This is a genomic window from Rothia uropygioeca (genome assembly GCF_004136585.1).
Lineage (GTDB): Bacteria > Actinomycetota > Actinomycetes > Actinomycetales > Micrococcaceae > Rothia.
The window spans coordinates 864432-922102 of record NZ_NOIR01000001.1 but is presented as its reverse complement, the minus strand read 5'-3'; the positions used below and the strand labels follow the sequence as shown (position 1 = coordinate 922102).

The 57671-nt window shown below is 60.6% G+C and carries 53 protein-coding genes, 3 tRNA genes and 1 pseudogene (2 of these 57 cut by a window edge); 28 read left to right on the top strand and 29 right to left on the bottom strand.

What is annotated here, in order from left to right:
- The 3 genes from ygfZ to EWR20_RS04090 form a co-directional block, all read right to left on the bottom strand.
- Positions 1-1010 carry the 5' portion of a CAF17-like 4Fe-4S cluster assembly/insertion protein YgfZ gene (gene ygfZ / locus EWR20_RS04100; RefSeq protein ID WP_129359241.1) on the bottom strand. 142 nt of this gene lie to the left of the window's left edge, so only the first 1010 of its 1152 coding nucleotides appear in the window; its start codon is at positions 1008-1010; its stop codon lies beyond the left edge, outside the window.
- Positions 1007-1612 carry a nitrobindin family protein gene (locus EWR20_RS04095; protein WP_129359239.1) on the bottom strand — a complete coding sequence of 202 codons (606 nt, stop codon included), beginning with the start codon at positions 1610-1612 and terminating at the stop codon, positions 1007-1009. Before EWR20_RS04095 ends, ygfZ begins: the two co-directional genes overlap by 4 nt.
- A gap of 171 nt (positions 1613-1783) precedes the next feature.
- Positions 1784-2479, bottom strand: coding sequence for a hypothetical protein (locus EWR20_RS04090; RefSeq protein WP_129359237.1), 696 nt, complete (start codon positions 2477-2479; stop codon positions 1784-1786).
- Between the two features lie 277 nt (positions 2480-2756).
- On the opposite strand from EWR20_RS04090, the gene EWR20_RS04085 reads away from it, so the two are divergent.
- The 8 genes and pseudogenes from EWR20_RS04085 (at position 2757) to EWR20_RS04055 (ending at position 11106) form a co-directional block, all read left to right on the top strand.
- Positions 2757-3443, top strand: coding sequence for a response regulator transcription factor (locus EWR20_RS04085; RefSeq protein WP_129359235.1), 687 nt, complete (start codon positions 2757-2759; stop codon positions 3441-3443).
- Between the two features lie 137 nt (positions 3444-3580).
- Positions 3581-4645 (top strand): annotated as a pseudogene (mshD, locus tag EWR20_RS12865) (mycothiol synthase); the annotation flags it as partial.
- 6 nt (positions 4646-4651) lie between these two features.
- Positions 4652-6943, top strand: coding sequence for an RNA degradosome polyphosphate kinase (locus EWR20_RS04080; RefSeq protein ID WP_371811971.1), 2292 nt, complete (start codon positions 4652-4654; stop codon positions 6941-6943).
- A gap of 63 nt (positions 6944-7006) precedes the next feature.
- Entirely contained in the window at positions 7007-7951 is a 945-nt protein-coding gene (locus tag EWR20_RS04075) for an NUDIX hydrolase (protein WP_129359231.1), read from the top strand.
- On the top strand, positions 7941-8771 hold the full coding sequence (locus tag EWR20_RS04070; protein ID WP_129359229.1) for a thymidylate synthase: 831 nt from the start codon (positions 7941-7943) through the stop codon (positions 8769-8771). Before EWR20_RS04075 ends, EWR20_RS04070 begins: the two co-directional genes overlap by 11 nt.
- Positions 8768-9388, top strand: coding sequence for a dihydrofolate reductase (locus tag EWR20_RS04065; protein ID WP_129359227.1), 621 nt, complete (start codon positions 8768-8770; stop codon positions 9386-9388). Before EWR20_RS04070 ends, EWR20_RS04065 begins: the two co-directional genes overlap by 4 nt.
- A 113-nt stretch (positions 9389-9501) precedes the next feature.
- Positions 9502-10641 (top strand): aspartate-semialdehyde dehydrogenase, encoded by a 1140-nt coding sequence (gene asd, locus EWR20_RS04060; protein ID WP_129359225.1) that lies wholly within the window; start codon positions 9502-9504, stop codon positions 10639-10641.
- 9 nt (positions 10642-10650) lie between these two features.
- Complete coding sequence (locus EWR20_RS04055) at positions 10651-11106, top strand: GntR family transcriptional regulator (protein ID WP_238147554.1); 456 nt, start codon at positions 10651-10653, stop codon at positions 11104-11106.
- Here the strand turns inward: EWR20_RS04055 and EWR20_RS04050 are convergent.
- The 9 genes from EWR20_RS04050 to EWR20_RS04010 all read right to left on the bottom strand — a co-directional run bounded on the left by EWR20_RS04050 (position 11103) and on the right by EWR20_RS04010 (position 19689).
- On the bottom strand, positions 11103-11612 hold the full coding sequence (locus EWR20_RS04050) for a PGPGW domain-containing protein (RefSeq protein WP_129359223.1): 510 nt from the start codon (positions 11610-11612) through the stop codon (positions 11103-11105). The two genes, EWR20_RS04055 and EWR20_RS04050, sit on opposite strands and share 4 nt — an antisense overlap.
- Positions 11613-11824: 212 nt before the next feature.
- Positions 11825-12913, bottom strand: coding sequence for a UDP-N-acetylmuramate dehydrogenase (locus tag EWR20_RS04045; protein WP_129359221.1), 1089 nt, complete (start codon positions 12911-12913; stop codon positions 11825-11827).
- 51 nt (positions 12914-12964) lie between these two features.
- The gene (locus EWR20_RS04040) at positions 12965-14290 is read right to left on the bottom strand and encodes an MFS transporter (protein WP_238147553.1); all 1326 of its coding nucleotides are present in this window, start codon (positions 14288-14290) and stop codon (positions 12965-12967) included.
- Positions 14291-14541: 251 nt separating this feature from the next.
- A complete protein-coding gene (locus tag EWR20_RS04035) occupies positions 14542-15003 on the bottom strand; it encodes a MaoC family dehydratase (RefSeq protein ID WP_129359217.1) in 462 nt (153 codons plus the stop codon).
- Between the two features lie 2 nt (positions 15004-15005).
- On the bottom strand, positions 15006-15464 hold the full coding sequence (locus EWR20_RS04030; RefSeq protein WP_129359215.1) for an FAS1-like dehydratase domain-containing protein: 459 nt from the start codon (positions 15462-15464) through the stop codon (positions 15006-15008).
- 270 nt (positions 15465-15734) lie between these two features.
- Positions 15735-15808: transfer RNA gene (locus tag EWR20_RS04025), tRNA-Met, on the bottom strand.
- Between the two features lie 54 nt (positions 15809-15862).
- Positions 15863-15934 (bottom strand) — tRNA-Thr (locus EWR20_RS04020).
- A gap of 80 nt (positions 15935-16014) precedes the next feature.
- Positions 16015-17943: a DEAD/DEAH box helicase gene (locus tag EWR20_RS04015; RefSeq protein WP_129359213.1), complete on the bottom strand. Its 1929-nt coding sequence runs from the start codon at positions 17941-17943 to the stop codon at positions 16015-16017.
- Positions 17944-18222: 279 nt separating this feature from the next.
- Positions 18223-19689, bottom strand: a complete 1467-nt coding sequence (locus EWR20_RS04010; protein WP_165000946.1) for a DUF2079 domain-containing protein — start codon at positions 19687-19689, stop codon at positions 18223-18225.
- On the opposite strand from EWR20_RS04010, the gene EWR20_RS13025 reads away from it, so the two are divergent.
- On the top strand, positions 19688-19819 hold the full coding sequence (locus EWR20_RS13025) for a hypothetical protein (protein ID WP_255411238.1): 132 nt from the start codon (positions 19688-19690) through the stop codon (positions 19817-19819). The genes EWR20_RS04010 and EWR20_RS13025 overlap by 2 nt on opposite strands.
- Before the next feature lie 8 nt (positions 19820-19827).
- The gene (locus EWR20_RS04005) at positions 19828-20829 is read left to right on the top strand and encodes a DNA-3-methyladenine glycosylase family protein (RefSeq protein ID WP_129359209.1); all 1002 of its coding nucleotides are present in this window, start codon (positions 19828-19830) and stop codon (positions 20827-20829) included.
- A gap of 41 nt (positions 20830-20870) precedes the next feature.
- Here EWR20_RS04005 and trxA read toward each other — a convergent pair whose 3' ends face one another.
- The 3 genes from trxA to EWR20_RS03990 all read right to left on the bottom strand — a co-directional run bounded on the left by trxA (position 20871) and on the right by EWR20_RS03990 (position 22061).
- Entirely contained in the window at positions 20871-21281 is a 411-nt protein-coding gene (gene trxA, locus EWR20_RS04000; protein WP_129359207.1) for a thioredoxin, read from the bottom strand.
- Between the two features lie 190 nt (positions 21282-21471).
- A tRNA-Tyr gene (locus EWR20_RS03995) sits at positions 21472-21553 on the bottom strand.
- Between the two features lie 184 nt (positions 21554-21737).
- Positions 21738-22061: a hypothetical protein gene (locus EWR20_RS03990; protein ID WP_129359205.1), complete on the bottom strand. Its 324-nt coding sequence runs from the start codon at positions 22059-22061 to the stop codon at positions 21738-21740.
- A 174-nt stretch (positions 22062-22235) separates the two neighbouring features.
- On the opposite strand from EWR20_RS03990, the gene EWR20_RS03985 reads away from it, so the two are divergent.
- Positions 22236-22727, top strand: a complete 492-nt coding sequence (locus EWR20_RS03985) for a YajQ family cyclic di-GMP-binding protein (RefSeq protein WP_129359203.1) — start codon at positions 22236-22238, stop codon at positions 22725-22727.
- A gap of 33 nt (positions 22728-22760) precedes the next feature.
- Here EWR20_RS03985 and htpX read toward each other — a convergent pair whose 3' ends face one another.
- A complete protein-coding gene (htpX, locus tag EWR20_RS03980) occupies positions 22761-23657 on the bottom strand; it encodes a zinc metalloprotease HtpX (protein WP_129359201.1) in 897 nt (298 codons plus the stop codon).
- A gap of 243 nt (positions 23658-23900) precedes the next feature.
- Between htpX and EWR20_RS03975 the strand changes: the two genes are divergently transcribed.
- The gene (locus EWR20_RS03975; protein WP_129359199.1) at positions 23901-24452 is read left to right on the top strand and encodes a Fur family transcriptional regulator; all 552 of its coding nucleotides are present in this window, start codon (positions 23901-23903) and stop codon (positions 24450-24452) included.
- Positions 24453-24502: 50 nt separating this feature from the next.
- A complete protein-coding gene (locus EWR20_RS03970) occupies positions 24503-26002 on the top strand; it encodes a catalase (protein WP_129359197.1) in 1500 nt (499 codons plus the stop codon).
- 113 nt (positions 26003-26115) lie between these two features.
- Here the strand turns inward: EWR20_RS03970 and EWR20_RS03965 are convergent, their stop codons facing one another.
- Positions 26116-27558, bottom strand: coding sequence for an SseB family protein (locus EWR20_RS03965; RefSeq protein WP_129359195.1), 1443 nt, complete (start codon positions 27556-27558; stop codon positions 26116-26118).
- A gap of 126 nt (positions 27559-27684) precedes the next feature.
- Here EWR20_RS03965 and EWR20_RS03960 point away from each other — a divergent pair, with 126 nt between their 5' ends.
- Entirely contained in the window at positions 27685-29049 is a 1365-nt protein-coding gene (locus EWR20_RS03960) for a DUF6882 domain-containing protein (protein ID WP_129359193.1), read from the top strand.
- A 183-nt stretch (positions 29050-29232) separates the two neighbouring features.
- Here EWR20_RS03960 and EWR20_RS03955 read toward each other — a convergent pair whose 3' ends face one another.
- Complete coding sequence (locus tag EWR20_RS03955) at positions 29233-29874, bottom strand: TetR/AcrR family transcriptional regulator (RefSeq protein ID WP_129359190.1); 642 nt, start codon at positions 29872-29874, stop codon at positions 29233-29235.
- A 117-nt stretch (positions 29875-29991) separates the two neighbouring features.
- Here EWR20_RS03955 and EWR20_RS03950 point away from each other — a divergent pair, with 117 nt between their 5' ends.
- The 5 genes from EWR20_RS03950 to EWR20_RS03930 all read left to right on the top strand — a co-directional run bounded on the left by EWR20_RS03950 (position 29992) and on the right by EWR20_RS03930 (position 34332).
- A complete protein-coding gene (locus tag EWR20_RS03950; RefSeq protein WP_129359188.1) occupies positions 29992-31728 on the top strand; it encodes a CocE/NonD family hydrolase in 1737 nt (578 codons plus the stop codon).
- 117 nt (positions 31729-31845) lie between these two features.
- On the top strand, positions 31846-32547 hold the full coding sequence (locus EWR20_RS03945; RefSeq protein ID WP_129359186.1) for a hypothetical protein: 702 nt from the start codon (positions 31846-31848) through the stop codon (positions 32545-32547).
- A 145-nt stretch (positions 32548-32692) separates the two neighbouring features.
- Positions 32693-33187, top strand: coding sequence for a VOC family protein (locus tag EWR20_RS03940; RefSeq protein WP_129359184.1), 495 nt, complete (start codon positions 32693-32695; stop codon positions 33185-33187).
- Between the two features lie 21 nt (positions 33188-33208).
- Positions 33209-33712, top strand: a complete 504-nt coding sequence (locus EWR20_RS03935) for a VOC family protein (protein WP_129359182.1) — start codon at positions 33209-33211, stop codon at positions 33710-33712.
- A 98-nt stretch (positions 33713-33810) separates the two neighbouring features.
- Positions 33811-34332 carry a nuclear transport factor 2 family protein gene (locus tag EWR20_RS03930; protein ID WP_129359180.1) on the top strand — a complete coding sequence of 174 codons (522 nt, stop codon included), beginning with the start codon at positions 33811-33813 and terminating at the stop codon, positions 34330-34332.
- A gap of 259 nt (positions 34333-34591) precedes the next feature.
- Here the strand turns inward: EWR20_RS03930 and EWR20_RS03925 are convergent, their stop codons facing one another.
- From EWR20_RS03925 to EWR20_RS03895, 7 genes are all read right to left on the bottom strand, one after another.
- Complete coding sequence (locus EWR20_RS03925) at positions 34592-36025, bottom strand: sugar porter family MFS transporter (RefSeq protein WP_129359178.1); 1434 nt, start codon at positions 36023-36025, stop codon at positions 34592-34594.
- A gap of 171 nt (positions 36026-36196) precedes the next feature.
- Positions 36197-36991: a creatininase family protein gene (locus tag EWR20_RS03920; RefSeq protein ID WP_129359176.1), complete on the bottom strand. Its 795-nt coding sequence runs from the start codon at positions 36989-36991 to the stop codon at positions 36197-36199.
- Positions 36988-37962 carry an aldo/keto reductase gene (locus tag EWR20_RS03915; protein ID WP_129359174.1) on the bottom strand — a complete coding sequence of 325 codons (975 nt, stop codon included), beginning with the start codon at positions 37960-37962 and terminating at the stop codon, positions 36988-36990. The genes EWR20_RS03920 and EWR20_RS03915 overlap by 4 nt, the downstream gene beginning before the upstream one ends.
- Positions 37949-38437 carry an HtaA domain-containing protein gene (locus EWR20_RS13110; RefSeq protein ID WP_129359172.1) on the bottom strand — a complete coding sequence of 163 codons (489 nt, stop codon included), beginning with the start codon at positions 38435-38437 and terminating at the stop codon, positions 37949-37951. Before EWR20_RS13110 ends, EWR20_RS03915 begins: the two co-directional genes overlap by 14 nt.
- A complete protein-coding gene (locus EWR20_RS03905; RefSeq protein WP_129359170.1) occupies positions 38434-39681 on the bottom strand; it encodes a cytochrome P450 in 1248 nt (415 codons plus the stop codon). Before EWR20_RS03905 ends, EWR20_RS13110 begins: the two co-directional genes overlap by 4 nt.
- A gap of 1 nt (position 39682) precedes the next feature.
- On the bottom strand, positions 39683-40144 hold the full coding sequence (locus EWR20_RS03900; RefSeq protein WP_129359435.1) for a flavodoxin domain-containing protein: 462 nt from the start codon (positions 40142-40144) through the stop codon (positions 39683-39685).
- 11 nt (positions 40145-40155) lie between these two features.
- Positions 40156-41337 (bottom strand): FAD-dependent oxidoreductase, encoded by a 1182-nt coding sequence (locus tag EWR20_RS03895; RefSeq protein WP_165000945.1) that lies wholly within the window; start codon positions 41335-41337, stop codon positions 40156-40158.
- Positions 41338-41685: 348 nt separating this feature from the next.
- Between EWR20_RS03895 and EWR20_RS03890 the strand changes: the two genes are divergently transcribed.
- The gene (locus tag EWR20_RS03890) at positions 41686-42477 is read left to right on the top strand and encodes a GntR family transcriptional regulator (RefSeq protein WP_129359166.1); all 792 of its coding nucleotides are present in this window, start codon (positions 41686-41688) and stop codon (positions 42475-42477) included.
- 281 nt (positions 42478-42758) lie between these two features.
- On the opposite strand, the gene EWR20_RS03885 is transcribed toward EWR20_RS03890, so the two are convergent.
- From EWR20_RS03885 to EWR20_RS03875, 3 genes are all read right to left on the bottom strand, one after another.
- Positions 42759-43766 (bottom strand): polyprenyl synthetase family protein, encoded by a 1008-nt coding sequence (locus EWR20_RS03885; protein ID WP_129359434.1) that lies wholly within the window; start codon positions 43764-43766, stop codon positions 42759-42761.
- 134 nt (positions 43767-43900) lie between these two features.
- Positions 43901-45235: a geranylgeranyl reductase family protein gene (locus tag EWR20_RS03880; protein WP_129359164.1), complete on the bottom strand. Its 1335-nt coding sequence runs from the start codon at positions 45233-45235 to the stop codon at positions 43901-43903.
- A 4-nt stretch (positions 45236-45239) separates the two neighbouring features.
- Positions 45240-45941, bottom strand: a complete 702-nt coding sequence (locus tag EWR20_RS03875) for a demethylmenaquinone methyltransferase (RefSeq protein ID WP_129359162.1) — start codon at positions 45939-45941, stop codon at positions 45240-45242.
- Between the two features lie 110 nt (positions 45942-46051).
- Here EWR20_RS03875 and EWR20_RS03870 point away from each other — a divergent pair, with 110 nt between their 5' ends.
- The 4 genes from EWR20_RS03870 to EWR20_RS03855 all read left to right on the top strand — a co-directional run bounded on the left by EWR20_RS03870 (position 46052) and on the right by EWR20_RS03855 (position 52571).
- Positions 46052-46744, top strand: a complete 693-nt coding sequence (locus EWR20_RS03870) for a TetR/AcrR family transcriptional regulator (protein ID WP_129359160.1) — start codon at positions 46052-46054, stop codon at positions 46742-46744.
- Positions 46725-49256: an MMPL family transporter gene (locus EWR20_RS03865; protein ID WP_129359158.1), complete on the top strand. Its 2532-nt coding sequence runs from the start codon at positions 46725-46727 to the stop codon at positions 49254-49256. The genes EWR20_RS03870 and EWR20_RS03865 overlap by 20 nt, the downstream gene beginning before the upstream one ends.
- A 70-nt stretch (positions 49257-49326) precedes the next feature.
- Complete coding sequence (locus EWR20_RS03860; protein WP_165000944.1) at positions 49327-50052, top strand: TetR/AcrR family transcriptional regulator; 726 nt, start codon at positions 49327-49329, stop codon at positions 50050-50052.
- 29 nt (positions 50053-50081) lie between these two features.
- Complete coding sequence (locus tag EWR20_RS03855; RefSeq protein ID WP_129359153.1) at positions 50082-52571, top strand: MMPL family transporter; 2490 nt, start codon at positions 50082-50084, stop codon at positions 52569-52571.
- A 98-nt stretch (positions 52572-52669) separates the two neighbouring features.
- Here the strand turns inward: EWR20_RS03855 and menD are convergent, their stop codons facing one another.
- Complete coding sequence (gene menD, locus EWR20_RS03850; RefSeq protein WP_129359151.1) at positions 52670-54439, bottom strand: 2-succinyl-5-enolpyruvyl-6-hydroxy-3-cyclohexene-1-carboxylic-acid synthase; 1770 nt, start codon at positions 54437-54439, stop codon at positions 52670-52672.
- Positions 54440-54546: 107 nt separating this feature from the next.
- Here menD and EWR20_RS03845 point away from each other — a divergent pair, with 107 nt between their 5' ends.
- The 4 genes from EWR20_RS03845 to EWR20_RS03830 all read left to right on the top strand — a co-directional run.
- Complete coding sequence (locus tag EWR20_RS03845; protein WP_129359149.1) at positions 54547-55608, top strand: FecCD family ABC transporter permease; 1062 nt, start codon at positions 54547-54549, stop codon at positions 55606-55608.
- Positions 55605-56435 carry an ABC transporter ATP-binding protein gene (locus EWR20_RS03840; protein WP_129359147.1) on the top strand — a complete coding sequence of 277 codons (831 nt, stop codon included), beginning with the start codon at positions 55605-55607 and terminating at the stop codon, positions 56433-56435. The genes EWR20_RS03845 and EWR20_RS03840 overlap by 4 nt, the downstream gene beginning before the upstream one ends.
- A gap of 73 nt (positions 56436-56508) precedes the next feature.
- Positions 56509-57543 (top strand): ABC transporter substrate-binding protein, encoded by a 1035-nt coding sequence (locus tag EWR20_RS03835; RefSeq protein WP_129359145.1) that lies wholly within the window; start codon positions 56509-56511, stop codon positions 57541-57543.
- On the top strand, positions 57540-57671 hold the 5' portion of the coding sequence (locus EWR20_RS03830; RefSeq protein WP_129359143.1) for a Rossmann-like domain-containing protein. 687 nt of this gene lie beyond the right edge of the window; the window shows 132 of its 819 coding nt (coding positions 1-132); it begins with the start codon at positions 57540-57542; its stop codon lies beyond the right edge, outside the window. The genes EWR20_RS03835 and EWR20_RS03830 overlap by 4 nt, the downstream gene beginning before the upstream one ends.

The window sequence follows — 57671 nt, the reverse complement described above, 5'->3', positions numbered from 1 at the left end:
GACGTGTCACGGACGATCAGCCGGCAATCCGGGTCCACGCTCCGCTTGACGACGGCCAGAGCGATCGGACCCGACTCATGGTGCAGGGCCACGCTCGTGACCCGACCGACAGAGCGCCTACCGCCTTCCACGAAGATCTCCGAGCCTCGGACAGGAAGCGTGTGTTCGGAACCGTCCAGATCCAAGAACACGAGGCGGCGAGGAGGATGGCCCAGGTTGTGGACCCGAGCGATCGTCTCCTGGCCTTTGTAGCAGCCCTTCGACATGTGCACCGCCGTTCGCATGAGATCAAGCTCATGCGGAATCGTGCGTTCGTCCACCTCGGTCGCGAAACGGGGGCGCCAAGCTTCGATGCGCAATGCTTCCAGGGCCCAGATGCCGACCCACTCGACGTCGAGAGAAGCCAAGTCGCCGCGGGGTATCAAGGTCTCCCAATAGCTCCATGACTGACCGGGATGATTCTCGGCCTCCGCATAGGAGGTGCCGCCCGGGCCTACCCTGGGCCACGGGTCCTCCCAGACCGGAGCGTCTGAGGCGATTCCCGACCTGCCTCGAATATCCGATGTCGAGCCGATCACCGCGAAGTCGTCCGTCTCGTCGGAGACCTCTACACGAAGCATGAACCGCATCGAATCGAGGAAACCCACAAGGCCTTCTTGCTGTCCCGCCTCGACGATCAGCCAGACCTTTTCCGGGCCGACCACCACATGGGGCTGGTATTCAATGCGTCCTTGCGCCGAGAGAAGGGTGGTCTCGGTGCTCGCTCCAGCCGGCAATCCATCGATGACCTGGGATGAAAGAGTCGTGAGCCAGCTGGCTCGGTCCTCGCCCGCGACTGAAACCACTCCCCGATGGGACAGGTCGACAACGACCGGGCGCTCCCCCGAAGACCGTTCGAGCCAACGTTGCTCCCTCGTGGGGTCTCCGTAGTGGGCGGCGACGCCGTCGTCGCAACCCGCGGCTTCGACCGCGCCGTGCACCTTCAGCACCGGTGATGAGTAATTGGTCATGAGACCTCCGTCTTGCGAAGTCGAGCCGAAGCATGCGAACCCATTTTCTGCCCAGCCGCAGCCATGTCCCATGCCCACATCAACTCCCCGTTGACGAGGCCGAACATGCGCGACGCCGCAGTGTATTCCTTGGCATTCGCTCCGCGCATCACGGCATCGGTCGCCATTTGGACGCGGGGCCCCTCGATGGCTCCGACATACAATTCGCTGACCCCGCCCGGGTGATTGATAGTTGCCAGAATGTCGAAGCCCTGGTCCGCGTTGCGGAGCTTCTCGACGTCGGCAGCAGTCGACAGGGCGGGCTCTTCCGCACCAGGAAGCAGGCCCGGGCCTAAGTCCTTCTCTCCCAGCTTGCGATCCAGCTGCCAGAACCCGGTCTCCACTGTGATGGGGCGAGTTCTGTTTCCCTCGTCGTCCAGAAGATAGGACTCAGCCCTGTACTCGAGATAAGGCAGGCCACTATGGCTGAAGTCGACGATCTGGCCGAATTGGCGTTCCTCGGCGTCGGCGTAACCCAGCACGCCCACTCCCTCCCAATGGCCGAGGAGCCAGGCGAAAGGGACGAGTTCGGGGGTTAGATCCGTGGGGATTTCAATAGGCATGAGTCCATCTTAAACGCCAAAAGCCCGAGCATCCATGCCCGGGCTACTGACGATAAATGTTGCTTTACTTCTGGCCCCGGAAAAGACCGCCAATAACGAGCACAGCGCAACCTGCGATCGACAGCGATGCCAGTCCCAAGAGAGCCAGGAACAGGATTTCGAGTGCAATGATCATGAAACCCAAGTTATCACGCGATTGATGAGGAACGCGCCCGCATAACCCAGAATCCCCAAGAACGCGACCGGGGTTACGCCCAGTGTCATGGCACCTCGTCGAGGACCGTCTTCCGGCCCTGCCGCAATCATGCGGGCCCCGACGGCTCCGATGCACAGCGCGAGGACCAAACCGGCGCCCCACACGATGACGCTCGCCTGTGCTTCATGATGAAGCAGTGACATACCGACCCAGCCCGAGGCGCTCACGGAGGTTAGCACCCCAACCGCAGCGGTGATCGTTGATTCGAGACGGGCGGGGGCACCTTCGCCGCGAGCGAGTTCGACCATGAAGGCCACGACGACGCCTATTGCCACCACTGCGGGAAGCAGCGTGAGCAATTTTCCCATGGGGGCTAGGAAGACCAGAGCACAACTGGCCCAACCGCAAGCCGCGAAAATAGCGCTGTGGGACAGGACGTTCTTGCGTCCTCTCCACTCAGCGATACCCGAGGCGGCAGGCCAGCCCCAGGCTATGATCGCGACCATCAGCACGGTCGCGAAAAGCGAGACCCAGGGTTGCAGGATCGCGCCCAACAGGGAAACGACGAGGGCGACGACGCTCGATGCGGCCACGAGCCAATAGCGTTGCTTGCCCTCCGTCCCAACGGTTCGCAACGCGTGGGTGCCAGGAGACACATCGCTGTGCGCCACAAATTCCTCCAGGGTCTTTCAACGGCTTGCCGGGTTCGGCAGGTGTAGTCGTCGAAAGCTGCCGATCGGTCTTTCGTCCTCAGTCTAGCCACCGGTTGGGTCGGGGCAACGAAACGTAGCATGGCGGTTCCTGACGGAGACTTGCCTATACTGACCGACAAAAGGCAACGGAGCCCTCTCCCGCGCGGTGGACGCATATTGTCGGTATCGCGCTTTGACAGAGCGCTCCCGGACAGCCTTATCCGGTGCGCATGAGTAATCCGGAAGGACGACGCCGATGGTCAAGATCCTCGTGTTGAGCGATGCGACTGGTCCCTGCTCGGATATAGTTCCCTCGCTCGGGCTTCTCGCGCATGAGACCGAGGTGCGTCCGACGTCAGCTTCGGTTTCGGAGATCGAGTCCCGAGCGGCCGACCTGGTTTTTCTCGATGGCCGGGAAGCCTTGCTCACCGCCCGCAATACCGCGCAGTTGCTCAAGGGAACCGGTCTCGAAAACCCCATCATCATGGTTCTCAGTGAAGGCGGCATGGCCGCGGTCTCTCCCTCATGGCTCGTGGATGACATCCTCTTGGCCGCTGCGGGACCCGCAGAAGTCGAAGCGCGCATACGCCTGGCGGGGGTCAAAGCAAACGAAGGCATCCTGGATGAAGACGTCATACGCTGCGGAGACATCGTCGTGGATGAAGCTTCCTATTCGGCCAAGGCCGGATCCCATACCTTGAATCTGACCTACAAGGAGTTTGAACTACTGAAGTTCATGGTCCAGAATTCCGGACGAGTTTTTACGCGGGCCCAGCTGCTGTCCGAGGTCTGGGGGTATGACTATTACGGCGGAACCAGGACGGTCGATGTCCATGTTCGCCGTTTGCGCGCAAAACTTGGACCTGATCATGACCAGCTGATTACCACGGTCCGGAATGTGGGATACAGCCTCACGGAATTGCGGCATCCGGCCGAGGAATAGGGTCTCTCGGCCGTGGTTGACGCCAGGGCCAAAAAGTTCATCCACAGTTGAGCGTTCAGGGCATCGCGCGTCTGCGGGGCTAAAGGCCCTGCTTGTAGAGTGGAAGGTGACACGGCGGCGTCACGACACCGCCGATAATGAAGCGACTCGGATTGGGTAGGTACGCGGTGAATTCAGCGCCCGGAAATGCGACTTCTCGATACTCCGTGGATAGAACACGTCCGTATCCGGAGCTTGTCCGGCACGTGGAGGCCCTTGTCCAGCGTGTCCATTCACAGGACGGTGCCAACCCGTTCTCCGAACAGACCCTGGTTCAACTTCGGCGGGCTGCCGAACAGAACCGCCAGGATGCATCGGCCCCCATTGTCATAACCGCTTACGAAGACGAGAACCTCGTTGGTGTCGCGGTTGCAGCAGCCCCCGACGAGGCTGAGTCGAACGGCACGGTCGAGGGTGCCGTCGCTCCGGGCCATCGCGGAGAAGGCCTCGGCCGAGCCATCGCGGAGTTCCTCCTTGGAGACCAAGGACTCGGGGAAGACGTCAACAAGTATCGGGTGTGGATACACGGGTCCGGCGTCGCCGACAAAACCCGTGACTACTCAGCACCTTTGGCCGCAGTCTCTCTCGCCAACAGCTTCGATTACGTTCCCGTGCGTGAGCTCTGGAAAATGCGCCTCAACCTCACACCGCAGTCACGACGTTCCATCAAAGAGGAAGCCGAGAAACACGCACCGGAACCGCCTGTACACATCCGGACCTTCCAGGATTCCGATGCCGAAGCATGGGTGCGCCTCAACGCACGTGCTTTCGCGGACCACCCGGAGCAGGGACAACTCGGGCTGGAAGATCTTCAGGCCCGCCAGAAAGAATCATGGTTCCGCCCGGAAGGTTTCTTCCTCGCCGAGTCCGAGCAGGATTCCAGCGGAAAACCCGCGCTCTTGGGATTCCACTGGACCAAGATCGAAGAACAAGCCGATGGGTCCCGTGAAGGCGAGGTCTATGCCGTTGGGGTCTCCCCGGATGCACAAGGAACTGGTCTGGGGCGGATCCTGACCCTGGTCGGGATGGACTACCTGGCGCAATTCGGCGAACAAGACGACCCCTCGGAAACGCCGCTCGATGCCATCGTTCTCTATGTCGACGCTGACAATTCCGCGGCAGTTGGACTGTATGAGTCACTGGGTTTCCGTCCGTGGGACGTCGACACCATGTATGCGCCGTCCTCGGCCGTTTCGGACGAGGAAGAAACCCTCGCGAAGCCCGAGCCATCCACCGATTCGGGTCAGAACAATCTGACCCAGCCGGGCCAGTCCACCAACATCGCCAAGATCGAACGTGCGGAAACGCGTGGGGATCGCATCGATGCACCGGAACAATTTTCGACGCCGTTGCTTCAGGGAGATTTCGGCCCGGAACGATTCGCTGACCGGGAAGCGTCGTGGCTGGACTTCAACACGCGTGTCCTCGAATTGGCCGAAGACCCCTCGCTCTACTTGCTGGAGCGGCTCAATTTTCTGTCGATCGTCGCGTCAAACCTCGACGAGTTCTTCATGGTCCGTGTTGCAGGACTCAAACGTCGCATTGCCACAGGTATCGCTGTCCCCTCGGCCTCAGGGCTTACCCCGGACGAGCAGATGGAGCTGATCAGCGAGTCCGCTCACCGGCTGCAACAGCGCCATGCCGAAGTCTTTCATCAGAAGGTTCTTCCCGAGCTCGAGAACGCGAAACTCCACATCGTCGGTTGGGACGATCTCGAGGGCCAGGCCAAGGAGCGACTCACCGCCCAATTCCGGGAGAGAGTCTTCCCGATCCTCACCCCGCTGGCAGTGGACCCGGCACACCCTTTCCCGTATATCTCCGGCTTGTCGCTGAACCTGGCGGTCATCGTTCGGAACCCTCAGACCGGCAAAGAACTGTTCGCGAGGATCAAGGTTCCGGACCAATTGGATCGGATGATTTCCGTCGATGGCTCGAGGAACGCCAATTCTCCGTCCAGAACCGCGCGGTTCATCCCCCTCGAGGCCATCATCGCCGAACATCTCGATCAGCTTTTCCCGGGCATGGAAGTCGTCGGGCACCATGTCTTCCGCGTCACGCGCAACGAAGACCTCGAGGTCGAAGAGGACGATGCGGAGAACCTCCTCCAGGCCCTGGAGAAAGAGCTTCTGCGTCGCCGTTTTGGGCCGCCGGTCCGGCTGGAGGTCGAAGACACCATCAACCCGGCAATCCTGGATCTTTTGGTCTCGGAACTCAGGGTCGACGATTCCGAGGTATACCGCCTGCCGGCGCCCCTGGATCTGAGGGGCATGTCCAGCATCGTCAAGGTCAATCGCCCCGCGCTGCACTACCCGAAGCACATCGCTCATACCAGTCGGTTCCTCAATGCGGCGGAAACGGCCAAGGCGGCAGACGTGTTCTCGGCAACGCGCGAGCACGACGTACTTCTCCAGCATCCTTATGATTCCTTTGCCACGAGTGTTCAGGCTTTCTTGGAACAAGCGGCCTCCGACCCTCAAGTCATGGCGATCAAGCAGACGCTCTACCGGACTTCGGGCGACTCCCCCATTGTTGACGCACTCATCGAAGCGGCGGAAGCCGGCAAACAGGTCTTGGCCGTGGTTGAGATCAAGGCTCGATTCGATGAGCAGGCAAATATTTCCTGGGCTCGCAAGCTCGAGGAAGCCGGCGTTCACGTGGTCTACGGGATCGTGGGGCTCAAGACGCACTGCAAGCTCTCCCTTGTAGTTCGTCAGGAGTCCGACGGCCTGCGCCGTTACTGCCACATCGGGACGGGAAATTACCATCCGTCCACCGCGCGCTTCTACGAAGATCTGGGACTGCTGACCTGTGACTCTCAGGTCGCAGAAGACGTCTCGCGCTTGTTCAATCAGCTCTCCGGTTACGCTCCCAAGACGGCCTACAAATCCTTGTTGGTTGCGCCCCGGTCCTTGCGGTCGGGACTGATCGACCGCATCAATCGCGAGATCGCCCACAAGCGCGCTGGATTGAATGCCCAAATTCAGATCAAGTGCAATTCGATGGTGGACGAGGCCATCATCGATTCGTTGTACCGCGCCTCGCAAGCTGGAGTCGAAGTCAACATTGTCGTGCGTGGCATTTGCGCCCTGCGGCCTGGGGTGCCTGGGCTGTCCGAGAACATCAAGGTGCGCTCGATCCTGGGCCGTTTCCTCGAACACTCGAGGGTTTTCACCTTCGAGAACGGTGGCAAGCCCGTGGCATACATAGGTTCGGCGGATATGATGCACCGAAACTTGGATCGCCGGGTCGAAGCGCTTGTGCGCATCAAGGATCCAGTGCATATCCGGTACCTTATGGGAGTGATGGCCATGTACATCTCCGAGAAGACTGCCAACTGGCATCTCAGCTCGGACGGCAAGTGGACACGCTTCTCACGGGCGGAGGACGGAACACCCCTCCGAGATATTCAGTCCTGGCTCCTGGAGTCCCGGGCCAAACGAGGAATGTACCCGGGCCAGTAGCCGAGGCTCCATCCGAATTCGACCACGCATCACGTTCGCTCCGCACCGAAGGATTCATTCTCGATGTCAGACCATTCGAAAAGTTCCCCGGCAGTCATAGCTGCTGGTGCCATCTGTTGGCGCGAGGCAAGCGCGGGCCTCGAGGTCCTGATCATCCACCGCCCGAAGTACGACGACTGGTCATGGCCGAAAGGAAAACAGGATGACGGTGAATCCATCCCGGAGACCGCCGTCCGCGAGGTGCATGAGGAGGTCGGCCTCAAGATCACCCTGGGTCCGCCCCTCGCCAAGACCACGTACAAGGTTTCGCGCGGCAAAAAGGATGTCCACTACTGGGCCGCGGAGATCCCCGTTGGAAAGAAGGCGCGGGAAGACAAAGGCGAGGTGGACCGACTCGAATGGGTGAGCCCGAGTGCTGCCCGCGAGGCCCTGACCAATTCGTCCGACAGGTACCCTCTCGACCGGTTACTCGAGTTGTACGAGTCAGGAGACCTCCGGACTCGCCAACTCATCGTGGTCCGACACGCCAAGGCCAAGCCCCGATCCACGTGGTCGCGCGCGGAAAGTGACCGGCCGTTGGCCGCGACCGGAAAACGACAGGCGCACGCCGTCTGGCGTTTGCTCGACGCATGGAAACCAGGAAAAATCGTTTCCAGTCCGTGGTTGCGGTGTATGCAAACGGTCGCCGGTTATGCGAAAGCCAATGGGCTGAGCATCAAGGAAAAGAACCGGCTCACCGAGGCGGAGCACAAACGCAAGCCGGCAAAAGCGGCCAAGCTCATGGAAGCGCTTTTCGAATCTCATCATTCGACGGTCCTGTGCACCCATCGGCCGGTACTGCCGACGATCCTCAAAGTGATCAATCACCACCTCCCCAAGGATCTGCGCGATACCCTGCCGGCCAAGGATCCATACCTGACACCCGGGCAGATGTTGGTGCTCAACATCAGTCTGAAGCACCGTGAACGCGTTATCTCCGTAGAAAAGATTGATCCTTTTGACGACTGACTCTCCCTCCGTACCCACTCCCTATGAAGACTTGTTGCGGGACATCCTGGCCCACGGCAACCATCGGGGGGACCGCACCGGAACCGGTACCACATCGGTTTTCGGGCGACAGATGCGGTACGACCTATCGGTTTCCTTCCCTTTGCTGACCACCAAGAATGTTCGGTTCAAGGCCGTGGCACTCGAGTTGTTGTGGTTCCTCCGCGGTTCGACCAACGTTCGGTGGTTGCAGGATCGCAATGTTCATATTTGGGACGAGTGGGCCGACGAGAACGGGGATCTGGGTCCGGTCTACGGTGCGCAATGGCGCTCCTGGCCGACTCCGAGCGGCGAGTCCATCGACCAAATAGCCAAGGTCATCGAATCGTTGAAGGCGAGCCCGTACTCTCGGAGACACATTGTCAGCGCGTGGAACCCCGCCGAGGTCGACGAGATGGCGTTGCCGCCTTGCCACGCCCTGTTCCAGTTCTACGTCGACCCCGTAGAGGGCGGTCCGGATAGGCTGTCCTGTCAGCTGTATCAGCGCTCGGCCGATATGTTTTTGGGAGTTCCGTTCAATATCGCCTCATACGCTTTGCTGACTCGTCTGGTTTCCGACCAGGTGGGTTTGAGTCCCGGAGAGTTCGTCTGGACCGGTGGGGACTGCCATATCTACGACAACCACCGCGATCAAGTGGAATTACAACTCTCCCGCGAACCCAGGCCCTATCCGACGTTGAGCATCTCGCACCGTGACTCGATCGACCTGTACGAGTACGAAGATCTCACGGTTCAAGGCTACGATCCCCATCCGTCGATCAAGGCTCCCATCGCGGTATGAGCGAGAGTGTTCCGAACGACTCAATGCCACGATTATCGGCCATTTGGGCGCAAGCTCGAGGACGAATCATCGGGCGCCAGGGCTCAATGCCCTGGTCGGTCCCTTCTGACCTGGCGTTCTTCAAACGCGCAACCTCGGGCGGGCCGGTCGTCATGGGCCGTACGACGTGGGAGTCCTTCCCTGCGCGGTTTCGCCCTCTGCCCGAACGAACCAATATCGTCCTCACCCGGACTTTGCCTTCCCCTGCCGACCCTGTGACCGGCCTCGCCTATCACGACGGTGCGCTCTGGACCAGTGACCTCGCCAAGGCCCTCGAAACGGCCCGACGAGCTCCCCGTTCTGGGGAGGATTTGTGGGTCATCGGCGGTTCGCATCTCTACGAACAAATTCTTCAGTTGAGGGCTGTGCCCGGAGTCCTCGACGGTCGAGTGACCCGCGTGTTGGTCACCGAGCTGGACATCGACGTCGCGGGAGACCGCAAGGCTCCGGAGCTGGGAGCTGAGTGGCACGTCGAGGAAGCGACCGGCGGCATAGATGAACGAGGCAAAGTTGCCGGTCCCTCCGGCACGCTTCAACCGAGGCCCGTTCCCTTCCGGTTCCTCGAGTACCGGAGATAGTCTCCCCTTCTCTGGCCCTGGGTCCGGAACCAAGGTCACCAGATGACAATCCCGGATTGACGTATGTCACGCACATGAGACCAGATGTCGCGACTCTCGCTACACTGGACAACATGGCTTTTCAGTCCGGAGATTCGGTAGGTTTTGTCGGTTGGCGCGGCATGGTGGGTTCAGTTCTCATGAAGCGCATGGAGGAAGAGAAGGACTTCCAGGGAATCACCCCGGTATTCTTCTCGACGTCCAACGCGGGCGGGCCCGCACCCCAGTATCAGGGCGCGCCGGAGGGCGGCACGCTCAAGGACGCGTACGACATCGATGAGCTCGCCGAACTCCCCATCATCGTGACCGCCCAAGGCGGTGACTACACCAAGGCCGTCCATTCCAAGTTGCGCGAGCGCGGCTGGGACGGTCTCTGGATCGATGCGGCGTCGACGTTGCGCATGAATGACGACTCCGTCATCGTCCTGGACCCCGTCAACCGCGACGTCATCGATCGGGGGCTGGATCGCGGGATCAAGGATTTCGTCGGCGGAAATTGCACGGTCTCCTGCCTGCTCATGGGCTTGGGCGGACTCTTCCGGGAGGGGCTCGTCGAGTGGACCACGGCCATGACCTATCAGGCAGCTTCCGGCGGCGGCGCCCGCCACATGCGGGAGGTCCTCAAGGGCTTTCGGGACATTGCCGGGGCGGTCTCCGCAGAGCTTGACGATCCCGCATCGGCGATTCTGGACATCGACCGGACGGCGCTTGACATGCAGCGCTCCGGTGACCTGGACACGCAACAGTTCGGTGTGCCCCTGGCCGGCTCTCTCATCCCGTGGATCGATGCGGACCTGGGCAACGGTCAGTCCCGCGAGGAATGGAAGGCGGACGCGGAGACCAACAAAATTCTGGGTCTCTCGGACGACGAGCGAGTGATCATGGACGGCTTGTGCGTGCGCATTGCGGCCATGCGCTCTCATTCCCAAGCGCTCACCATCAAGTTGACCGATGACCTGCCTGTCGAAGAAATCGAGCACATCATCGATCAGGACAACGAATGGTCAAGGGTCATTCCCAATACAAAGGAAGCGACCATGGACGCCCTGACTCCGGTCGCGGCGTCGGGAACGCTCTCGATTCCCGTGGGCCGTATCCGCAAGCTGGCAATGGGTCCGGAGTACATCTCGGCCTTTACCGTCGGAGACCAGTTGTTGTGGGGAGCGGCAGAACCCCTCCGTCGCATGCTGAATATCGCTACTGGAACGTTGTAGGAGCTCGTCGTGCCGGACCGGGAACCCAAGGACACTGGGTCGATCACCCCGAAGAACATCGATTGGAATGACGACGCCGCAGCGCGCGAATTCTTTGCCGTTCGCCTGGACTCGGGGGTTCCTCCGTACGCCCAACTACGACGCCGCGTCGTCGAGGCGAGACACACCGGAGAACTCGGATCCGGAACACGGTTGCCACCGGTCCGCAAACTTGCCGCGTCGCTTCACCTGGCCAATAACACGGTGGCCAAGGCCTACAAGGAGCTGGAGGCCGCTGGCGTCGTCGAGACGAAAGGGCGCGCCGGAAGCTTCGTGCGCGCGGGTTCCGGCTTGGAGGAAAAGGCCCTCAAGATCACCCACAAGTTTCTGGCGGATCTGGAGAACATTGGGTTGCACCAGAACGAGGCCGAAGCATTGCTACGACGGGTGATTGACGAGACGTCCCCTCTGGACGAACACCCCTAGACCTTGGGGACACGGCGGATACGCCGTGTACGCCCTTGTGCATGAGGCAGTACCAGCCCAGGCGAACTCGTCGGGCGGTGCGGGGCACAGTTGTGGCTTCGCCTGAACTGAGCGTCCAAGAATTCCTTGTGTTGCTTCTTGGCGATGCGTGCTCGGGCTCTCTGCTCCTGGGTACGCTCACGGCGGAGCGCACGCGCTGCTCGCCATGCAGTGAATCGGTGCCACACCGCGACGACCTTTGACTTGGCCCACTGGTTGAAGCGATGAATGATCGGGTATTCGGTCGCCAATACCCCCAAGCCCAAGAAGATCGCAAGCCAGCCCGGACCCGGAGTCACCAACATGATGACGCCGGCGAGCACAATCACTCCGCCCACCGCAGAGACGACTACCTTGTGCAATAAACGCAGCACGGGGTGGCGACCGGTGAATTCCCGGAAACGGTACAAAGCGTGATGCAACCGGCCCTCTCGCTGGCCTTGCTCGATTTCTTTCTCGATTCCCACGGGGCACCCCCTGCTCCTGGACGGAATTCGGTGCGGTGATCGCACGGGCCCGTCACGGGGCCGCACGCCCCGCGGACCTGCTTTTCCTGTTCTCCAGCTTAGTAGCCAGAACACGAGGAGTCGCCATGTTCGGCGAATCCTTATGCGTTGAACATCGAGTATCTCGTTTTCACCTGTGATTTGCCCGAGATAATGAGAAGAAATTCCCCGAGCTAGAGGTGTGTGCCCACCAGAACGGGCTCTGCTTCAAGGGTTACCCCGAACTTTTCGCGAACCCCATCACGGACAGCGCGGGCGATCGCCACGACGTCTTCCGCGCGCGCTCCCCCGCGATTTGTGATCGCGAGTGTGTGTTTGGTCGACAAGGAAACCCGCCCCCCAGCGACGGACACGGAATCACCCTCCAAGCCGTAGCCTTTGTCGAAGCCGGCGTGCTGAATGAGCCATGCCGCCGAAAGCTTGGTCTTCGACTCATCGACCTGCCCGGAAGGGTCGAGCACCGGGTAACGCGGGGCGTCATCCGGCACCTGTTCTTGAGTCTCTGCCGCGATGATGGGGTTCGTGAAGAAGGATCCTGTACTGAATGTGTCCCGATCCCGGGGGTCGAGGACCATGCCTTTGCCCGCTCGGAGCCCGAGCACGGTTTCTCTGACTGTTTTCGCCTCCGCCCGGTCCCCGACTTCGACGCCTAGGCGCTGGGCAAGCTCCGTGTAGCGAATTGGCTGCGAGAGGGGGTTGGGCTCGAGCGCGAAATCCACGGAGAGAACAACATACCTCGGTGAGCCGTCGTGGATCTCTCGTTTCAGCATCGAAGTACGATACGCGAAATCCAGGTCATCACCCGTAAACGTCAGCCGTTGCCGTGTTTTGCGGTCGTATACGCGGGCGGCACGAAAATGCTGCGAGATCTCTGTGCCGTATGCACCGACATTCTGCACGGGGGTCGCCCCGGTGATCCCGGGGATTCCCGAGAGCGTTTCGAGTCCGCTCAATCCCAATTCCACGCTGTGACGAACCAGACCGTCCCAAGGTTCGCCCGCCGCGCTGCGAAGAGTCACGCGGCCATCGTCATCGGCGACGACGTCCGTGCCGCGCGAAGCGATGTGGAGGACGGTCCCATCGAATCCGGCGTCGCCGACCACCAGGTTGGACCCGCCACCCAGCACGAGAACGCGTTCCCCCGCGTGATCGGCTTCTTGGACGGCGTTCACGATCTCGTCGTCATTTTCTGCTCGCACGTAGCGTCGGGCAGGGCCGCCCACGCCAAGGGTCGTCAATTCGCTCAAAAGGGTCTCAGTCACGCCCTCCAGTCTAACCAGCCTGCAGGTGCATCCCAGACCGCGCAAGGCACGCTAGTCTTCCTCTTCGTCGGCTCCGTCGTGGGATTGCCTCTCGCGAAGAGCCTCTTCCATGCTCATCTGCGGCGCCGAGTTTCCCGGCTTCTCTGTGGTGGGGCCGGCATCGGGCTGGTTGATCCAATGGGCGGTCGAGTCGTCCTCTGAATGTTCAGCGGTCCGCCGGCGAGCCTTTTCGGGTGTGCGTAGCTGCGGCACGAGGCACAGGGACACGATCACCAGAAGGAGTACGACGGCGAGGCCGTTGCGGACTCCGAGGGCTTCCCCGAGGACTCCGAGAAGGGGCGGACCGCCCAGGAAGGCGCCGTATCCGATCGTCGAAACCACGGAGACCCTCGCGGAGGCCCGCACCGGGTCGTCCGCGGCCGCCGACATCCCTACGGGGAAGCCGAGTGCTGCACCGATGCCCCATACGAAAATCGCGACCATCCCAAGCCCGATCCACGGAGAGACAACGAACGTCCCCAAACCGATCACGGCGAGAACGCAAGCAATCCGCATCACCATGATGCGCCCGTAGACGTTCAGGAGTCCGGTGCCAAGAAGCCGTCCGGTCGTCATTGCGGTCACGAAGAGCCCATAGCCGATGGCACCGACCGACGCGCTCGCTCCGTACCCGTTGGTCAGGGCCAACGCGACCCAGTCATTGGCCGAGCCCTCCGCAAGCGCCATGCCGAGAACGAAGATCCCGAGGAGGACGGTCCGCTTCTCGGACCAAGCGTGCCGAACTGAGAACGTCCCGTGGCCGGAGTCGACGATCGCCATCAGGCCGGTGGTCCCCGGTTGGATGTCCTCGCCCTCGTGGCGTGTGTAACGCATCGCCACGGCGACCAGGACGATCACGACCACGTAAACGCTCAACATGTGCCAGAAGACCGAGACGTCCATCGCAGTCATCGCGGTACCGACGACCGAACCGATGACCGTACCGACCGAGAAGCAGCCGTGCATCAACGGCATACGCTGCTTCTTCAGTGCACGCTCGACGGCGGCGCCTTGCACATTGGCCGCGACGGAGAAGGTGGCTTGGCCCAGTCCGAATAGCGCCAACCCGATTCCAGCAACGAGGACGGAGTGCAGGAAAGAAACGCCCACGGCGAGACCAAGGCCCCCGAGCATCATGAAGACGAACGTTAGCCAGAGCGTCTTCTGCGCACCGAGCTTCATCACGACCATGCCCGAGGCCGATACGGACAGGAACGCGCCGAGAGTCTGGGACAACAACAGAATTCCCAGCGGACCTGCGCTGAGGTCGAGCTCTTGTGCGATCGCGGGAACGCGCACAAGCCAAGCGGAAATGGACAGCCCACTGGCCAAGTACACGCCGAGAACAGCATAGAACCAGGAGCGCGTGGAGATCTGCTGAGCCTTGATAAGCGAGCCTCTTTCCGTGCGAAGCGCGTGCGGATGGTGTGATGGAACGCGAGAAAAAATAAACGTGCCGCCCCTGGCCCCCTGCGAGAAAGAGTCTTACAACCTTCAAGGGGAAAGGGCCGGCACGTTATCGCGTCGGTTCTTAATTCCAGACGAGCGCCCCGTGCTCAGTCAAGAGGCATCGGATATACGGCGAAGTTTTACAAACGAACGATTGCTTGGGCCTTGACCAGGACCTTCTGGGTCTTGCCCTCCACGTCGGGGGCCGAAACCGCGAGGTCGACACGAGCCGTACCGTTTTCTGCGTCCACGGCCCCGATCTTGCCTTCCACAGTAATGATGTTTCCGCCGGTGTCCGGCGTATGGTCGCCCTGCGCGTCCGGGACGAGAACGGGCTTGGTGAATCGGGTCTGGTAGTCGACGATCCGGCCAGGGTCCCCTACCCAGTCGGTCACGATCTGCACCGCGGCTCCCATCGTGAACATACCGTGAGCGATCACGCCGGGCAGCCCGACGGAGCTAGCGAAGCGTTCGTTCCAGTGGATCGGGTTGAAGTCACCACTGGCCCCCGCATATCGGACAAGATCCGCCCGGGTCACGTGGATCTCGCGCGATCCGATGACCTGGCCCTTTTCGATGGACTCAACAGTCGGCTTCTGCATAGCTACTCCTCACCCCGGACGAGAAGTGAAGAAACCGCGGTAGCTACCGGTTCGCCCTTCTCGTCTACTATTTCTTCGCGCGTGGTCACCATTGCTCCGGCCCCCATGCCCCGGACGGCGTCGACGTAGACAGTTGCTGAAAGCTCGTCTCCGGCGACGATGGCGCGGTGGTGCGTAAAACGCTGGTCGGCGTGAACTACTCGTGAAAAGTCGATCCCGGCGGTCGGGTCCTGGATGAGTTCGGCATCGGCGGCCTGACTGACGATAATAGCGAAAGTCGCCGGCGCGACCAGGTCCGCATACCCGAGTTCCCGAGCCGACTCGACATCGAAGTGAGCGCGGGACTCGGCTTTCACCGCCCGTGAGAATTCGCGGATCTTTTCCCGGGACACCGAATAGACCGGAGCGTTCGAGTAAACACGCCCCTGGAGGTCTTCGGCAATGCCCTGATGTTCAGACATGGTACTCCTTGCTGAAGTGGTGCGTAGATGGTTATCGAAAACCACATTACCGGCAGCTCGTACCACCGCTTCTTTGGACTCGTGGTTTCTGCGGAACTGTCGCACACCGGAGTTCGTGTCCGCCCGCGGCCGCCTTGACCGTTCCGGTGAAGGGCACCGGCCAAAGCCTTGGAATAACCTCACAAGAAATCCGGAGAGGTCATGGGCTAACCGGCATATCAACAAAAAATCCCGTCCGGACCGGCTGAGCCAGTCGAACGGGACTTGTTGTAGCGGTGGACGGGCTCGATCCGTCGACCTCACGATTATGAGTCGTGCGCTCTAACCAGCTGAGCTACACCGCCAAGCATGAAAGCGCCCACGTAAAGCAAGTGCTCCACGCAGGCCCTCAACATGAGAGCCCCGACCGGGAATCGATCCCGGGACCTCCATCTTACCAAGATGGCGCTCTACCACTGAGCTATCGGGGCAACGACATAAAACTATACAGTCAGGCGGATAGTCCGACAAATCCGTACAGAGTGCCGTTCCTCACAGGTCCGTGAGGGTCTTAAAACTTCCTGAATCCACCCTTGCGCGCACCCCGGTCGTTCCGGTCGCTACGGAAGCCACCACGGTCCTCACGAGGGCCGCCACGGCCCCCACGGTCTCCGCGGTATCCGCCGCGTCCTCCGCGGTCGCTACGGAAGCCACCACCACGGTTTCCTCCGCCTCGGTTCTGACCGCCACCACGATCCGGTTCAATGTCGATCGTGTTTCCATTGATCTGGATATTGCGGAATTCGTTGATGTTCAGGTTCTCGGGCAAGTCGACCAGCGAGAATCCGCCACGGATGTCGATGTTGCCGACCTGAGAACCGTCGAGGCCGCCTTCGTTCGTAAGCGCTCCCACGATCGAGCCGGGTGAGACTCGCTGCTCGTGTCCGACCTGAATCTTGTATGTGGTCAGGCCTTCGTCACTACGTTTGCGTCCACCGCGCTCCGGGCGCCCTCCACGATCACCACGATCGCCGCGTTCTTCGCGCCCACGGCTTGCCGTCTTGGTCGGCAGTTCGTCCACGAGGAAAGAACGGCCGTTCTGAGCGATCACTGCAATGGCGGCCGCAATATCCTGCGCCGGAACATCGTGCTCGTTTTCGTACTTCTCAACGAGTTCCTTGAAGACGGTCAGGTCTTCGGACTCGATGGTGTCGGTGATCTGCTGTGCGAAGCGCTGCAGGCGATTCGCATTGACATCGTCCGCGGTCGGCATGTGCATCGGCTCGACCTTTTGGCGCGTCGCCTTCTCGATCTGGCGCAACAGGTACTTCTCGCGTGGCGTCATGAACAGGATCGCCTCACCCGCACGGCCCGCACGGCCGGTACGACCAATACGGTGGACGTAGGATTCGGTGTCGTGCGGGATGTCGAAGTTGACCACGAGGCTGATGCGCTCGACGTCGAGGCCGCGAGCCGCAACGTCCGTCGCAACGAGAATGTCCACGCGTCCGTCACGCAACGACTGCACGGTGCGCTCCCGCAGGTTCTGCGGGATATCGCCGTTGATGGCGGCGGCCTGGAATCCACGGGCCTTGAGCTTCTCAGCGACCTCTTCGGTTTCCTTCTTGGTACGCACGAATGCGATGACGCCGTCGTACTCCTCGACCTCGAGCACGCGGGTCATGGCATCCAGCTTGTGGGAGTGCATGACCTGCATGTACCGCTGACGGATATTGGCCGCGGTGGTGGTTTTGGACTCGACGCGCACCTCAATGGGGTCATTGAGGTACTTTTCCGCGAGTTTGCGGATGGTTTTGGGCATGGTCGCCGAGAACAGAGCGACCTGCTTGGTCTTGGGGGTTTTCGCCAGGATCTGCTCGACGTCTTCGGCAAAGCCCATGCGAAGCATTTCGTCCGCCTCGTCAAGCACAAGGTGCTTGATATTCGAAAGGTCGAGCGACCCGCGCTTGAGGTGGTCGATCACACGACCGGGGGTTCCGACGACGACCTGCGCACCGCGGCGCAGTCCGGCCAGCTGAGGGCCGTAAGGAGATCCGCCGTAAACCGGCAGAACCGTGAAATCAGGCATTTCGCTCGCGTAGGAGGAGAACGCCTCGCCAACCTGCAAGGCGAGCTCACGGGTCGGAGCGAGGACGAGCACCTGGGTGTCGCGGTTGGGGCCGTTCACATCAGAGAGCTCGGCGAGATGGGACAGGGCAGGGACAGCAAATGCTGCGGTCTTGCCGGTACCTGTCTGCGCCAGGCCGACGACGTCGCGCCCTTCGAGCAGCAACGGAATCGTCTCGGCCTGAATCGGAGAAGGCTTCTCGTAGCCGACCTTTTCGAGCGAGGCGAGCACTCGGCCGTCGAGGCCCAGGTCAGTGAATTTTACGGAGTTGTCCTCGGCTTCTACCGTCTCGGCAGCGGTGTTCGAGGAGATTTCGGGCAGGGTCTGGTTGGTTTCAGTCACCAATTGGTCCTTATGGGGTTGGGGTTGCACGCACCGTCCCTCATGGACGGCGGCCGGTTATGTCCCCTTGAATCTGCCCGCGAACACGCCCTGAGTTTTCAGGGCCGAATGTTCCTCCTATGGGCGCACCTCTACCGATCTCGTAGATCAGTGAATTTCGGTGAGCACGGCGGCGAGCTATTACACGTCATGCAACGGCCGGGTCCTTCTATCAGTTCAGGACTGACTCGGCACAAAACGGGGAATCCCGGTATTGATGTCTACTTTACCGTATTGAACGAGTTTTGCCGCTCGTTGGTGACGTATCGCTCACCAAGAGCGCTGGAGCACCACGAGCCCATCGTTGTCAAAGGCGATCGTGTACTCCGACCCGTAGCGAGCCTCGGCCTCAGTTGTCGGCCCCTTCGAACCGGGGCCGTTCCAGGTTCCCGACGCCTGGTCCAGGACGATGAATTCGGGGGCCGGGTCACCCTTCGTCCCTATCCACCGAACGTCGTGCCGAGGGACTAAGTACGTGAGAACCGAAAGATCGCTGGCCACGCTCGTGCCCTCGGGAACCACACGGATCGCGCGCTGTTTGGCGTCGACATTCTCCGGCAGCGGCGCCTGTGCAGTCTCGATCGTCGCGGCCAAGGGAGAATACGGCACCAGAACCAGCCCGACCACTGCGGACAGAACCGGTCCCACGGTTGCCATGCGTTCAACAGCTCGTCGGAGCACACCCCCTCGTACCGCCCTGGTCCGCAACGCGGCGTCGAAAACCGCTGCGAAGAGGATAGGCATCAGTACAAGGTTGTAATGCCATGTCGGATCCCAGTAGCCCGAATTGTTGGACAGAAATCGCCACGCCAGCGTTGGAACGCCGACCCAGACGAGCGGCGAACGAAGAAAGGCTCCGGCTCCTGTGACCACAAGGATCATCAGGGTTTGTGTTTTGACCCAAGGGTAGAACATCAGGCCGAAAGACTGCAGGGGATCGGCGACGGCACCCACAATGTCCACTTTGTCCCCGTACGCAAATTGACCGTGCGGGTTCAGCCAAGGAAGGATCACGAAAACCGCGAGCGCACTCCAAGCGAAGCCCCAGAGCATGAGCCCCATCCCCCGTCGGGCATTCCCTGTGCACAACGTCCGGATATTCACGATGCGGCCCGCCCGAACGCCGAGCCCTCTTCCGCGGGCCGATCGTGCCGTGACGAGCAGTCCGATCATAGCCGTCGAAACGCCAAGGTCCTCTTTGACGAAGACCAACGGGACGGACCACAGAACCGCCGCTCGCAACCGCCCCGTGGACAGGTAGCACAACGCCAGGCTCATCAAGGGTATTGCGAAAGATACCTCATGAAACTGCACGCGGATTCCTTCGAGTACACCGAAACTCAGCGCGAAGCCCAGCGAAAGGCACACGCCACGCAGAACGCCCAAGTGGCGCGTTCCAAACCAACCGAAAACCGCCACAGCAGTCGCCAGCAAGGCGTCTTGGACGACCATGAGGGTAAGGCCCGATGGCGACATGGCGTACAGAGGCCCCAAGAGGACAAGAATCGGGTGGAAGTGATCCCCCAGCAGGTTGAACCCGGCCCCCTTGATATCCACGATCGGGGCTGAGAAACTCGCATACTGCTTGGCCGCTTGGGCGAAAATAGCCAAGTCCCAGGACGGCGTCTGCATCCTCCCCCACTGCTGCAAGGACATGAATACATAGACAGCCAGGGAAACAGTTCCCATCAGAGCGGCGACGACCTTGGGGTGCCAACGCCCCGGTGTACGAGGCATGACTCGCGATACGGAGATTCGACGACCGACGGAGCGAACCGGCGAGGAACTACTCATCGTGGATGACCTGCAGACTGTCGTGGATTCGGATCTCTGGCGCGTCGGAACAGACCGTTTCGTCATGCGATGATGGACCGCATGTCCACCGTATATGCATCCGAACGGCGCCTGGTGCCTCAGGCACCCGCGGATCTTGCGCGGACTCTATCGGTCCTGAGGCGCGGGACGCACGATCCGACAGTCTACGTGGAATCCGCACCTGGCCGGACTCGGGTATTCATGACCGCGCGCGCCCCGGAGCACGAAGGCTCAGGCGTCGCCGCGGTCCTCGAGCAGGTCGCTACCTCGGGACTGGTGGCTTGGGCGCCGATCGACATCGTCGCGTGGGGCGAGGAGCCTCGAGAAGTCGAACAGTTCCTGGCTTCCGCCGATCGCCTCACCGGGCTCGACGACGACTGGTCGACCTTTGCCGCATCTGCCGAATTCTCACTTATTCCGCGCCACGCTCGCTCTGCGTATCGTCTCAAACCTGGTTTGCGGCTCAGCGCTACGGGGTGGGTTTTCAAACAAACGGTCACGGCCGTTTTCGAACAGAGAGTGACCGGAAGCGAAGCAATAGGCGCTTGGCAACGGCTCGTTCGCCGAAACGGTTCCGCCCCACCGCCCAGCCCACCGGGGGTCGCCTCATTGCCCGAAGGCATGTCAGTCTTCCCGACTCCCAGGAAATGGTTGTCCATTCCATCGTGGGAGTGGCGGCGGGCCGGCGTCGACGGACACCGGGCCGATGCGATACGGCGCGTCGCCGATAACGCTCCCGCCCTGATCGACCTGACCGCGACGGCAGACCCGGGGTCCGTAGCCCGCGGACTGGCAGGAATCCGCGGAGTCGGGCCATGGACCATTGCGGAAGCCATGCAAAGGTCACACGGATTGGCCGACGCCGTCAGCGTAGGTGATTACCATGTGGCGCACGGTGTCTGTTTTGCGCTGGAAGGAAAGCGGGGGGACGACACTCGCATGCTCGAGCTCCTCAAGCCGTGGGCCGGGAACCGCCAACGAGTTGTGCGGATGCTCGGGCTATCCGGCGTTAAAGAGCCCCGGCGAGGACCGAGGGTTGCCCCTCGGTCTCTCGCCGGTTGATTGAAGTCTTTGGTCACCGGGGCGCAGGCGCCCCTGAATGGTTAGGCCTGGCCGGGGTCCCCGCCGGGCTGGCTCTCCTGCTGGGCCGCTTCCTTTTCGGCTTGGGCAATCTGCTCGCGGACTTCGTCCATGTCGAGGCCTTGGACGGCCTCGATGACCTGCTCCAGCTGAGACCCGTTGAGGGCACCCGGCTGTGCAAAGACGAGCGTCTGCTCGCGGAAAGCCATGAGAGTCGGAATCGAGGTGATCCCGGCTGCAGCTGCCAGCTGCTGCTGGTCCTCGGTATCGACCTTGCCGAACACGACGTCCTCGTACTTCTCCGAAGCGGACTCGAAGACGGGGGCGAACTGCTTGCAGGGCCCACACCATTCGGCCCAGAAATCGACCAGGACGATGTCGTTGTTCCCGATCGTGTCGTTGAGATTCTCTTGCGTCAGTTCAATAGTCGCCATGGCGTAGACACTACATATTGCGCGCCAACCGGCCCAAAGACTTTCACCAATAGCTCACAGAACGGCGGGGTAGCAAAAAACCGGGTGGCGATATGCATATGAGCTTCGCCCCCGGCCGCGCGGGCGATGTGGGCGTTAAAAGCAAACAAGCCGTGAACTGACGATCGAGTTCACGGCTTGTGCGCAGCGGTGGCAGGTGAGGGATTCGAACCCCCGTAGGCAGTGCCAGCTGATTTACAGTCAGCCCCCTTTGGCCGCTCGGGTAACCTGCCGAGCATTCCCTCGATCCCAGAAGGACCGTAAGGAACCGCGCTCCCGTCAACGGGAGCGGGTTCAACAGTACCCAAAGACTCGCGAGATACACAAACCGCCTACCGTATTCCGAAGGCTTTGTGATCAACCACACTCTTGCGGTCCCGCGTCAGGGCCTCCTGCCGGCCACGGATTCGCCCCAATCTAGGCGGTCGGGGACGCGGCCTGCTCTTCCAGAAGCCGACTCTCCATGCGCGCCAGGAACTTTTCGAGTTGGTCCTGGGTGATCTCTCCTCGGGCCAGTGAAGCTTCAAGATCTTCACGAACCCCGGCGAGCCGATGAAGGAGCTCGGGATTGACGAGCCTCTGCCCAGCCTCGCCATCACTCACGACGGACCTGCGACCATGCGAGATGATGACCGAGCGGTTGGACGTTGAACGGTATGTGGTCAGATCCGAGACATACCGTTTCGTGACGTTGGCACGCGAACCACGGGGGCCGCCATTGAATCTCGAGGTGGTGTTCATGATTCCAGTCTGGGACGCATACCTGTGAGGACCACCGGAATCAGATGACGATTCGATAACGATTCAGTCCAGGTTGTCTCACAGTGCGGCATCGTCACTTTGAAGCCGTCCGAGCACGGGGCACATGTGCTTTAAGCTGGGACCGATCCCATTCCTCGACGATAGGAGTCCACCGTGGCCAGCGAATCCTCATTCGACATTGTCAGCAAGGTCGACACGCAGGAAGTGTCCAACGCTCTCAACCAGGCAGCCAAGGAGGTTTCCCAGCGATACGACTTCCGCGGAGTCGGAGCCTCCATCGATTTTTCGGGAGAAAAGATCCTGATCAAGGCGAATTCAGAAGAACGCGCCAAGGCGGTCCTCGACGTCTTCAAGTCCAAGCTCGTCAAACGCGGAATATCACTCAAGTCCCTCGACGCGGGCGAGCCGTTCGCTTCCGGCAAGGAGTACCGCATCGAATCCTCAATCAAGGAGGGTATCGCTCAGGACCAAGCGAAAAAGATCTCCAAGCTGATCCGGGACGAGGGCCCCAAAGGTGTGAAGGCGACCATTCAAGGGGACGAGCTGCGAGTTTCGTCCAAATCTCGGGACGATCTCCAAGACGTGATGGCGACCCTCAAGTCCGCGGACCTCGACGTGGATCTTCAGTTCGTGAACTACCGGTAGGTATCACCGGCATTTCGGCGTCAACGCCTCGCGTTAGTTATAACGCGGGGCGTTTCCGCCGTAACCAGCCATATTCTCGAGTCGGGCAATGCGCTTGTCCATCGGAGGGTGCGTTGAAAACAGATTCTGGGCTTGGGCCATGCGGAACGGATTGGCAATCATCATGTGAGCCGCATTGACCGTTCTCTGGTTCTCCGGGTCCATCGGGACCTGCTGAGTTCCCTGCTGAAGCTTTCGGAGCGCCGAGGCGAGCGCCAACGGGTCATCGGTCAGCTGAGCACCGTCCTGGTCGGCGTCGTATTCACGGGTCCTGCTCACCGCAAGTTGGATGATCGTCGCGGCCAAGGGCGCCAGAAGCGCCATAAGGATCGCTGCAATGGGATTTCCACCGCGTTCACGGCCGCCGAATGCCCCGCCGAAGAACATCATGATTTGGGCGACGGAGGTGATCACACCGGCTATCGCCGCCGAAATCGAAGATGTGAGGATGTCCCGGTTGTACACGTGCATGAGCTCGTGGCCCAGGACCCCTCGGAGTTCCCTCTCATTGAGCAATTGCAGGATGCCCTCAGTGCAGCACACGGCAGAATGCTCGGGATTGCGACCTGTCGCGAAAGCATTGGGCGACATGGTCGGCGCGATGAACAACTTGGGCATGGGCTGGTTCGCCTTGGATGAGAGCTCTTCGACGATCCGGTACATACCCGGCGCTTCTTCTCTCGAAACAGGGCGCGCCTGCATCGACGCGATGGCGATCTTGTCACTGTTCCAGTAACTGACAGCGGTCGCGATCAGGCCGCCGATGGCAAACAACCAGATGAAGATGCTGCTGCCACTACCTGCAGAGAGGACGGCACCGACCGCGAGCAGGACGCCGAACATCCCGCCCATGAGAAGGACGGTTTTGAGTCCATTGAAATGATTGTGCATGTTTCCGCGCATCTCCTTGCGTGGCCGTGGGTTCTGGCGCGCTGAGCCCTGGGCGCAATAATCGCCCAGGGACTCGAGATGGTTCAACTGTAAAGCACTTCGCGCCCTGAAACGACTGTGTTTTCCGAGGGCCAACCGCAGAGCTTGCCAAATCTGGACTTGGCTTGGGCACACGTGGACACGATGAATTTCCACAGGGAATTCTTATTGTGAGCGACTCAAAATAACGCTAGACTGAGGAACATGACATCGGTTCAGCCAAATACCAGCAACGCGCCCGAGGGCAGCTCCCTCGATCACTTGCGCGCCGACTGGTCCGGCGAACTCCGTTCCCACGGTCGGCGGGTTACCAAGCAACGTCTAGCGGTGTTGTCCGCAGTTCACCGGAACCAGCATTCCCCCGCGGAGGACATCGTCGAATACGTGCGGGACGAACTGCCGAATATCACCGTCCAGTCCGTGTACGTCGTTTTGGCGGACCTCACGGAGATCGAATTACTGCGGAAATTCCAGCCGCCGAGCACACCGGCACTCTACGAGACGCGAGCATCCGACAACCATCACCACGCCCTGTGCGTGGTCTGTGGCCGCGTCGAGGACGTGGACTGCGCTGTCGGCGAAGCGCCTTGCTTGGCTCCAAGCGATGCCCACGGTATGACGATCATCGCGGCCGACGTCGTCTACCGCGGAATCTGCGCCGATTGTCAGTCCGAACGGGCCGCAACCGCTGCGAACGGTCCACACTCTGCGGCAGCGGCCGCGGGTCCACATCTGTCCGGGCTCACCACTCACTGAGTCCGGCAATCACCACACAACCACGCACATTCAAAAGAAGGAGATCACAGATGACTGAGTTCGTTTCGAACCAGAGCACCACGGATCCGACGAAGCCCTCGACCACCGAGTCGGGCGCACCTCGCGAGTCCGATGCCAATTCATTGTCATTGGGCCCCAACGGCCCTCTGATGCTGCACGATGTCGCCCTCGTCGAGAAGCTCGCACGCTTTGACCGCGAGCGCGTGCCGGAACGCAGCCCCCACGCCAAGGGTTCGGGTGCTTTCGGCGAACTCGAGATCACCGAGGACATCAGCCGCTACACCAAAGCGAAGTTCCTGCAGAAGGGTGCCAAGACGCCGATGCTGGCTCGCTTCTCCACCGTGGCCGGCGAGCTCGGCTCGCCGGATACGTGGCGAGACGTCCGCGGCTTTGCGCTGAAGTTCTACACCGAAGATGGCAACTTCGACATGGTCGGCAACAACACCCCGGTGTTCTTCGTCCGCGACCCCATGAAATTCCCCGACTTCATTCACTCCCAGAAGCGCACCCCGGACTCCGGCCTGCGCAGTGCAAACATGCAGTGGGACTTCTGGAGCCTCTCCCCCGAGTCGGCCCACCAGGTCGCCTACCTCATGGGTGACCGTGGTCTGCCCCGCAGCTGGCGCAACATGAACGGCTACTCGTCCCACACCTACATGCTGGTCAACGAATCCGGCGAGAAGTTCTGGGTCAAGTACCACTTCCTCACCGAGCAGGGTGTGGAGAACATGACCAACGAAGAAGCCGAAGAGCTCGCAGGCTCCGATGGCGACTACCACCGTCGTGATCTCTTCGACGCGATCGCACGCGGCGACTACCCTTCGTGGCGAGTCGAGATTCAGATCATGCCGTACGAGGACGCCAAGACCTACCGGTTCAACCCCTTCGATCTGACCAAGATCTGGTCGCAGAAGGACTACCCGCGCATCCCCGTCGGCCGTTTCACCCTGACGCGCAACCCGCGGAACCACTTCGCGGAGATCGAGCAGGCTGCCTTCAGCCCCTCGAACACGGTTCCGGGAACCGGCGTATCCCCCGACAAGATGCTGTTGGGACGCGTGTTTTCCTACCCGGATGCACAGCGTAACCGCATCGGAACCAACTTCAATCAGTTGCCGGTCAACGCGCCTCTCGTGAGCACCAATTCGTACGACAAGGAAGGCCAGATGGAGTACCACCACAGTGGTGACGCTCCGGTCTACGCTCCGAACTCTTACGGTCGTGCATATCAGGACGAGCAGGGCCCGGTGGAGAATGGTTGGGAATCCGATGGCGAGCTCGTTCGGGCCGCCTACACTCTTCACTCGGAGGATGACGATTTCGGCCAGGCACACACCTTGGTCCGCGAGGTCTACGACGAGGGCGCACGCGAGCGCCTGATCGAGACCGTCGCCGGAATGCTCGGTGATTGCGAGGAACCGGTTCTCTCCAACGCCATCCAGTACTGGAAGAACATCGACCAGGAAGTCGGCGAGCGCATCGAGTCCGCAGTCAAGCAGAACGAGGGCGACGACGTCCCCGGCGCATAATGACGCGCTGCCTCTGAGCGTGGGCTGAACCGCCCGAAGACGAAGCGGGGCTTCCCACCATGTGGTGGGAAGCCCCGCTTTTCATGGTCACGGGCGTCGTCTCCCGGCGAAACCTAGGAGCTTTTGGTCCGCAACTTCTCCTGAAGCGCCGCGATCTCTAGCAGTTCCTTAACCTGCGCCATCGGCAAGCGTGCGCTGGGGCCGAAGGCATTGATCATGACCTCAGTCGCTCCGGATTCCACCGCCAGTCGCATGGCATCGAGGGCCGGGACCGAGCGCACCTGCAGACGAGGATCGAGGGCAGCGACTTCGGGGGCGGAAGTAAACAACAGGAACGTATGGGGGTCTTCGTCTCCCTCGGTCTGGGCGAAGACGGGACGCAAGCCCTGATCGTTCTGCCTCATCCCCAGGAGCAAGACGGATGCAGGTCCCATGAAGGAGCCGATGAGTTGCTGCATTTTCTTACCCAACAGAGCATTCTTTGCAGCATCGTTACGTGGTGTATTCATGGCCCATTCGACCTGGGGGCCTTCGATGCGGCAAGAGTCCGGGGCATTGGGTTCGACGATGATGTCCGAGAGGGTCTCGTCCGCGACGAAATTCTGCAGAACGGACACGCCCGGTTCCCTCCTGAGAACAAGGTCTTTGGCGTTCCGACCCGATCCGGAGATGACTCGGCGGGCGGTTTCCTCACGAAGATACACGGCCAGTGAACGTCTGCCGTCATTGCCGAGGACCGCTTGGACACGGACCTGGGAGCCAGGTCCGACTTGCTCGCCGTTGGGCCCCGGGACCAGATCTGACCCGGAGATGTCCAGAAGAACCTCGCCTCCCATGAGGCACCGCAGAACGTTAGCGATCGTCTGTTCCGTCGGTTTCCGTGCGAAATGGGACAAAGCACGCTCCACCTGAGGGTTCACGGCCTCACTCGGCCGTTCAGACACCGAGAATTCGTCCTCGTGGAACTGCGAAGCCACAGATGGTCTCTGTTCGTGACCAGGAGTCTCGGTGGCCGGGGCGGCCTGGTCCTCGGGCAGATAACCTCGTGTTCGCTCAACCATCCACTCCGGCAGGTTAATTCGATCACGGGGAAAAGTTTCCCAATCACTCACGAGGTCCTCGGCAGCCAGCGGCGACTCCTGGCCCCAGGTATCCGGCTCGTCGTCGAAGTTGAGGTCCGTTCCTACCTGGTATTCGGGATCCGGCCACCCCTCCGCCTGGATAATGAGGCTCGCCGACAACCAGGCACCTTGTGCCCGCGTATAGGTTGCTTCGCGGAGTTCACGCAAGATCGGGACCACTGTCGAGTCCTCGTCGACCAGACCGGTAGACCCGGTCACTTCTCGCTCTCCGCGAAGTTCAGTAATGCGAGCGAGGTAGGAGCCTGGCTCCCGACGCGAAGGCTTCAGATCGGCGATGAGTTGATCCCAACCGGGTTCGGTCGTGGTCGAAGACAGCAACCAGTGCCCCAAGCGGTTGACCGCTTCCCCGGTGCGTCGTTGCCGTTCCGCCTCAGGCAGTTCCTCCGCCGCGTGGTCGTGGGCTGTACTTGGCATGCAATGTTCCTTAGCTGGTCAAGTGCCGCGTCGCCGTCCTGTGGCGACCTTTGCTGATTCGAGCCTACACAGTCGAGTCGGACTCATGAGGCCGCGGCACTGGCGTTTACTTGCTAGCCTGTTTTCATGACGAAAACTCTGCAGGACTTGATTGACGAATCGATCTTCATCTCCACCGAATATCAGGCACGGCTCGCCGAGCTCAGCGGCAATTCCGACTGGTCGGTGGATTTCTCTGCCCCGTCATTCACTCTTGAGTCCGACCCCTCGGTATCCCTGAGTCCCTATCTGCTCGGCACCGAGTCCGAGCAGCGCGGCTCGTGGATCTGGTCCTGGCAAGAGCTGGGGCACTTCCCCGACGTCGTCGTAACCTCGGCCGTCCAGGCCCGTGAGGCCGGTGAGCATTTGGGGGTTCAGGAACTGACCACCGACGAATTGGTTCTTTCGGAAGGGCTTGCCCGCCGGCTGACTTTGGCTGCCAAGGCCGTCACCGGTGTATTCGCCCACTACCCGGCCGTTGCCGGCGGTGGCGTGCGCGCTTGGCTGCTGGTCGATGGACCAGAGCTCGAATTGCCGGAACCCACGGTCAACCGTATGGGCCGGGTCATGGCCGAAGCGCTTCAGACCAATACGGCCGTCCACCACCAGCGCGCGGTCGACTCCTACGCACGCCTTCGCGGCGCTCACATCTCGTGGGATACGGAAGCGTGCGCCGTCGTCACGGCCACCGATGGGGCCTTGCGCTTGTGGTTCGACGAGAACAAGATCTCCGGAATCGAGCCGGCCGAACCCGCCGTCGGCCAACGTGAACTGGACCGCGCGGCACAGGAAGCCGACCAGCATCGCCAAGCTCTCCGAGACGAAGCGCGTCGCGCGCTCAAGATTGCACAGCGCGAATCCGAGCAACAGCGTCAGGCTCGTGAGGAGGCGGAGGCGCAACGCGTTGCGGCCACGGAAGCCGCGGTTGCCCCAGGGGCCGAACAGCAGCCCGCAGTGTCTCTCGAGGACACGGAAGGCGTCGAACGCACGCATCCCGAAGGCCAGGACCTGCCCTTCGATCAGGAACCCCGCGAGAATGCCGAGCCGGGCCTCGTCTCGACGCACGTGGTCACGGAGGAAGAGGCTCCCGAGCCTGCCGTTTCCCCGCAAGTCAGCCAAGATGAAGCGGTCACCGATACACACCCGATTGTCGAGAAGCCCGCCGAGTCCGAGCCTTCTGAGGCACAGGATGAGCAGGATCAGCCATCGGCGCTGGAACGTCTGCGTGCCGAACAGGCGCAGAACGAAGCCGCCCGCGTAACCCCCAACGCGCCTCACGAGGCAGAAGGATCGGAACCGGCAGAGACCGGTTCGACCGCTTCCTCGGAGCTACCCTCCGCAGGCGAGGAACGCGTATCGGCCCGCAGCGACGTCGAAACCGACGAGTCCCAGGACCAGGAAGATCAGGGGACCAAGAAGAAGGGCTTCTTCAGTCGCTTCTTCGGTCTGTAGAACACATCGGGCGGTGACGAGCCGGTATCGGTTCGTCACCGTCTTCGCATGCGCCCGGTGTCGCTGAATGTCGCGGGCGACACAACTTTGGTGCTCTGCGGCACCCCTGATGAGCGGCCACAGCTAGCTAACGGTATTCGGCGTACCTCGCGGGCCTGCCTGCGGGTGACCGTAAACTGCGGCTCATGTCCGCTGATTGTCCGTGGAGGCATCGTCTGAGCCTTCCACGAGAATGGACTGGATCGCAGGGCCAACCATTGCGACGATCGATTCGTGATCAGCAGCGGCCAACGTCGGAACGCCAATGATCCGACGGCTGGTGATAATGCCGACCAGCATAGCCGAGGCCATGCCTGCTCGCATCGCCCGGTCCTGGCTGTCTCCCATCTTTGCTCCGCGTTCGAGTCGGGACTGGATGAATTCCCGCAATTGAGCCTTCGCGTGTTCGTTCACGATTGCCCCTCGGAGCATGGCCATTAGTGGTTCGGATTCCTCGGCCGGTCCTTCCCAGGCCCTGAGGTATGCGCGGACGACCCGTTCCCCAAGCTGCTCGTCCGGTCCGTCGAATGCCGTATCGAATCGGTCGAGTGCGGATGCGGGGACGTCCATGACGGCGGCGAAAAGACCATCTTTCGAACCGAAGAACTGCATCACCAGCGAGGCGTCGACCCCAGCATCGGCGGCAACGTTTCGAATGGTGGTCGAGGCGTACCCGTCATTCGCGAAGCGCGCCTTCGCAGCGGCCAGTACAGCCAGGCGCGTATTGCTGGGGCCGGAACGTCGCCCGATGCGCGGCGACTGCTCATTCTTGTGTTGGATTGCCATAACCAAAATCTATCGTGGCCCAACCTTTTTCTCAACAGGTGTTGAGTTTTTAGGGGGTCGGTCGTACGCTCAATACAACAGCGAGATCACACAGGCTTCGGCACGAAGGAGATCACGATGACCGATCAGAAGATGTACGTACCCTCCCACCCCCTTCCCGACCAGCGGACAGGTTCTCTGACGCCTTTCGATCCGGGTACTCGGACTTTCGAAGCGGGGTTCCAGATCGCTCCACAGTTCAAGCCGTTACCGGTCGACATCGTCTTGGACAAGGACGTCGCCGTACAGTTGCGCGATGGCACAACCCTCTATGTCGATGTATTCCGCCCGGTCGGCACCGAACCGGTACCCGTGATCGTCGCGTGGAGCCCGTATGGCAAAGGTCAGGGCACCTCCCCCAGCGTGACGGGCGTGTTCGGGCTGGTGGGTCTGGATAATGCGAAGGTCTCCGGGCTCGAGAAGTTCGAAGCGCCAGATCCGGCCTACTGGTGTGCCAAAGGCTATGCGATTTGCAACCCTGACATACGCGGCGTGGTGGACTCGGAAGGGGACAGCGTCATTTGGGACCGGCAGGAAGGGCGCGACTGCTATGACGTGATCGAATGGCTCGCGGAACAGGAGTGGTGCTCCGGCAGGGTCGGAATGAGCGGTACTTCCTACCTGGCTGTCTCACAATGGTTTACCGCCGCCGAGCAGCCGCCGCACCTCGTCGCGATCAACCCGTGGGAAGGTGTCAGCGATGTCTATCGCGACCTGGTGATGCGCGGTGGAATGCCTGATACCGGCTTCGCTCAGCAGCTTCAAGAAGGAAGTTTCTTTGGGAAGAATCAGAAGGAGGATCTCCTCTCCGAGGTCGAGCGCTACCCTCTGATGACCGATCTCTGGGAGAACAAGATTCCGGAGTTCGAGAAGATCACCGTACCCGCGTACGTCGTGGCCAGTTATTCTAATACTCTGCATACCGCCGGGACCTTCCGTGCGTGGCGACGGATTGCATCTGAGGAGAAGTGGCTTCGAATCCATAATGGTCAGGAATGGCCCGATTACTACGATGAAGCGAATGTCGAGGACCTGCGTCGGTTTTTCGACCATTTCCTGAAAGATGAGAACAATGGATGGGAGCAGACGCCTCGCGTGCGGTACTCCGTGCTCGATCTCGAGGGCGGAGACCAAGTCAGGATTCCTGCGCAGTCGTTCCCGCCTGAAGGCGTCGAATCGAGGAAATACTATCTCGACGGTCGTACGCGGACCTTGGCGACTGCCGCTCCGGCAGAAGCGGTCGAATCCTCATATGCGGTAGACGCGAATCCGAACGCGGTGTCCTTCATCACCCGATTCGAGAAGGAAACGACGCTGGTCGGATACCCGAAGGCTCATCTCTACGTCGAAGCTCGCGGCGCCGAGGACATGGATCTGTTCGTCCTCGTACAGAAGCTGGACCGATTCGGTACACCCCTGCAGGCGTTCACGGTTCCGAATCAGAGCGCGAGGGCCCACGATCTTACCGACCATGGCGCAACAATCCTCCGGTACAAGGGTTCCGACGGGCGACTTCGTGTATCGGCACGGCATCTCGACGAAACGCTTTCGACCGACGATGTGCCCGTGCACAGTTTCGACCGCATCGAGAAACTTTCTGCGGGCGAGGTGGTCGAGATCGAAATCGACCTGTTGCCGATCGGTCTGGCGTTCTATCCGGGCGAACAATTGCGCTTTGTCGTGAGTTCCCGGAACTTGCTCGGTACGCTGATGCCCGCGATCCGTGAGTATGTCGGCGCCAATGAAGGACAGCATGTCCTGCACACCGGTGGCAATCGCCCGTCTTACCTCCAGTTGCCTGTCCGAAACAGCTGACACACATCCAAAGTTGCCGGCACGAAGAAACTCAGCATTTCTCGTGCCGGCGACGTCAACCGACTGTAGAAAAGCAGCCGCCGAAACCCACCCGTATGCACTGGGAGCACGACCCTGATGAATTTTGACCTGCCCACAACCGCCCCGCGCCTCACCGAACCGAGGGTTCACCTCTCCGGTCAGGACAGCGACCGGAGCATTGACGAATTCGAGCGGTTCTCCGCACGGCGGGCGCTAGGGCTCATGAAACGACGGCTCGGTCGCGAGCGTCTGTTGGAGCTCCTGAGCGAAGAGATCGAGGCAGGTGAGGCATTCCTGCGAAGCCACCTTCAGCGGTCCGAGGGAGAAGAAACCACCGGAACGACGACGTTGCGCGCACACGGCATCACGGCCGCGGAGTTCGGCATCTGGCTCGCGGGCGCCTTTGCTCGCGAGGATGTCATGATCGCTGGCCACCCCGAGCACTACTCAATCCACGCCGAACCCGGCCAGAGTGTCAACATCGTAGAAACCCTTGACGAGTACGTCTGTTCGTTCTTCATGCGCCCATGGAATGACAGCGTCGTTCGTGGCCAAGAGTTGCCTGGCCTCGCCGAGGAACGTCCGGCCGAGCGCCGGTCACACATCCTCCTCGCCGACGGGACCGTGATCGGTTCGATCGCGAACGCGTTCGAGGAAGAGTCAGACGGGTTCACCGCGAGACTGTCCGTCACGCTGCCCTCGACGTGCGCGCCCGACGTGATCGAACAACATCTCGAGCACTTCGCTGTCGAGTTCCGATTCTGGATCTTGCAGGCAGCTGCCGATCTGGCCGCCTAGAAGGTTGGCCGGCAGATGTTCATATCTATCGCTGGCGCTATTGATAGCGACAAGGCCGGAACAAGGCTTTCGCCGAGGTGCGAATTCCAAAGATCACGCCTGGGGCAATCGGCCGCACCGGCACAAGGCTAGAAAGGAGAGCTTCATGAGCGCTCTGGTAAGACAACTCGAGCACGTGTGCATCACCGTGCCCAAGCTCAACACGGCGCTGGCGTTCTATCGGGACGTCTTGGGTTTCCAGTCCGTGTTCGAGACGGAAAATGAGACCGCGGATGGCCGACTGCTGGGATTTGATCAGGATGGAATAGGCATCGCTGCCCATCACATCCTCACGGTCGGCGCTGACCCGAAGATAGCCACTGCGATCAACCTGGTCGAATACACCGAACCCAAATCGGTCGTTGACGATGGCCCCTACCCTCCGATGAATCACACTGGACTGAGCCGGATGTCTTTGGTCGTAGACAGTGTGCAAGATGCGTTCACGACGATCCGGTCTTGTGAAGGTGCTGAAATCGTTTGCCCACCCCGAGAAATCTCCATTCAAGAGCCAGAGGCCACGTTCACCTCACAGTGGTTCAGTTTCAGAGATCCCTTCGGAGTGTTCATCACGATGACGGAGCCCCTCCCTACCGATTAGTTGAAAAGAAGGAGAAGACTAGTGGCACAAGAAATCAACCGACTCTTCCACGTCTGCATCGCGGTGCCTGACATCGAGAAGGCGCTCGAGTTTTATCAAGGAGTGCTCGGTCTCCAATCCGTGGGCAGCCTGAGGAACGAAAAGTCCGACGGCGCGATGCTTGGATTCCCCGGAGAGGAAATCGAAATACACGCCAACCACCTGTGCGGCAAACAAGCCGAGAACGCTACCGTCATCGACCTGATCGAGTTCGTCAACCCGACCACCGACGTCGACGAAGGTCCGTACCGACGTATGAATCAGGTCGGCATCACGCGAATAGCCTTCGACGTCGACGATGCCGATGCAATTTACGAACGCCTTCGTGCACACGGCGACATCGAGATCCTAAGCGAGCCGGCCACCGTCCAGGCTCCCACTGACGGATTCTTCCGGATCGTGACCTTCAAAGACCCCCACGGCATCGTGCTGGAAGCCATTGAACACCGTCTGGATCCCTTGATTCCAACAAATCGACAAGCGTGAATACGACGAACCTCGGCTCTCTGACAAAAGCTACAGACTACGAATGTTGAAGGGCTCTGACGTCAGACCTACTGACCGCCCTGAAAGGTGCAATTAAAATGGTTGAAAACGACAAGGCAGCAATCATTGAGGTGCTGAACCTCTACGCCCTCGCACTCGACGCACACCAATGGCACCTGTTCGACCGGGTGTTTACCGAAGACGTCAGCGCAGATTTCGGGCCTGCTGGGGCCGAATGGACCGGACTGGAGAATTTCAAGAAGTCCTTCGCTGAGTTCCATGACCGGCTCGACAGCCATCAGCACACGATGATGGGCCAGCTGGTCCATGTGAAAGGTGACATGGCCTACGCGTTCAGCTACGGGAACTGGCTCCTCATTCGAGCTGACGCCGAGGGAGGCCCAAGCTGGGTGGGCAATGGTTGGTACGACGACGTGTTGGTCCGTACTTCAAGGGGGTGGCGTATTCAGAAGCGCGTTTGTCGACTGTTGGACTGGACGGGAAATCCTGCCGTCCCGGAGCCGCACAAGGAACACCAACCGGATATGGACACCAATTCCCTTCACCAGTTCGCGGAGGCGAAGCAGGTCAGCTTCCTGGAAGCTCTCGACGAGAGATAGACAAGCATGTTTCGCCACGGACCGGTTCTTCCGACCACGGTGAAGCGCGCGTGACCGGAGATACGAGAAGGACCGGTTCTAGACAGATGCAAGCTCTCGGGAGCACGCATCTGGTACGGAAACAGCCTCCCGCGTGACCTCTGGCGACGCCACAGGACCGGGTGCGATCTGTAGTACGCCCGAACCTGTTCCGGTTCCGTGTCTAGGATGTGATGGCCGCTGCCGGCATGAGGTTCGATTCCCGTGCGCCCTGCAATGCTTACCGCGGAACGGTATAGATGGCACCGGTCGTGACGTCTTCTTCAAGTTCCTCGAGGGAACGCCCACGGGTCTCGGGCACAAATTTCAGGACGAAAAGGAAAGAGAGCACGTTCGCGATCGCGAAGAGAATGAACAGGCCCATGCCCAGGGTTCCGACAATCGACGGTACAAGCAGAGCAAGAGTGCCGTTGGCCACCCATAGGACGAATACCGAGATGCCCATACCGATTCCTCGCATGTGCAGGGGGAAGACTTCAGAGAGATAGACCCACACTGCGATGTTCAAGAACAGCTGAATCGAACCGATCAACACCACGATGAGGGCAAGAAAGACCCAAGGGCGCGCCACGTTACCGACGGGCAGGAGCGTCATGGCGATTGCGATGAGCACGTGGGACAGGGCGGTCAGGCCAGTTCCGTAGAGGAAATTGGTGCGGCGGTTGATTCGGTCCATCAAGGAGAGCGCGATGGCTCCGCCAATGACCGCGATCACTCCGGGAGCGATATTGACCCAGCCGAGCATCGACTCGCTAAAGCCCGATTCCGCAAGGAGTCGCTGACCGTAATACATGATCGCGTTCACGCCCGAGAACTGTTGGATAACGCCCAACACACAACCGATGATCAGGATGAGGACGAGGTTCTTGTTGGATAGCACGGCCTTGAGGCCGAGCTGCTGGGTGTGCTCCTCCTCCGTGGTGACCTCTTTGACCGTGACAATCTCCGCCTCAGCACGTTCCTTGGGGCGAGCCGTCTTCAGTACCGCGAGAGCTTCGTCGTTGCGATCCTTCTCAATAAGCCAGCGGGGAGATTCGGGCATACGGAGCATACCGAAGAACAGGACGATGGCGGGCAGGGCACAAATGGAGAACATAACGCGCCAGATGCCGTCGATGTGCCCCAAGGTGGCAGCGAGGATGGCGTTGACGACGAAGGCGGCGAGCTGGCCAATGACGATCATGAGTTCATTGCGTCCTGCCAGTGACCCTCGGATCTCGAAAGGCGCCATCTCCGCCAGGAAGACGGGGACTACCGTCGATGCGCCTCCGACCGCCAGCCCGAGCATAATGCGCCCGATAACGAGGACTGCATAACCCGGAGAGAAGACAACCGTCAGTGTGCCGAGGAAGAAGAGTACGGCGAGGGCGATGATGGTCGGACGCCGTCCAATCCGATCTGAGAGCCTACCTCCGATCATCGCCCCGAAGGCAGCCGCGAAGACGAGGGAGCTGAGAACCACGCCGACCTCCAGGTCGGTCAGGCCCAATTCCGTCTGCATCGGGCGCTCTGCTCCGTTGGAGACGCCGGTGTCATATCCGAAGAGCAGGCCCCCGAAGGTGGCGACGAGGGCGACGAGGCCGAGTCGCTTTTTGTGCGGACCGGCAGTAATCGGAGGCAAGGGCGTGGTGTTATTCGCAGATGAGGCTGACATATACACTCCTCAGGTCATATCACCCCACATCGGAGTGATTTAGTTAGTAATCGGATTCTGATATTTGAATGATGGAATTTTTTGTTTAAATAACCCATTCTGAGTGATTTCAGTTGGATACAGCTCTATTTTTCCGCGTGGCCGGACATTGCTATCAATAACGGCAGGACGCTAAAACCTTGGGTGATGCTCGGTCGTAGTGCATTGTGAATCAGAATTGTGCGGGGCCTGACCTTCGGCATCTGAGGTCTGAGCGGCCAACCAGCCCCCGAGGTGCTTCAGCAAAGATGTTCCCTCCTCAATCTTCGCCTCGCGCGGGTCCGGTCCGAAGACACCCCAGAGTGGTTGGCTCTGCTCGTGACGGTATTCGCCGTAGGGATCGACTCCCGGGCCTTCTGTGCTTGGGACCCCACCGGCCGGAAGTCGCTCCAGATGTACAAGCTCCGGCGCAATTCCAGCCAGAAGTGTCGTCTCGAACCGTCCCGCGTGGTCTGGCGGCAAGGGGGCCGTGTCACATCTGTTGACTGCCGTACCCACCAGCCGGAGGGAACCCGAAGCACGGTCGCGCCATACGCTCGTCACATCGTCGACCATGTCCAGTTGCTCGGGGGCGAAATGTCCGCTGAAGACGACGGCGGTCTCGACGCCCAATTCCTCCAGGCGCACGAGCGTCTGTAGCAGGTGCCTCGAGATTCCGTCCCCGTCAGACATCATGATTGTCCAGGGATAATCGCGATGCCCACCTCCGAAGCCCTGAAATATCGGTGGGAGGACGATCCCTCCGGTGGTCCGGGCAGCTTCGAGACATACGCCGTGTGCGGTGAGGGCGTCCAGCCCGATGGGCAGGTGCGGACCGTGGAACTCCAATGTCCCCAGGGGGATGTAAGCGGTCGGCGCCGCATCGATCAGCGTCTGGACCTCTTGATAGCTGAGGAATTCTGCGCGTGCGTATCGAGGCCGGCTCATGTGTAGTAGTTCCTGATCCATCCGTGCTTGGCCAACTTCAGACGCAGTTCTTCGGGGAAAGGCTTACCGTCGGAATAACTGATGTTTCGCCGAATGTTCCGGGAGCTGCTCATCCCGGCGATGACGGTGGAGACCTCCGGTGAGGAAAGGACGTATTTGATAGCAGCTTCCGCCAGGCTCGAGTAGTAGGGCCTGACCACTTCTTTTAGTGCCTCAACGCGTTGAAGTGTCTCAGCGAATCGCTCTCCCCGGAACATCTCTTTCTGCTGCGAGCCTTCTTCCCAGGAGTCATAGGTCTGGGGAGTCCAGAGCCCGGAAAGTGAGCCCGAATCGAAAGCCACGCGGTCGATGATTGCTGTATCCGTGGTAGCTGCTGCGGGAAATAATTCCTGAGCAGGACGTTGCTCGAACATATTGAAAATGACCTGGATCGAATCGACCAGACCGAGTTCGGCCAGCTGTAGCCCTTCGTCAGGCCGGTAATCGCGAATGGAGACGCCGATCTTGTCGATTTTCCCTTCAGCACGCAGCTCGTTAAGGGTTTCCATCCAATCAAGTTCGCCGATACCGGATCGTAACCAGCAGTGGAGTTGGAGCAGATCGAGTCTCTCGACGCCGAGTCGATTCAGCGAATCCTCGACGCTTTCACGCAGGTACCAAGCGGGATAGCGTCCGCGCATTTGAGGGTCGTCATGATCGGGCGCGGGCCACTGGATCGGCTGAACCTTGGTGGCCACATAGATCTTCTCTGTCCCCCACTGACGCAGGGACTCGCCGATGATCTTCTCACTATGGCCGGATCCGTAGAGCTCTGCCGTATCTACGAAGTTGATTCCTCGTTCATAGGCTTCGAGGAGGGCATCGACGGATTCTTCGTCGTCGACGTTTCCCCATTGACCGCCTAGCTGCCACCCTCCGAAGGAGATCTCGCTGACCTTCCAACCGGTGCGGCCAAAGTTACGGTACTGCATATATCCCTTTCGATAGTCGTTCTGTGCCGAATTCCGCCGGATGCCCCCGAGGGACAATTGTTAGAGGGCGCAAAGGATCCCCCGGGCGATAAATGTCCCCCAGGACGAACGCGCCGTCGTCCGTGAGAGTGACTTTCTCGAAGACCAAGCGCTCGCCGGGGCCTTCTCGGCCGTTTGATAACGTGGCGATGCAGCATTCTGCGCCATTCACGTGTGCGCAGACTTCCTGATTGCGATGGATCCTGAAGTCTTCGAACATGACGCTCAGCATTCCGCGGTGTCCCCCGAACCGAACGAAGCCGGTGCAGTGGATATCGCCGGTAGGCTGCAGTATCCCGGGGAACAGGAAGGCGTGGTCCTCGGAACGCTGAGCGCCATCACCGACCTGCACTCGCCCATCCGGTAAGGCTTCGACATAGGACACGAAGCTGCTCCGTATACCCCACTCGATGACGACGTTCCGTGACGTATTCATGATGTGAAGACAACCGGAAGCTTGCCGAATCCCCGGACAAGCTGCTTTTTCCAACGCTCGGGGGTTCCGGTCACCCGAATTCCAGGACCATTGACCAGCTCCTCGATGAGAATGCGGGCAGCCAAACGGGCGAATGGCGCCCCCATGCACGCGTGAATTCCGTCGCCGAAGGACATGATCCGGTTGGCCGGTGTGAAAATCCTGGTCAGGTCGAAAGCATCAGGGTTCGGGTAGACTCTCTCATCCCTGTTGGCCGACCCTTGCAGGAACATCACCCGGGAATCTTTGGGGATAGTCGTTCCCGCGAATTCGAGATCTTCATTCGTCTGGCGCGACAGATTCTGGCCTGGGGTCTCGTAACGCAGCGACTCCTCGACGAACTGAGGAATCATCGATGGGTTTTCCTTGAGGAACGGTTGCAGTGCCGGGAAGCGGTCCAGGATGGCAATGCAGTTGGTCATCAACGAGGCCGGTGCGTCGCTGGCAGCCGAGAGGACCAGGTGAGCCAGACCCTCCTGTTCCTCAGGGAGTACCTTTCCGGCGTGCACTGCATGCAGGATCTGCGTGAAGGCGTCCGAGCCCTTGCTGCTCGCACCGGACTCGGCCTGTTCTCGCCGGGCGGCAAATCGGTCGGAGAGTATCTGTTCGGTTTCCCGGTTCGCTGCCGCTGCATCGGCCGGGACCCCGTACTCTCCCACGATGCGGACCATGGCCCGCTCGAGGTGGTGGGTGAATACTTCGTTGTCTTCCTGGGGAGCTCCTAACAGCGTGATGCCCATGCCGATGCCCATTGGTATCGCGACATCCGTGGCGAAGTCTCCGCCTCCTCCATCCCATATTTTTCGCAATAGCTCGCGGACATAGGCACGGACGTCGTCTTCTTTCTCGAGAATGGCCCTGGCAGAGAAAGTCCGGCGAATCGCCGCCCGGAGCGCTGTGTGGCGCGGTGGATCGAGGGTGACGAGCATACCTTCGCCGTATGAATCGTGGGTCCCGTCAATGTCGTTGCCGAAACGGTTGGAAAGCCTCTCGTGGTCACCGAGCCCGGCTCGCACATCGGCATACCGGGAGACCACGTACAGGTCTCGTTCTTGGTTGTAGTAGACGGGTGCGTCGTCTCGGAGTCTCTTGAAGAGGTCGTACGGATAGTCGTAGTCCGCATAGGAAAGAGGGTCGTAGTGGACTGTCAGGTCCGGAGGAATATCGACTTTTTGATCGGCGTGGGCTGTCGTTGTAATACTCATATCAGGCCACCGCCTTCAGATTGATCTCCTCCAGAACTTCCTGCGCCCACGTCAGAGCCTCCTCATTCGGCAAGGACCCATCGCCTGCATCGTGGCGGCCATAAGTGCCGATCCGCGTTGCGCCCAAGGCGGTGAGGCGTTTGTCGATATGCTCACTGCCTTGGCTATAGGTATCCTCGTATGTGCTGTCGCCCAGGCCGAACATCGCATAATTCATTCCCGCAAGTTCAGGACGTTCGGCGTCGAGCAATTCGGCAAAGGGAACCGCGCTGGAGGGAAGGCCGCCTTCACCATGGGTGGAGCAGACCACCATGCAAAGAGTCTCAAGGGCGAGATCTTCAAGACCAGCGTCGGTCATGTCGATGGCCCGGATATCCACCTGATCGGAAAACTCGTCCACGATGTCGTCGGCCACCGTCTCAGCATTCCCTGACTCAGTTCCATAGAGAACTAGTACATTCATGACAATCTCCTTCATCCGTTGATCGCTGTGGTGTTGTTGATGCTTTGTGCGTTGGAGCGCTCTTGGTCCTCGACGATCGAGTCCACGACCATGCGGGCATCTGCACGGTTGTCGGGGATAGTCCCAATAGGTCCACGGCGATACCATCCGACGCAATAGATTCCGTCGGCGAGTTTCCCCCGGGAGATATCGGAAGCAGCAGTTTCGAGTGTCCTACGGCTCAGAACGTCGTCGGCGATTTCGGTGAACCCCACCGCGGTGCACACAGAATCGGCTTCCAGGCTCAATCTCTCCGGGGTCCCCGCGGTTCTCCGAAAAACTGCCTCGCTCACCCTGTTTTCTCCCTCCAGGTGATCCGGAGTCCAGCCGAAATGTAGATTGACGTGCCGGGACGCGCTAGAGGGGGATCCCTTGATCAAGTCCGCAATGGCTTCGGTCTTCTCGCCAGCGGTTTCCTCATCGGCCGACGAGAAATTCGAAAGATCGCACCCGAAGCCGACATCGGGCATTTTCCCTAGCTCACGGATCATGGTGGTATCGAATTTCGCCCGAGATACCGCAGATCTACCTACGACGTCGATGGATGTGATCTTTTCCACATCGAGTGCGGTGATGACGTCAGCGGGGACTCCGAGCTGGGCGAGCCTCACGGGCGGAGTAATGAGGAGTCGCACCAGATCGACGGCCACATTGCCGTTCCCGACCACCACAACATGCCGGCCCAGGCGTACATCGTCCGTCCGGCGCTCAGGATGCCCGTTGATCATGCGCGTGATAGTCCCTGCCCCGTAGACGCCTTCGTGACTCGGCGCTCCATCCGCGCGGTGAAAACCATCGATCTTGCGGTCGGCCCAGAGCCCAGTGGCCAGGACGACGACATCGTATTCAACGGTCAACTCTTCGAGGGAGATGTCACGTCCGACCTCCACGCTCCCCTGAAACCCCACTCGTTCTTTGGTGAAAAGCCGTTCGAACTGATGAGAGATCGCCTTGGTACCCAGATGGTCGGGGGCGACCCCGTAACGAATCAACCCATATGGAGAATTCAGCCTATCGAGCATATCTATCTCGGCTTCACGCCATTTCTTGCGCAAGAATTGGGCGGTATAGCAACCCGACGGACCGCTTCCCACAATAACGATCCGCGGCTGTTGAATAGCCGCCTTTATCTCTTGATTGGGTGATTCCACCACTATTCTCGCAACCTCCTCAAGAGCCGGAATGCGACGGTTTGAAAACCGTTCAGTGGACAAAAATGTATCTCACGACATACGCATATTGTGCCCTAGCACATAATTCGGACCGGTTCACCTAGAAAGTTAGACCGGTGAGGTCGGTAGTTGTACAACATTCCATACAGCTCAGAACCCCGATGAAGAGGGGCGACGATCGCCTTATGCCTCAGACCGCATGATCCGGCTGGAGGGCCGCTCGCTCCAGCCGTTGTGCGTCAACCAGGAGCGAAGGTGCCCCAGCGGAGAGGCGACCGCCAGGACGAGGATCGGGGGGCTGGCAGGAGCGGAAAGGGATATTGTCAGAACATGGATTCATTCAGCATCGACCCGGAGTCGCCTCTAAGCACATGGGGACAAGTGCAAAGAGATCTACAGAGGCGTATCGAAGCGGAAGAATTTCAACCGGGTGACCGCCTGCCTTCAGAAACTGACCTGGCTGCCTACTACGGGGTAAGCCGAATGACGGTCCATCGTGCCGTTCAGTCCCTAGCCCGGCTGGGGGTTCTGGAGTCCAAGCGCGGGTCAGGAATATACGTGGCGTCGAGGCTCGATCAGGCCCGCTACGATGTCAATCTGCTGCGCCCTTGGAGGGAGCAACTTCTCGCGGGCGGGCATGTGGCCAGGTCTCGTTTGCTGGAGCGTTCGCGGGAATGCCAGGTCCACGACAGTCTCGCGTATCTCGTCGAGAACGACAGTGTCGAACAATTCACCTTCGGTCTCCATCTGCAAGAGGTGGACGGCACGCCGATCGCCATCACAAACTCTTGGGTTCCGTCCCGCGAACAAGAGATCGTGGTGGAACAGCCGGCATCCGCTCTCGCGATAGCGGTGGGCACTATACAAATTTCCTACGCCACGCGCAGCCAAGCGCATCTATTAGGGATTCCCCGGGACACTGCCCTGCTTGCCCTCGTCACATGCAGCAGGTTGAGAGAGACCGGGGAACTCATCGAACTGGCCAGGACCAGCTGGGTCGCCAACAGAGTTCGATTGAAATACGGTCGATCACTGACAGTAGGTCAGATCGACATGTCAGAACTACTCAGATTTCCCCAGGCCGGTGAAACAGCACCCACTCGCAAACGGCCACGTCCGTGACTGGCGCCAAAACGCATCCTGCCTTTGCCGTATGTGAGCGTCCAGCTGCTCAGCGGCTTTCCGGCGAGCCGCTTAAGGTCGGTTCCGTGCCAGGCTTTCTGTTGAGGAACTCTCCGGTCCCAGCGCCGACGCGGTCGTTGAAAATAAGTCCCTTCGACACCATGGCCGAGGCCCTGAACATGATTCCAGGGGCCCTTCTCATCGGGCACCGAAAACAGCGCAATTCACAACAATTAGTAATGCGGCTCGTAGGGCCGTGGGCGGGGAACCGCAAGGAACCGTCAGGATTCCCGGTGCACTACGGCTTCTGCGAAGGACTTGAGAGCTTGCTTGACGGTTGTATCAGGCAGAGAATTCAAAGCACCGATGGCGTCGTCGGCCCACCTGTAAGCGATGTCCCAGGCCATGCTCGTGGCCGGATGGGCTCCCAGTGCCTCGACGGCCCGGGCCAGCGCCTCGTCCGTGCTGAGGTCGGCATCCATGAGATCCACCACGCGCTGCGCTTCCTCATCCCCATCCGAAGCAGATTTGCGCACCAGAATCGAGGGAAGCGTCGGAACCCCTTCGCGAAGATCGGTTCCAGGTGTCTTCCCGGAGGATTGGTGGGAAGCGGTGACGTCGATGACGTCATCGGCAAGCTGGAATGCGACCCCGACCAACTCTCCGTAACGAATCAGGGTTTGCACGGTTTCCTCGCTAGCACCCGCCAAATGTGATCCGTACTCGCAAGCGGCTGCAATCAACGAACCGGTCTTGCCTTCAATGACCTTGATGTAATGAGCCAGTTGGTCTTCGTCCGGATTCGCCCCGGCCGTCTCGTACAGTTGCCCGAGCACCAGCCGTTCAAAAGTCTTGGCCTGAACCGCCAGAGCCCTAGCCCCGAGGTCGGAGACGATCAGTGAAGCCCGCGAGAAAATCAGGTCGCCGGTAAGAATCGCGACGGAGTTTCCCCAAATCATGTGCGCGGCATCCGCCCCGCGACGTTTGGTGGCGTCGTCCATGACGTCGTCGTGGTACAGAGTAGCCAGGTGTGTCAGCTCGGTGACGACCGCGGCCTCGATGGCGTCGTCATTGATTCCCCCCGAAATCTCCGCGGCCAAAAGGGTCAGGAGCGGCCGTACCCGCTTTCCTCCGGCTTCGAGGAGATGACGGGAAGCGACGTCGGCCAAGGCATCCGTGTAGTGGACGGCCCGATCGAGACGTTCTTCGACTTCACCGAGGCTACGAAGGATCTTAGGACCAAGAATCTCGTCACGAGCGATCAGCTCGAATCCAGACGGCAATTGCATGTCTTCATACCCCGCGAAGGCTTGCGCGAAAGCGCTCTCGGGCTGGTCGTCATGCTGTCCGGGATGTGTATCAGTCACGGGCTTAACACTAACCGTTTCTCTCGGGGCCAAGGGCCGTTGGCTGCGGGCGGGATTCACCGGGTCGATGTCGCCGGGGTCAGGGATTCCACAAGGTGAACCACCCTGTCTGCCAGATGTCGCGGATCCTGAGGGGTCAGATCCGCCATGACGTCCACGACGATTTTCATCAAGGCGGGCCATCGCATGCCCAGCGACACCGACGCCTTCATGAGCGCGGGATGACCTATCAACTCGGCACAAGCACGGCCCAAGGTGAAGTGCGAACCCCAGGTCTGGCGAATGATGTCCGGGTATCGGTTAAGGATCAGCTCTCGCTGCGCCGGACCGTTGGCCGTGGCTGCATCCTCGATGACCCCCGCGGCGATTCGAGCCGACTGCATCGCGTTGGCAATGCCTTCTCCGTTGAAAGGAGAGACCATGCCACCCGCATCGCCCAGGAGCATCAGCCCCGGGATATAGTGCGGGGTGCGATTGAAAGCCATGGGTAGCGCCGCCCCAAGGACCCGCCCCGCCCGGTGCTCCGGATCAAGGGTCCACTCATCGGGCATGGCGCCGGTCCAGTCCGAGAGAACTTGGCGGTAGTCCAATTTCCCGAATTGCTGGGAAGTGTTCAGGATGCCGAGACCTACATTCGCCGTGCCGTCGCCGACTCCGAAAATCCAGCCGTAGCCAGGAAGCAACTCGGGTTTGCCCGAGGACTCGCTGCGATCGCCTTCGAGTTCGAGCCAGCCCTCCATCCAGTCGAGATCGCCGAGGGGTGAGTCATAGTAAGCGCGAACGGCAACTCCCATGGGCCGGTCGTCACGCTTTGCGAGTCCGGCGGAGACTGCGGCCCGAGTCGAGTTGCCATCCGCAGCCAGCACGAGGTCCGCGTAGAACTCCCGCGTCTGGCTGGTTCGGCGTCCTCGCTCGTCGTGAAGCTGCGCTCGGATACCGACAATACGGTCCGGCTGGCTCAGAACGCCAGCGGAGACTCCTTCCGGAGCCGACTCCAGTTCCTGGGCGCGAATAACCTCGTGGCCTGCGTGCCCTTCCAAGACGACGGCGCCAGCCGCACGAGCGTGCTCCGCCAGCTCTTCGTCGAAACCATAGCGTGTGCGAACCAGTCCGTAGCCGGGAATGTCGCCGGCAGATTCGAAGGGAACCTCAATGCTTCTGCCGGAAGCTCGCAGGCGCAGACCCTTCTGCAGGTGATAACCCTGCTCCGTGCCGTGCGGCAGCCCCATGAGGTCCATTTCCCGGACCGCGAGGGGCGTCAGCCCATCGCCACAGACCTTTTCCCGGGGAAACCGCGTCTTTTCGAGCACGGTCACCTCGTGACCTGCCTGCCCAAGCCAATATGCGGCCGTGGCCCCGGCAGGGCCCGACCCGACGACGAGTATCTTCATGTGCCTATGCCTTGAAACCCCTATGAAGCGCCACGATCCCACCGGTCAGGTTGCGATACTGAACCCCATGCCAGCCCGCTTCCGCGATGGCCGAGGCGAGCTGCTCCTGAGCCGGCCAATCGCGAATGGTCTCGGCCAGATAGGTATAGGACTCGGGGTTGGAAGAGAAGATGCCAGCGGCAGGGGGAAGCGCTCGCATCAAGTATTCCTGGTAGATCCTGCGGAACGGCGGCCACGTGGGCGTAGAGAATTCACAGATGACGAGCGTTCCGCCGGATTTGGTCACGCGATACAGTTCGCGGAGAGCTTTGGGGTATTCGGCGACGTTGCGCAAGCCAAACGACATCGTCACGGTATCGAATTCTTCATCTTCGAACGGCAGATCCGTGACGTCGGCACGGACAAAGTCGATCTCGGGATGACGGCGGCGTCCTTCGGCTAACATTCCCTCGGAAAGGTCCGCGGCGACGACGTCGAGCCCGGCCTCTGCATACGGAACGGATGAGGCGCCGGTGCCGGCCGCCATATCCAGGATTCGCTGACCGGGTGCAGGCTCTGCGGCTTTGACCGTGGCCTTTCTCCAGCCACGGTCCTGCCCCAAGGAGAGCAGTGTGTTCATGAGGTCGTATTTCGGCGCGACCCCGTCGAACATCGCGGAGACTTCCTCGGACTTCTTATCAAGATCAGCTCGGTTCACGCTGTCCATTCTGTCAGACGGCAGCGCGCCCCAGAACCGGGTCTGTGGAAATGAGCCGCAATACATAATGTGGCTTCGTTTCATTGCACCCAGTGCACCGACTCTTCTAAGCTCATCCCATGTCTATCGTCCCGCCGCGCGTTCAACCTGCCTCGACCCGTGGCGCCACGCAAGATCGTCGGAGCCTGGTGCGCGAGCAGAACCGACACGCGATCGCCGCGGCGGCCGCCGCGCTCGTTCGTCGCGAAGGGCCGCAGAGCCTGAACGTGGATGAGCTCGCTGCACGGGCGGGGGTTTCTCGCAGGACAGTGTTCAATCATTTCTCCTCGATCGAAGAAGCTGCGTTCGCCCAGATCAATGACGACTTCGATCGGCTCGCGGATGGGTTCCGGATCGGCCCGGGGCACAACGAGGAATCCATGACCTCTCATGTCACCCACGCCTTCACCGAATTCGTGCTGCGGCCCGAAGTACTTGAGAACATACGGGAGAGCGTCAGCACTGCCAGCCAGATGGTGAACTACCAGGGACTGGCGACGTGGGGACAGTCCTCGATGCAACGCATGATCAACCGTTTGATCGAGATCGTTCGCGGGGCATATCCATCTGTTCCGGTCATGCGGGTCCACATCCTCTGCCGGGTACTGCTCGACACCATCTGCGTGGCACTGCACGAAGCGCTCGGCGATGACGGCCTGGGCTCGACGACCGTCGAGACGCAGGACAAGGTCCGCGAAGCTCTCGACTACCTGACGACCATTTCATTCGATTCCGTCCTGAAGGGACCTGCCCATGGCATCGCTGCTTTATAAGATCGGACGCTTCTGTGCCCGAAAGGCCTGGCTCGTGCTTGTGGTGTGGCTCGTTGCCCTCGCTGCCGCGGGCGGCAGCTTCGCCGCTTACGGCGGCCAGCTCAGCAACGCCTTTTCCCTGCCCGGTTCGGAAACGGAGCGGTTGCAGAACCTCTTGAAGGACAAAGTCCCCGATGCCAGCCACGGCATGGGACAGGCCGTCGTCTCGACCAAAGATGGCAAACCTTTCACAGAGTCGCAGAAATCCGAGCTGGCGGACGCATTGTCGGATGCGGGCAAGGTCGACGGCGTCGCGTCGACGACCGATCCCTTCCAGACACAGAGCTCGCTCAAGGATTCGAAGTCCCAGCTCGATGATGCAGCCCGCAAGATTGAGGGCGCATGGCGGCAATTGGGCGACGGACAGAAGCAACTCGACGACGGGTACCAGCAGCTGAGCCAGGGGCAGACAAAACTGGACGAGGCCGCGAAACAAGCCTCTGGGGCACCTGATCCGGGGTCCGCCCAGGGGCAATTGGAATCGGAACAGCAGAAGCTGGATGATCAGCGCAAAACCTTGGACGGCAAGAAGGACGAACTCGACAAGAGCCGAGATCAGCTCCGGGACCAGCAGCGTGAGTATGACCGCAATCTGAAACTCTTCAAGCTATCCGAATCGGCGGCCATGGTTTCCACGGACGGGTCGACCGCCATCGCATCGATTTCCTTCGACGAAACCGAACAGAACATCAGCCAAGAAACCAAGGATTCGCTGCGACAAACCATCGATGATGCCGGGATCCGGGGCGTAGATATCAACTACAGCCAGTCCATCGCCCAGGATTTGGGCGCTTTGGCCGGGCCCTCGGAGATCATCGGCGTCGTGATTGCGCTCGTGGTCCTGCTGATCATGCTGGGGACCATCATTGCCGCGGGTCTCCCCCTCGTCACGGCACTGATCGGTGTGGGCATCGGTGTCCTGATCACCATGGCCCTATCCTCGGTCATCGAGATCCAGCAGATCACACCGATGCTCGGGCTCATGTTGGGGCTTGCCGTCGGAATCGACTACTCCCTGTTCATCCTCAACCGGCACCGAGTCAACCTTCGGCAGGGTCACGCACTCTCCCAATCCATCGCCTTGGCCAATGGAACCAGCGGAAATGCCGTGGTGTTCGCGGGCACGACGGTCATTGTCGCTTTGCTGGCCCTGAACGTCGTCGGAATTCCATTCCTGGGCATCATGGGCACGACCGCAGCCATGTGCGTGCTGATCGCGGTTCTGGTGTCCGTGACGCTAACCCCTGCCCTTCTGGGGATCATCAAATTGCATGTCCTGAACAAGAACGAGAGGGCCACCTACAACGGGCATGCCGGCAAACACGTTCACCCCAAACGGCTCGACGAGCCGCGCGGCTGGGCCAAAACGGTCACGCGCCACCCCGTTCTCGTCATCTTGGGCGCTATTGTCGTGCTCGGAATCATTGCGATACCCACCGCCTCAATGCGACTCGGCCTCCCGGACGCCTCGACCGAGTCCGTGGATTCGACCGACTACAAGGCGTACAAGCAGGTTGAGGACAAATTCGGCGCCGGGGCCAATGGCACCATTCTCGTGGTGGCCGAACTGCCGTCGGACACAGATCAGACCGCCGCACAAGATCTTCAGATCAAGCTGGCCGAGAAGATCCAAGATCAAGACGACGTCAAAACCGTGGTCCCGGGTCCCATCGCAGAGGATGAATCCGTGGAAGTCTTCCAGGTAACGCCTGACGAAGGACCCGCCGCCGAATCCACCGAGAAGCTCGTCAACAGTTTGCGCGACCTCTCCTCGGACACCGAGGCCCAGGACCATGTCACATTGGGCGTGACCGGCCAAACCGGGGGAAACATCGACATTTCCCAGATCCTGTCGAAAGCACTTCCGGGGTACATCGGAATCGTGCTCGGCCTGTCGTTCCTGATCATGGTGTTGGTCTTCCGATCGATTCTGGTTCCTCTCATTGCGACACTTGGTTTCCTGTTCTCTCTGTTGGCATCGTTCGGCGGCGTCGTCGCGATCTACCAGTGGGGTTGGCTCGGGCAGATTTTCCAGGTCCACGATGCTTCGATCGTGCTTTCGTTCCTGCCGACCCTGGCGGTGGGAATCCTGTTCGGGCTGGCCATGGACTACCAGATGTTCCTGGTCTCCGGAATGCGCGAGGCATATGCCCACGGAGCACCTGCTCGCAAGGCTGTCATCATGGGATACAACCAATCAGCTCGAGTTGTGGTGGCGGCGGCGATCATCATGTTCAGCGTGTTCGGCGGGTTCGTCTTCTCCGAACTGACCATGATCCGCCCCATCGGCTTCGGCTTGGCCTTCGGCGTACTCCTCGATGCCTTTGTGATTCGCATGACCCTGATCCCCGCAGCGATGCATCTGCTCGGCGAAGCGGCGTGGTGGATGCCTCGCTGGCTCGAGAAGATCCTGCCGAATGTCGACGTCGAGGGCGCTTCCCTCGAACGGAAGACCCAAGAAGACCGGCAGTAGCGATTGGACGTGCCCAAGGACACACGAGGACTCGTTGATCCTCAAAAGAATTTGCAATTACTGTAAATACATGAGTACTTCGACCCTGCCGACCGGTGACCGCCGCCATGCTCGGCGTGAGGCCACTCGCAAGGCGATTCTCGATGCCGCGGAGACCATCGTGCTCGAGGATGGGTTCGAGGCGCTCAAATCACGGACGCTGGCCGAGCGGGCTGGGATCTCCGAAAGGTCCCTCTTCAACCATTTCCCCAACCTTCACGATGTCATTCTGGCCAGAGTCAGCTCGTACCTCGTCCGGCTCCTGGACGAACCGAGCATTCCTGCGAGGTTGTCCGCGCACGAAATTCCCGAGGCGCTGGATCGGAAGTTCCGCGAGAGCTTCGATCGCCCCGGTGCCGACGAACTATTCGCAAGATTCTTGGCGCTGAGCATGCGACTAAGCCCGGACATGCTCGACATGTTGGGCCAACACATCCTGCGGACTCTGGCCAGCGTCGCCGAACAGCTCATGGAAGCCCTCGCCGAGAACTACCCCTCCCTGGATTTCGAACAGGGCGTCAAGATCCAGATGTATGTCTTCAACCTGACCACGGGCATAGCCTTCGGTCTCCTCCACGGCGTCAACCGGTTGGGCATCCTGGATGCCAGCCGATCCGGGCCGTGCTCAACGGGCAAGGCCCGTGTCACTCAAACCATTCAGGGAGCCGAGGCAATCGATCTGCTCACCCTGGAAGTCCTGCGCGAAGACCTCAACTGGGCCTTCGCGCAGGTGGCCAATGGCCGCCCTCGCATCTGACACTGAACCATCAACCATCGAGAGAAGTCATGGCAAAACTCCTATACCGTATCGGCGGATTCGCCGCGCGCAAGGCATGGGTGATCATCAGTCTGTGGATTGTGATCCTCCTGGCTTTGGGCGGGTCATACGCCGCGTTCAAAGGGGATCTGAGCTCCAACGTCACGATCCCTGGCACCAAGTCCCAACAGCTCCAAGACGAGCTGAGTGACAAATTCGACCTCAATGCGAACGCCGGTTCGGGCCAGGCAGTCGTCAAGACCGCAGACGGCTCCGCGATTTCCGACGAGCAGAAGCAAGCCCTCGCCAGCGCTCTCCAGAAGGTCGGGAAGGTCGACGGCGTCGAGTCGACGACCAACCCGTTCGACGAGCAGAAGCAGATCGACCAGGGCAAGGCTCAGCTCCAACAAGCCGCCCCGCAGATCGAAGACGGCCAGAAGAAACTCGACGACGGTCAAAAGCAGATCGACGAAGCTCGCTCGAAGCTCAAATCTTCCAACGCGCCGTCAGATGCCTATAAGGAGATTGACGACAAGCAGAAGGAACTGGACGCACAGAAGTCACAATTCGAGCAGAAGAAGACCGAGTTCGACCAGAACAAGGCCAAAATCGACATGTCGAGCCAGTACTCCTCCGTCTCGGACAACGAGTCGGCGGCCCTGGCCAGCATCAGCTTCAAGGATGAGATCAACTCGGTCTCTCCAGACACGCTTTCCGAGGTGCGTTCGGACCTTGCCGACGCCGATCTCAAGGGCCTCGACGTCCAATTCGATCAAAATCTCGAGGGCCAGCCCGATATGAAGCCCACCGCCGAAATCATCGGCGTCATCGTGGCCTTCATCATCCTGCTCATCATGATGGGCACATTCATCGCCGCCGGACTTCCGATTCTCATGGCCCTCGTCGGCGTGGGCGCGGCCATGCTCGGCACGTTCTCGCTATCGGGCGTCGTCGAAATGAACTCCACGACGCCGGCCCTCGGATCGATGCTGGGTCTCGCGGTCGGCATCGACTACTCACTGTTCATCATCAACAGACACCGCAACAACCTGGTGCGAGGCATGGGCATCAAGGACTCGGTTGCGCTGGCGACGGGCACCAGCGGCAACGCGGTGGTCTTCGCCGGCACCACAGTCATCATCGCCTTGCTCGCGCTCAACGTGGTAGGGATTCCGTTCCTGTCCGTGATGGGCAATGTCGCCGCGGCGTCGGTCCTGTTGGCCGTCGTGGTGGCCGTGACTCTGACGCCGGCCATGCTCGGGCTCATCGGCCGAAGGATCATTACCAAGAAGCGGTGGCAGACGATACAGCGACGTGCACGGCTCAGGGAGAATGCCCAGAGCGAGAACCTGGTCGGTGACGGGCAACTTCAGGACCGTGCCCATAAGGCGCATCTGGAACACGAGTCCTCGCCGCACGGGTGGCTGAAATTCGTCACCAAGCGTCCCATCGTCACCGCCATCGTCTCCGCCCTGGTGCTGATCATCATCGCCATCCCGATGACTCAGATCCGACTGGGACTGCCCGATGCCACGAGCTCCAGCCCTGATTCCGGCGCCTACAAGAGTTACAAGACCATCGAGGAGCAGTTCGGTGCGGGCCGGAACAGCACCATGGTCGCGGCCGCTCAGCTTCCGGAGGGAACCACCGAGGATCAGGCCAAGCAATTGCAGATCGACGTCGGACAGGATCTGCAGAAGCAGGACGATGTGGAGACCGTGGTGCCCGCCGCAATCTCCAAGGACAACAGCATGGTCATGTACCAGATCGTTCCGAAGGACGGGCCCAGCGACGTCTCGACCAATGATTTGGTAAACGACCTGCGTGACCTCAAGGTCCACACCGACGACGGAGACGTGACCTTCGGCGTGGCGGGGCAGACAGCGATGAACATCGACATCTCCGAGAAGCTGTTCAAGGTGCTGCCCATTTACCTGGCCATCGTCTTGGGCCTCTCGCTTCTCGTGCTGATCCTGGTCTTCCGTTCAATCCTCGTACCGCTGACGGCGACCCTAGGGTTCCTGTTCTCGCTCTTGGCTTCGTTCGGCGCGACGGTCGCGGTGTTCCAGTGGGGCTGGCTCGGATCCCTGTTCGGGGTCACCGACCCCGGCCCGATCCTCAGTTTCCTGCCGATTCTTGCGGTTGGCATCCTGTTCGGACTCGCCATGGATTACCAAGTCTTCCTGGTCTCGTCGATGCGCGAGGCGTACAGCCACGGGCGCGGAGGCAAGAAGTCGGTCATCATCGGCTTCAACCACAGCGCCAAGGTCGTCCTGGCAGCCGCACTGATCATGGCCGGGGTCTTCCTCGGCTTCGTCTTCAGCGGCGAAGCCATGATCGCCTCGATCGGCTTCTCACTGGCAGCGGGTGTGCTATTCGACGCTTTCGTGGTTCGCATGACGCTCATCCCCGCGCTCATGTACCTCATGGGCTCGAAGGCGTGGTGGTTGCCGCGTTGGGTCGACAAGATCCTGCCGGACGTCGACGTCGAGGGCGCTTCACTGGAGCGCAAGGACTAGGAGCGTTCGAGCCGGGTGCGGGGGCGTTTGCCTGTCGTGCGCGGGGTTATTCCCCTGCGTACGGCAGACAGACGCCCCCGTTGTCGTACGGCCCCGAATCAGACGCGCTCCTTCCAGAGGACGCGCTCGTCGGCAAGTCCCTCCCGTGTACCCCGGACCTCGATCAGGGTGATACCGCGAATCGGAGAAGACAGCGCGCACCTCAGCGCTTCGGCGTCGTCCGCGCGGACATAATGGTGATGATGCACGGCAGCAAGGCGTTCCAGGTCCGCCATCTGCGGTGTCCCGAAGAAACGTTCCACGGCCCCCGACCACCCCTCATCCCGGGCCACGTTGCCGTGCTCGAGGGTCGAAAAGATCCCGCCGCCCGCGTCGTTGAACACAATGATCTGTAGGTCGGGCACGGTTTCCCCCGGCCCGATGAGCAACGATCCGGAATCGTGAAGGAGCGTCAGGTCTCCCAGGAGGAGGCGGACCGGTCCTTGCTCGGCCAGCGCGATGCCGCTTGCCGTTGCCACTGTGCCGTCGATACCGGCAAGCCCGCGGTTCGCGTAGACTGCCGCTTCACAGTCCACAGTCTCATCGATGGGGGCAAGGTCGAGATCACGGATGAGGTTGGATGACCCGCAGACGAGGGTTATCCCGTCCTTGTCGGTCGCTTCCCTCACCAATCGAGCAACGCCAGGCCCGTTGAGAACGCCGTTGCGGGCTTCGGCCTGTGAGAAGAGACCGTTGAGGGACCGGTCGAGGCGACGATCTTCACTTCTCCACTGTTCGAGCCAGGAGGCAGCGCATCGACCCGCGAAATTCCGGGCGTCCTCGAGGGTCTGTACAGGACGTTCTGGACGCCGATCGGGGCGGGCCCACGCCACGGGACGAGGCAGATAGATGATCGACTCGATGTCCTGGCGATGGAGAAGACTGTCCACAGACCGGGACAAGGTCGGGCGCCCGAAGAGGACCACACGCTCAATGAGTTTCCCGAGTTTTCCGTCAAGGAGCAATTGGTATGTGCCCAGAGCATTCGGACCGCCCCGGGCGCCCGAGGAGGGTTCTGCCAGCAACGGAGCTCCCACAGTTTCCGCAAAACGCCTGGCAATGGGGCCGGCTCCGTCTCCTGCGACCACTACTGTGCGCTGGGTGGGCCCTTCCCGTGCCCCATCCGCTGCATCCTCGGCGAGGACGTCGAGGACCGTGCGGTCAACGAGCCGGGGTGCCACCGGGGTGCGCACATCTGCCAATGACGAAGCCCACGCACGCAAGGTTTCGCGCATCCTCGCGTCCGGAGCCAACGGAGCATCGAAGGCGACGTTGATGTGCGCCGGCCCGAGCGGCCTAGGCGACGCATCCTCCCAGGATTCGGGGTCGCGCCCGGTCAGCGCGGCGAGGCAATCGGTGAATGCAACCGTCTGCTCCCCCGGCTCCGGTTCTGGGTAGGACGTGAGGTCGGCCCAGGCGCGCACGTGAGTGCCGTAGAGACCCGGTTGCCACGTGGTCTGGTTGGCACCGGTATCGCGTAGCCGCGGCGGGCGATCCGCGGAAAGAACCGCAAGAGGGACTTCGGAATGGTTTGCTTCCATCACGGCCGGCAACAATTCGCCGACCGCGGTACCCGAGGTCGTCACGACGCCGACCGGCCGCCCCGTGGCTTTGGCCAGACCGAGCCCCGTAAACGCGGCAGACCTCTCATCGATTCGGACATGAACCTCAACAATCCCGGCCTCCGAGGCGGCAGCGAGGGCATACGCCAGGGGTGCAGACCGGGACCCGGGAGCCAGAACTACCTGCCGCATACCGGACCGAAAAAGAGAGTCCAGCACGGAAACCGCGGTAAAAAACGCGTCCGGCTGGGAGTCTGAAGAAGTCATCAAAATTATTTTACGCCGGACCGTCTCACATGAAGCAGGCGTCGACTCAGGAGATCGCGTGGGGACGCTTTGGGATTTTAGATGAGAATGATTATCATTTACTTCTGATGAATCCTTCACTCGCCAGAATCACTCCACGACGCCAAGTGCTGCTGGCCTTCGGGCTGGCGGCCGTGCTCCTCGTATCGGTACTGCTCGCCATCTCGTGGGGCGCCGCCTCGATACCCTTGGACCGTACGACGGCCCACTTGTGGGCGGCCGTCACCGGCGGGACCATCGACTCCGCCGACGTAACTGATTACACGGTCGTCATCGACATTCGCACGCCGAGGGCAATCATGGCAGCGGTCGTCGGTGCAGGACTGAGCGCTCTGGGGATTGCCGCACAGTCCATGGTGCGCAATCCGCTCGCGGATCCCTTTATTCTGGGCATCTCTTCCGGTGCCTCGGTCGGTGCCAGCGCCGTGGTGTCCTGGGGACTACTTTCGGGGCTCGGGGTGTACGCGCTGTCCTCGGCGGCATTTGCCGGCGCATTGGCAGCATCGTTCCTTGTCTACGGGCTGTCGAGATCGTCGGGAGGTATTGCACCTGTACGGCTGATCCTGACCGGCGTCGTTCTGTCTTTCGGATTCCAGGCCCTGATGTCCGCGATCGTCTTCTTCGATGCCAAGGGCGACGCCGCCCGAACAGTGATGTTCTGGATGCTCGGTTCTTTGGGCGGGGCAACGTGGAGTCAGCTTCCGCTGGCCGGGGTCGTCACATGCGGGTGCATTGTCTACCTTTGGCACCGCGCCCCTGATTTGGATGCCCTGTCCATGGGCGACGGCTCGTCCGCGAGCCTCGGCGTCGATCCGGAGGCACTCAGGCGTCGGCTCTTCTTCCTGACCGTTCTCGGAACGGCGACCTTGGTCTCGGTCGCCGGAACCATAGGCTTCGTCGGATTGGTCATCCCTCACCTGACACGGATCGTGCTCGGTCCCGCGCACCGGACCGCTGTGGTCCTGGCGCCCTTGTTCGGGGCCGTGTTCATGGTCTGGGTCGATCTGATCAGCCGCATCGCCGTGCCTCCGCGTGAGCTCCCCCTCGGCGTGGTCACGGCGCTCATCGGCGTGCCGGTATTCATCATTCTCATTCGCCGTCGAGGTTACGTCTTCGGAGGATCGCGATGAATGCTCGGATCGGTCTCAGCCTTCAGGACGTGACGATCGCAGTCGCGGGCATCGAGGTGGTGCACGAGGTTTCGCTCGGTATCAGCCCGGGTTCGGTCGTCGGTCTGGTTGGTCCCAATGGTTGCGGGAAATCGACTCTGCTCAAGGCGCTTTACCGCGCCCTGCAACCCTGCCACGGTGCGATTCTTGTCAACGGCACTGATCTGGCGGGACTGCCCTTCAAGAAGTCCGCCTCGCTCATCGCAGCCCTCCCGCAGGAAGAGCGCGGAGAACTCGACTTCACGGTCGCCGAGGTCGTTTCCCTGGGTTCCCTCGCCAACCCGACGGCAACTCGTGAAGGAGGCAATCAGGCGGTCGAGAGCGCGATGGCCCGCACTGGTGTTGCGGAATTCGCCCACAGAAGTTTCCTGGATCTTTCTGGCGGCGAGCGCCAGAGGACCCTGCTCGCCCGCGCCCTGGCCCAGGAGACCCCGTATTTGCTTCTCGACGAACCGACCAATCACCTGGATCTGAGACACCAGGTCGATCTGGTCCGGGATTTGAGGAGCCACGCTCATTCCACGGAAAGCGCCGACGCCCCTGATGATGATGCGTCCTCGCCGTCCGACGAGACGAGGAGACCCAGCGTCGTCATGGCCCTTCACGATCTCAATCTCGCCGCCAGCTCATGCGATCGAATCATCGTGATGGACCGTGGCCGCATTGTCGCCGACGGTCCGCCCGCCGAAACGTTGGATCCGGACCTCGTCGAGAAGGTCTACAAGGTTCGTCCCATGGTGACGGCCCGTCCGGATACCGGGGCACCCTATTTTCTGTTTCCAATGTAATGCTGCCGCCCTCCTGAACACCCCGCGGCTGCACCACATGAATATTTCGATCAACCGACCAGAGGAGAACCCTATGAATCGCACCCCGACGCCGTCCAAACGCAGGCCCACCCGCTGGCGACACTCCGGAACGCTGTGTTCGGCCGGACTCGTGGGTATCTTGCTTCTCTCCGGTTGCGGAGCCTCAGTCCGGGAGGATTCATCCGATGCCTCAGAGAGGACCATATCCAACTGCGGTCAGTCGGCTACCTACCCCACGCCGCAGAAACCGGTCGCCTACGATGTATCCGCGATCGAGAAAATGTTCTCGCTGGGACTTGCCGATAGGATGCGCGGAATCGTCATGCCAAAGACGATCAGCAGCGTCGTCGACAAGTCCCCCTACCGTGATGACTATTCCAAAGTCGAAACCATCTCGGACACGGTTCTGGGACAGGAAACGTTGGTCAGCGCCAAGGCCGATTGGGTGTTCGCAGGTTGGCAGGCCGGATTCAGCGAGGAGCGCGGGGTAACGCCCGACTCTTTGGCGAAAGTGGGCATCCAGTCGTACATGCAGAACGAGACGTGCTTCAACTACAAAGGCGACCGGTCCAACCCAGAACCGTTGGAAGCCACCAACCAGGACCTCAAGGATCTCGGAAAGATTTTCGGGGTCGAGGACCGCGCCGAGAAGTTGGTCTCGGACCTGAACCAGCGCAAGGACAAACTCAAGGATGCACCCCGTCCGGAAAATCCGAGTCGGGTCTTCATCTACGATTCCGGGACCACCGAGCCATACACCGCGGGGCGTCGGACTGCCGCCAATTCGATCGTGGACCTGGCCGGTGCCCACTCCGTCACTTCTGATCTGGATGCCCGCTGGGACACCGTGGGCTGGGAATCGATTGTTACCGCGAACCCGCAGGCGATTGTCGTCGTTGACTACAACAAACAACCGGTCGAGGAGAAGATCAAGTACCTCAAGGAACAGTCTCCGGTCAGGGACTCTCCTGCCGTCAAGCACGACAACATTTATGTGATGGATTACGGCGAGGCCGTGGCCAGTCCTCGAAATATCGAGGCGGCCGAGAAATTGTCCGAGTACCTGAACGGAAGGGGTCTGCGATGAGCCTCGTCAGTCCAAACGAAATTCTCTCGACCGAGGACGTCATTCGAAAGGCAGCCGCTCAGGAAGACCACGCCGCGGCTCCTGCCGTCGCCCGAAGCGTTTTCTATGTGCAGCACGGCACGCGTCTG

Bases quoted from the DNA above. Each gene is read 5' to 3' on its own strand.
- EWR20_RS04035 (WP_129359217.1), bottom strand. From the start codon at position 15,003: ATGCAGAAGCCGACTGTTGAGTCCATCGAAAAGGGCCAGGTCATCGGA.
- EWR20_RS03970 (WP_129359197.1), top strand. From the start codon at position 24,503: ATGACTGAGTTCGTTTCGAACCAGAGCACCACGGATCCGACGAAGCCC.
- EWR20_RS04010 (WP_165000946.1), bottom strand. From the start codon at position 19,689: ATGCCTCGTACACCGGGGCGTTGGCACCCCAAGGTCGTCGCCGCTCTG.
- EWR20_RS03975 (WP_129359199.1), top strand. From the start codon at position 23,901: ATGACATCGGTTCAGCCAAATACCAGCAACGCGCCCGAGGGCAGCTCC.
- EWR20_RS04065 (WP_129359227.1), top strand. From the start codon at position 8,768: ATGAGCGAGAGTGTTCCGAACGACTCAATGCCACGATTATCGGCCATT.
- EWR20_RS03840 (WP_129359147.1), top strand. From the start codon at position 55,605: ATGAATGCTCGGATCGGTCTCAGCCTTCAGGACGTGACGATCGCAGTC.
- menD (WP_129359151.1), bottom strand. From the start codon at position 54,439: ATGACTTCTTCAGACTCCCAGCCGGACGCGTTTTTTACCGCGGTTTCC.
- EWR20_RS03945 (WP_129359186.1), top strand. From the start codon at position 31,846: ATGAATTTTGACCTGCCCACAACCGCCCCGCGCCTCACCGAACCGAGG.
- EWR20_RS03930 (WP_129359180.1), top strand. From the start codon at position 33,811: ATGGTTGAAAACGACAAGGCAGCAATCATTGAGGTGCTGAACCTCTAC.
- EWR20_RS04030 (WP_129359215.1), bottom strand. From the start codon at position 15,464: ATGTCTGAACATCAGGGCATTGCCGAAGACCTCCAGGGGCGTGTTTAC.
- EWR20_RS03940 (WP_129359184.1), top strand. From the start codon at position 32,693: ATGAGCGCTCTGGTAAGACAACTCGAGCACGTGTGCATCACCGTGCCC.
- EWR20_RS03960 (WP_129359193.1), top strand. From the start codon at position 27,685: ATGACGAAAACTCTGCAGGACTTGATTGACGAATCGATCTTCATCTCC.
- EWR20_RS03950 (WP_129359188.1), top strand. From the start codon at position 29,992: ATGACCGATCAGAAGATGTACGTACCCTCCCACCCCCTTCCCGACCAG.
- EWR20_RS03865 (WP_129359158.1), top strand. From the start codon at position 46,725: ATGGCATCGCTGCTTTATAAGATCGGACGCTTCTGTGCCCGAAAGGCC.
- asd (WP_129359225.1), top strand. From the start codon at position 9,502: ATGGCTTTTCAGTCCGGAGATTCGGTAGGTTTTGTCGGTTGGCGCGGC.
- EWR20_RS03920 (WP_129359176.1), bottom strand. From the start codon at position 36,991: ATGAGCCGGCCTCGATACGCACGCGCAGAATTCCTCAGCTATCAAGAG.
- EWR20_RS04080 (WP_371811971.1), top strand. From the start codon at position 4,652: ATGTATGCGCCGTCCTCGGCCGTTTCGGACGAGGAAGAAACCCTCGCG.
- EWR20_RS03965 (WP_129359195.1), bottom strand. From the start codon at position 27,558: ATGCCAAGTACAGCCCACGACCACGCGGCGGAGGAACTGCCTGAGGCG.
- EWR20_RS04085 (WP_129359235.1), top strand. From the start codon at position 2,757: ATGGTCAAGATCCTCGTGTTGAGCGATGCGACTGGTCCCTGCTCGGAT.
- EWR20_RS03870 (WP_129359160.1), top strand. From the start codon at position 46,052: ATGTCTATCGTCCCGCCGCGCGTTCAACCTGCCTCGACCCGTGGCGCC.
- EWR20_RS03905 (WP_129359170.1), bottom strand. From the start codon at position 39,681: ATGAGTATTACAACGACAGCCCACGCCGATCAAAAAGTCGATATTCCT.
- EWR20_RS13110 (WP_129359172.1), bottom strand. From the start codon at position 38,437: ATGAATACGTCACGGAACGTCGTCATCGAGTGGGGTATACGGAGCAGC.
- EWR20_RS03855 (WP_129359153.1), top strand. From the start codon at position 50,082: ATGGCAAAACTCCTATACCGTATCGGCGGATTCGCCGCGCGCAAGGCA.
- EWR20_RS04075 (WP_129359231.1), top strand. From the start codon at position 7,007: ATGTCAGACCATTCGAAAAGTTCCCCGGCAGTCATAGCTGCTGGTGCC.
- EWR20_RS03900 (WP_129359435.1), bottom strand. From the start codon at position 40,144: ATGAATGTACTAGTTCTCTATGGAACTGAGTCAGGGAATGCTGAGACG.
- EWR20_RS03875 (WP_129359162.1), bottom strand. From the start codon at position 45,941: ATGGACAGCGTGAACCGAGCTGATCTTGATAAGAAGTCCGAGGAAGTC.
- EWR20_RS03955 (WP_129359190.1), bottom strand. From the start codon at position 29,874: ATGGCAATCCAACACAAGAATGAGCAGTCGCCGCGCATCGGGCGACGT.
- EWR20_RS03925 (WP_129359178.1), bottom strand. From the start codon at position 36,025: ATGTCAGCCTCATCTGCGAATAACACCACGCCCTTGCCTCCGATTACT.
- htpX (WP_129359201.1), bottom strand. From the start codon at position 23,657: ATGCACAATCATTTCAATGGACTCAAAACCGTCCTTCTCATGGGCGGG.
- trxA (WP_129359207.1), bottom strand. From the start codon at position 21,281: ATGGCGACTATTGAACTGACGCAAGAGAATCTCAACGACACGATCGGG.
- EWR20_RS03860 (WP_165000944.1), top strand. From the start codon at position 49,327: ATGAGTACTTCGACCCTGCCGACCGGTGACCGCCGCCATGCTCGGCGT.
- EWR20_RS13025 (WP_255411238.1), top strand. From the start codon at position 19,688: ATGACTCGCGATACGGAGATTCGACGACCGACGGAGCGAACCGGCGAG.
- EWR20_RS03915 (WP_129359174.1), bottom strand. From the start codon at position 37,962: ATGCAGTACCGTAACTTTGGCCGCACCGGTTGGAAGGTCAGCGAGATC.
- EWR20_RS03890 (WP_129359166.1), top strand. From the start codon at position 41,686: ATGGATTCATTCAGCATCGACCCGGAGTCGCCTCTAAGCACATGGGGA.
- EWR20_RS04005 (WP_129359209.1), top strand. From the start codon at position 19,828: ATGTCCACCGTATATGCATCCGAACGGCGCCTGGTGCCTCAGGCACCC.
- EWR20_RS03885 (WP_129359434.1), bottom strand. From the start codon at position 43,766: ATGCAATTGCCGTCTGGATTCGAGCTGATCGCTCGTGACGAGATTCTT.
- EWR20_RS04095 (WP_129359239.1), bottom strand. From the start codon at position 1,612: ATGCCTATTGAAATCCCCACGGATCTAACCCCCGAACTCGTCCCTTTC.
- EWR20_RS03990 (WP_129359205.1), bottom strand. From the start codon at position 22,061: ATGAACACCACCTCGAGATTCAATGGCGGCCCCCGTGGTTCGCGTGCC.
- EWR20_RS03835 (WP_129359145.1), top strand. From the start codon at position 56,509: ATGAATCGCACCCCGACGCCGTCCAAACGCAGGCCCACCCGCTGGCGA.
- EWR20_RS03845 (WP_129359149.1), top strand. From the start codon at position 54,547: ATGAATCCTTCACTCGCCAGAATCACTCCACGACGCCAAGTGCTGCTG.
- EWR20_RS03880 (WP_129359164.1), bottom strand. From the start codon at position 45,235: ATGAAGATACTCGTCGTCGGGTCGGGCCCTGCCGGGGCCACGGCCGCA.